This window comes from Comamonas sp. Z1, assembly GCF_008121555.1.
Taxonomy (GTDB): Bacteria; Pseudomonadota; Gammaproteobacteria; order Burkholderiales; family Burkholderiaceae_C; genus Comamonas; species Comamonas thiooxydans.
In genome coordinates this window covers 53990-110891 of sequence record NZ_VOQT01000016.1, presented here as the reverse complement: position 1 = coordinate 110891, position 56902 = coordinate 53990, and the positions used below count along the sequence as shown (strand labels likewise).

At 60.6% G+C, this 56902-nt stretch carries 51 protein-coding genes (2 of these 51 cut by a window edge); 36 read left to right on the top strand and 15 right to left on the bottom strand.

The genetic code is table 11. The features are described from left to right. Together FSY45_RS22145 and FSY45_RS22140 are read left to right on the top strand one after the other, a co-directional pair. A protein-coding gene (locus tag FSY45_RS22145; RefSeq protein WP_255443399.1) for a zinc-binding dehydrogenase crosses the window boundary here: on the top strand, window positions 1–51 show its end. It extends 411 nt beyond the left edge of the window; only the last 51 of its 462 coding nucleotides appear in the window; the start codon falls outside the window, past its left edge; the stop codon is at window positions 49–51. A gap of 19 nt (window positions 52–70) precedes the next feature. Beyond that, window positions 71–625 (top strand): VOC family protein, encoded by a 555-nt coding sequence (locus tag FSY45_RS22140; RefSeq protein WP_046461525.1) that lies wholly within the window; start codon window positions 71–73, stop codon window positions 623–625. A 186-nt stretch (window positions 626–811) separates the two neighbouring features. Here the strand turns inward: FSY45_RS22140 and FSY45_RS22135 are convergent, their stop codons facing one another. The 4 genes from FSY45_RS22135 to FSY45_RS22120 all read right to left on the bottom strand — a co-directional run bounded on the left by FSY45_RS22135 (window position 812) and on the right by FSY45_RS22120 (window position 5617). Beyond that, window positions 812–1789: a zinc-binding dehydrogenase gene (locus FSY45_RS22135; protein WP_039049044.1), complete on the bottom strand. Its 978-nt coding sequence runs from the start codon at window positions 1787–1789 to the stop codon at window positions 812–814. 3 nt (window positions 1790–1792) lie between these two features. Beyond that, entirely contained in the window at window positions 1793–2482 is a 690-nt protein-coding gene (locus FSY45_RS22130; RefSeq protein ID WP_039049045.1) for a type 1 glutamine amidotransferase domain-containing protein, read from the bottom strand. A gap of 49 nt (window positions 2483–2531) precedes the next feature. Further along, on the bottom strand, window positions 2532–3140 hold the full coding sequence (locus FSY45_RS22125) for a TetR/AcrR family transcriptional regulator (RefSeq protein ID WP_039049046.1): 609 nt from the start codon (window positions 3138–3140) through the stop codon (window positions 2532–2534). Window positions 3141–4819: 1679 nt separating this feature from the next. Next, the gene (locus FSY45_RS22120; RefSeq protein ID WP_034362435.1) at window positions 4820–5617 is read right to left on the bottom strand and encodes a helix-turn-helix domain-containing protein; all 798 of its coding nucleotides are present in this window, start codon (window positions 5615–5617) and stop codon (window positions 4820–4822) included. Here FSY45_RS22120 and FSY45_RS22115 point away from each other — a divergent pair. Beyond that, entirely contained in the window at window positions 5616–6383 is a 768-nt protein-coding gene (locus FSY45_RS22115) for an MSMEG_1061 family FMN-dependent PPOX-type flavoprotein (RefSeq protein ID WP_003067131.1), read from the top strand. The two genes, FSY45_RS22120 and FSY45_RS22115, sit on opposite strands and share 2 nt — an antisense overlap. A gap of 67 nt (window positions 6384–6450) precedes the next feature. Here the strand turns inward: FSY45_RS22115 and FSY45_RS22110 are convergent, their stop codons facing one another. Then, window positions 6451–7092: a TetR/AcrR family transcriptional regulator gene (locus tag FSY45_RS22110; protein ID WP_046461526.1), complete on the bottom strand. Its 642-nt coding sequence runs from the start codon at window positions 7090–7092 to the stop codon at window positions 6451–6453. A 243-nt stretch (window positions 7093–7335) separates the two neighbouring features. On the opposite strand from FSY45_RS22110, the gene FSY45_RS22105 reads away from it, so the two are divergent. The 20 genes from FSY45_RS22105 (at window position 7336) to FSY45_RS22010 (ending at window position 34194) form a co-directional block, all read left to right on the top strand. Continuing rightward, on the top strand, window positions 7336–9030 hold the full coding sequence (locus tag FSY45_RS22105; RefSeq protein WP_370512847.1) for an ABC transporter ATP-binding protein: 1695 nt from the start codon (window positions 7336–7338) through the stop codon (window positions 9028–9030). Continuing rightward, complete coding sequence (locus FSY45_RS22100) at window positions 9024–10793, top strand: ABC transporter ATP-binding protein (RefSeq protein WP_046461528.1); 1770 nt, start codon at window positions 9024–9026, stop codon at window positions 10791–10793. Before FSY45_RS22105 ends, FSY45_RS22100 begins: the two co-directional genes overlap by 7 nt. Then, complete coding sequence (locus tag FSY45_RS22095; RefSeq protein ID WP_046461529.1) at window positions 10793–11734, top strand: ABC transporter permease; 942 nt, start codon at window positions 10793–10795, stop codon at window positions 11732–11734. The genes FSY45_RS22100 and FSY45_RS22095 overlap by 1 nt, the downstream gene beginning before the upstream one ends. Next, entirely contained in the window at window positions 11734–12690 is a 957-nt protein-coding gene (locus FSY45_RS22090) for an iron chelate uptake ABC transporter family permease subunit (RefSeq protein ID WP_046461530.1), read from the top strand. Before FSY45_RS22095 ends, FSY45_RS22090 begins: the two co-directional genes overlap by 1 nt. Continuing rightward, entirely contained in the window at window positions 12687–13463 is a 777-nt protein-coding gene (locus FSY45_RS22085) for an ABC transporter ATP-binding protein (RefSeq protein WP_046461531.1), read from the top strand. The genes FSY45_RS22090 and FSY45_RS22085 overlap by 4 nt, the downstream gene beginning before the upstream one ends. Then, window positions 13460–14401 carry a siderophore ABC transporter substrate-binding protein gene (locus FSY45_RS22080; RefSeq protein WP_046461532.1) on the top strand — a complete coding sequence of 314 codons (942 nt, stop codon included), beginning with the start codon at window positions 13460–13462 and terminating at the stop codon, window positions 14399–14401. Before FSY45_RS22085 ends, FSY45_RS22080 begins: the two co-directional genes overlap by 4 nt. Window positions 14402–14499: 98 nt before the next feature. Beyond that, the gene (locus FSY45_RS22075; protein ID WP_046461533.1) at window positions 14500–16704 is read left to right on the top strand and encodes a TonB-dependent siderophore receptor; all 2205 of its coding nucleotides are present in this window, start codon (window positions 14500–14502) and stop codon (window positions 16702–16704) included. Window positions 16705–17059: 355 nt separating this feature from the next. Further along, entirely contained in the window at window positions 17060–17539 is a 480-nt protein-coding gene (locus FSY45_RS22070; protein ID WP_034353742.1) for a sigma-70 family RNA polymerase sigma factor, read from the top strand. Beyond that, on the top strand, window positions 17532–18494 hold the full coding sequence (locus tag FSY45_RS22065; protein ID WP_223305675.1) for a FecR domain-containing protein: 963 nt from the start codon (window positions 17532–17534) through the stop codon (window positions 18492–18494). Before FSY45_RS22070 ends, FSY45_RS22065 begins: the two co-directional genes overlap by 8 nt. Before the next feature lie 266 nt (window positions 18495–18760). Then, the gene (locus tag FSY45_RS22060; protein ID WP_370512846.1) at window positions 18761–21178 is read left to right on the top strand and encodes a TonB-dependent siderophore receptor; all 2418 of its coding nucleotides are present in this window, start codon (window positions 18761–18763) and stop codon (window positions 21176–21178) included. 400 nt (window positions 21179–21578) lie between these two features. Next, window positions 21579–22217, top strand: a complete 639-nt coding sequence (locus FSY45_RS22055) for a Crp/Fnr family transcriptional regulator (RefSeq protein ID WP_039049055.1) — start codon at window positions 21579–21581, stop codon at window positions 22215–22217. Window positions 22218–22465: 248 nt separating this feature from the next. After that, on the top strand, window positions 22466–24541 hold the full coding sequence (locus tag FSY45_RS22050) for a diguanylate cyclase domain-containing protein (protein ID WP_046461535.1): 2076 nt from the start codon (window positions 22466–22468) through the stop codon (window positions 24539–24541). A 155-nt stretch (window positions 24542–24696) separates the two neighbouring features. After that, window positions 24697–25629 (top strand): LysR family transcriptional regulator, encoded by a 933-nt coding sequence (locus FSY45_RS22045; protein ID WP_003067150.1) that lies wholly within the window; start codon window positions 24697–24699, stop codon window positions 25627–25629. Between the two features lie 76 nt (window positions 25630–25705). Further along, window positions 25706–27265, top strand: a complete 1560-nt coding sequence (locus FSY45_RS22040) for an ABC transporter ATP-binding protein (protein ID WP_046461536.1) — start codon at window positions 25706–25708, stop codon at window positions 27263–27265. Beyond that, window positions 27258–28352, top strand: coding sequence for an ABC transporter permease (locus tag FSY45_RS22035; RefSeq protein WP_148748379.1), 1095 nt, complete (start codon window positions 27258–27260; stop codon window positions 28350–28352). The genes FSY45_RS22040 and FSY45_RS22035 overlap by 8 nt, the downstream gene beginning before the upstream one ends. Before the next feature lie 3 nt (window positions 28353–28355). Next, complete coding sequence (locus FSY45_RS22030) at window positions 28356–29276, top strand: ABC transporter permease (protein ID WP_003052482.1); 921 nt, start codon at window positions 28356–28358, stop codon at window positions 29274–29276. Window positions 29277–29328: 52 nt separating this feature from the next. Next, on the top strand, window positions 29329–30474 hold the full coding sequence (locus tag FSY45_RS22025; protein WP_046461537.1) for a BMP family ABC transporter substrate-binding protein: 1146 nt from the start codon (window positions 29329–29331) through the stop codon (window positions 30472–30474). A 195-nt stretch (window positions 30475–30669) separates the two neighbouring features. Beyond that, complete coding sequence (locus FSY45_RS22020; protein WP_003067156.1) at window positions 30670–31827, top strand: BMP family ABC transporter substrate-binding protein; 1158 nt, start codon at window positions 30670–30672, stop codon at window positions 31825–31827. Window positions 31828–32007: 180 nt separating this feature from the next. Further along, window positions 32008–32982, top strand: a complete 975-nt coding sequence (locus tag FSY45_RS22015) for an aromatic ring-hydroxylating dioxygenase subunit alpha (protein WP_003067157.1) — start codon at window positions 32008–32010, stop codon at window positions 32980–32982. 168 nt (window positions 32983–33150) lie between these two features. Beyond that, window positions 33151–34194 (top strand): adenosine deaminase, encoded by a 1044-nt coding sequence (locus FSY45_RS22010; RefSeq protein ID WP_003067158.1) that lies wholly within the window; start codon window positions 33151–33153, stop codon window positions 34192–34194. A 104-nt stretch (window positions 34195–34298) separates the two neighbouring features. Here the strand turns inward: FSY45_RS22010 and FSY45_RS22005 are convergent, their stop codons facing one another. The 3 genes from FSY45_RS22005 to glaH form a co-directional block, all read right to left on the bottom strand. Then, window positions 34299–34739, bottom strand: a complete 441-nt coding sequence (locus FSY45_RS22005) for an HIT family protein (RefSeq protein ID WP_046461538.1) — start codon at window positions 34737–34739, stop codon at window positions 34299–34301. Window positions 34740–34791: 52 nt separating this feature from the next. Further along, window positions 34792–36033 carry an alpha-hydroxy acid oxidase gene (locus FSY45_RS22000; RefSeq protein WP_003067160.1) on the bottom strand — a complete coding sequence of 414 codons (1242 nt, stop codon included), beginning with the start codon at window positions 36031–36033 and terminating at the stop codon, window positions 34792–34794. Window positions 36034–36133: 100 nt separating this feature from the next. Further along, window positions 36134–37057, bottom strand: a complete 924-nt coding sequence (glaH, locus tag FSY45_RS21995) for a glutarate dioxygenase GlaH (protein WP_003067161.1) — start codon at window positions 37055–37057, stop codon at window positions 36134–36136. Between the two features lie 104 nt (window positions 37058–37161). Here glaH and FSY45_RS21990 point away from each other — a divergent pair, with 104 nt between their 5' ends. The 3 genes from FSY45_RS21990 to dcd all read left to right on the top strand — a co-directional run bounded on the left by FSY45_RS21990 (window position 37162) and on the right by dcd (window position 40223). Continuing rightward, entirely contained in the window at window positions 37162–38058 is an 897-nt protein-coding gene (locus FSY45_RS21990) for a LysR family transcriptional regulator (protein ID WP_003067163.1), read from the top strand. Between the two features lie 242 nt (window positions 38059–38300). Next, window positions 38301–39593, top strand: a complete 1293-nt coding sequence (gene guaD / locus FSY45_RS21985; protein WP_046461539.1) for a guanine deaminase — start codon at window positions 38301–38303, stop codon at window positions 39591–39593. 63 nt (window positions 39594–39656) lie between these two features. Next, entirely contained in the window at window positions 39657–40223 is a 567-nt protein-coding gene (gene dcd / locus FSY45_RS21980; protein ID WP_003052512.1) for a dCTP deaminase, read from the top strand. A 72-nt stretch (window positions 40224–40295) separates the two neighbouring features. Here the strand turns inward: dcd and nadB are convergent, their stop codons facing one another. From nadB to FSY45_RS21965, 3 genes are all read right to left on the bottom strand, one after another. Continuing rightward, window positions 40296–41822, bottom strand: a complete 1527-nt coding sequence (nadB, locus tag FSY45_RS21975) for an L-aspartate oxidase (protein ID WP_046461540.1) — start codon at window positions 41820–41822, stop codon at window positions 40296–40298. A 15-nt stretch (window positions 41823–41837) separates the two neighbouring features. Beyond that, entirely contained in the window at window positions 41838–42971 is a 1134-nt protein-coding gene (gene nadA, locus FSY45_RS21970) for a quinolinate synthase NadA (RefSeq protein WP_046461568.1), read from the bottom strand. A 213-nt stretch (window positions 42972–43184) separates the two neighbouring features. Continuing rightward, complete coding sequence (locus FSY45_RS21965) at window positions 43185–44144, bottom strand: delta(1)-pyrroline-2-carboxylate reductase family protein (protein ID WP_046461541.1); 960 nt, start codon at window positions 44142–44144, stop codon at window positions 43185–43187. Window positions 44145–44301: 157 nt separating this feature from the next. On the opposite strand from FSY45_RS21965, the gene FSY45_RS21960 reads away from it, so the two are divergent. From FSY45_RS21960 to FSY45_RS21950, 3 genes are all read left to right on the top strand, one after another. After that, window positions 44302–44631: a hypothetical protein gene (locus tag FSY45_RS21960; RefSeq protein ID WP_012839478.1), complete on the top strand. Its 330-nt coding sequence runs from the start codon at window positions 44302–44304 to the stop codon at window positions 44629–44631. A 143-nt stretch (window positions 44632–44774) separates the two neighbouring features. Beyond that, window positions 44775–45644 carry a neutral zinc metallopeptidase gene (locus tag FSY45_RS21955; RefSeq protein ID WP_003067170.1) on the top strand — a complete coding sequence of 290 codons (870 nt, stop codon included), beginning with the start codon at window positions 44775–44777 and terminating at the stop codon, window positions 45642–45644. A 211-nt stretch (window positions 45645–45855) separates the two neighbouring features. Continuing rightward, complete coding sequence (locus FSY45_RS21950) at window positions 45856–47277, top strand: DEAD/DEAH box helicase (RefSeq protein WP_046461542.1); 1422 nt, start codon at window positions 45856–45858, stop codon at window positions 47275–47277. Window positions 47278–47337: 60 nt separating this feature from the next. Here FSY45_RS21950 and FSY45_RS21945 read toward each other — a convergent pair whose 3' ends face one another. Next, entirely contained in the window at window positions 47338–48192 is an 855-nt protein-coding gene (locus FSY45_RS21945) for a symmetrical bis(5'-nucleosyl)-tetraphosphatase (protein WP_057093132.1), read from the bottom strand. Window positions 48193–48465: 273 nt separating this feature from the next. On the opposite strand from FSY45_RS21945, the gene FSY45_RS28345 reads away from it, so the two are divergent. The 4 genes from FSY45_RS28345 to FSY45_RS21925 all read left to right on the top strand — a co-directional run bounded on the left by FSY45_RS28345 (window position 48466) and on the right by FSY45_RS21925 (window position 51243). Then, complete coding sequence (locus tag FSY45_RS28345) at window positions 48466–48816, top strand: hypothetical protein (RefSeq protein ID WP_223305676.1); 351 nt, start codon at window positions 48466–48468, stop codon at window positions 48814–48816. Further along, window positions 48797–49210 (top strand): TlyC, encoded by a 414-nt coding sequence (locus FSY45_RS21935; RefSeq protein ID WP_223305677.1) that lies wholly within the window; start codon window positions 48797–48799, stop codon window positions 49208–49210. Before FSY45_RS28345 ends, FSY45_RS21935 begins: the two co-directional genes overlap by 20 nt. A gap of 429 nt (window positions 49211–49639) precedes the next feature. Next, window positions 49640–49930: an H-NS family nucleoid-associated regulatory protein gene (locus FSY45_RS21930; RefSeq protein WP_046461545.1), complete on the top strand. Its 291-nt coding sequence runs from the start codon at window positions 49640–49642 to the stop codon at window positions 49928–49930. Window positions 49931–50052: 122 nt separating this feature from the next. Further along, window positions 50053–51243: an FAD-dependent monooxygenase gene (locus FSY45_RS21925; protein ID WP_046461546.1), complete on the top strand. Its 1191-nt coding sequence runs from the start codon at window positions 50053–50055 to the stop codon at window positions 51241–51243. Between the two features lie 61 nt (window positions 51244–51304). Here the strand turns inward: FSY45_RS21925 and FSY45_RS21920 are convergent, their stop codons facing one another. Together FSY45_RS21920 and kynA are read right to left on the bottom strand one after the other, a co-directional pair. Next, window positions 51305–52570: an MFS transporter gene (locus FSY45_RS21920; RefSeq protein WP_003067177.1), complete on the bottom strand. Its 1266-nt coding sequence runs from the start codon at window positions 52568–52570 to the stop codon at window positions 51305–51307. A 115-nt stretch (window positions 52571–52685) separates the two neighbouring features. Continuing rightward, complete coding sequence (gene kynA / locus FSY45_RS21915) at window positions 52686–53561, bottom strand: tryptophan 2,3-dioxygenase (protein ID WP_003067178.1); 876 nt, start codon at window positions 53559–53561, stop codon at window positions 52686–52688. A 155-nt stretch (window positions 53562–53716) separates the two neighbouring features. Here kynA and ada point away from each other — a divergent pair, with 155 nt between their 5' ends. Then, window positions 53717–54595: a bifunctional DNA-binding transcriptional regulator/O6-methylguanine-DNA methyltransferase Ada gene (gene ada, locus FSY45_RS21910; protein ID WP_052951080.1), complete on the top strand. Its 879-nt coding sequence runs from the start codon at window positions 53717–53719 to the stop codon at window positions 54593–54595. A gap of 141 nt (window positions 54596–54736) precedes the next feature. Next, window positions 54737–55678 (top strand): DNA-3-methyladenine glycosylase, encoded by a 942-nt coding sequence (locus tag FSY45_RS21905; RefSeq protein ID WP_046461570.1) that lies wholly within the window; start codon window positions 54737–54739, stop codon window positions 55676–55678. A 21-nt stretch (window positions 55679–55699) separates the two neighbouring features. Here FSY45_RS21905 and FSY45_RS21900 read toward each other — a convergent pair whose 3' ends face one another. Then, complete coding sequence (locus tag FSY45_RS21900) at window positions 55700–56272, bottom strand: XRE family transcriptional regulator (protein ID WP_046461547.1); 573 nt, start codon at window positions 56270–56272, stop codon at window positions 55700–55702. 97 nt (window positions 56273–56369) lie between these two features. On the opposite strand from FSY45_RS21900, the gene FSY45_RS21895 reads away from it, so the two are divergent. Beyond that, window positions 56370–56902 carry the 5' end (the start) of an SLC13 family permease gene (locus FSY45_RS21895; RefSeq protein ID WP_046461548.1) on the top strand. It continues 877 nt past the right edge of the window, so only the first 533 of its 1410 coding nucleotides appear in the window; its start codon is at window positions 56370–56372; the stop codon falls past the right edge of the window.

Here is a 56902-nt window from a genome sequence, read left to right as displayed (position 1 = left end):
GAGCTGCTCGATAGCGGTGGCACTCTGGGCAAGCTCGTCCTCATTCCCTGATTCCGTGGAGCTCGCTAGCATGAACCAACCCTATACCGCCAACCTGTCCCACTTCGGTATCTTTTGCCGCGATCTGGAAGTGATGAAGTCCTTCTACACGGGCGTATTCGATATGCAAGAAACCGACCGTGGTGTGGGCGTGACCTTTCGCTTCGAGATCGTGTTTCTGAGCGGGCGAAATGATCAACACCATCAATTGGTGTTGGCCGGAGGACGCGGTGCCGATTCGCCGAGCACCGTGATGCAACTGTCGTTCAAGGTCCAATCCATTGACCAGTTGCGCGAAGCGCGGCGTCGGGCACTGGCTTTGGGGGCAACGAAGATGCGCGGTCTGAACCATGGCAATGCGCTTTCGATCTACTGCATGGACCCTGAGGACAACACCGTGGAGGTTTACCTGGACACGCCTTGGTATGTGAGTCAGCCCCATGGAGATCCGTTAGATCTAGAGCAGAGTGATGAAGCCATTTGGGCGCAGACTGAACAGGTCGTGCGCACAGACCCGAGCTTTATGCCTGTGGCCGAGTGGGCAGCCCAGTTTGAGCAGCGTCGTCAGGCTACCAGGAACGCATAGTAGGCAGGGCTTCACCACGAGAGGTGGACCAGCACTTGGAAAAGCGGCAGGCCATCGGCATTGAGCAATGTCCTCAATGCTGTATTGGCTTGTCCCTTCCCATGGCAGAAAGTTGTGCCGCTGCAATCGATAAGCAGTTGTATATTTTGCTTGCTCCTTAGCGTCAGGAGCCAGCATCACAATCACTTAGGCTCTTAGCAAGACCTTCCCTTTGCGGCCCGGCTGCAAGCTTGCGGCTGCTGCTTGAGCAGCATCATTGAGATCGAAAATGGCTTCTGCCGGGAGTTTGAGCTCACCCGACAATACCCGCTGCAGCAGTTCGCCAATCAAGCGCCGTTTGTTGTCAGGTGTCATGGCTTGACTGACCTTGCTACCCCAGAAGCCCTTCACCGTTGCTTGCTTGAAGATCAGAGATCCGGAGTCGATCTGCATGGGCTCACCGGCCATGGTGCCAAAGGAAACCAGGGTTCCTCCCTCACCCAATAGAGCGAGCAGGGATGCACTGGCGAAGCCTCCAATGGAGTCCACGGCCGCACTAGCCAGCGAGCCGCCAAGAATGGAGCGAGCGCGTTCCTGCCAGTCTGGTTGTGCAGTGGACAAGGCATTGCCGATGCCCAGGGCGGCAAGCTCCTGTACACCAGCATCGCGCCGAACCAGGTTCAAGACGTGCACACCGCGTGCTTTCGCCAGCATTGCCAAAGTCTTTCCGACCGCGCCATTCGCCGTGTTTTGCACGATCCATTGTCCCGACTCGACATTGAGAAACTCCAGCAGCATTAATGCGCTCAGTGGCATCGCAATAATTTGCGCTGCAGCTTCATCGGGAATAGCTGGCGGCATAGGCACCAGTACATTGGCAGGCGCAAGAAAGTATTCCGCCCAGGTGTTGTGGACTCCCGCGACGGCGACCCGCTGTCCCACTGTCGCGCCTGAGGCGCCTTCACCCAGTGCATCGACGATGCCCACGGCCTCGCTGCCGCCAATAGCGGGAAGTTCAGGCTTGTACCCATAGCTGCCGCGGATCGTCCAGAGGTCATGATTGTGGATTGGCGCCAGCAAGGTCTTGATGCGCACTTCACCGGGACCCGGTTGTGGGATGGGACGATCTATGAGCTCGAGAACCTCGGAAGGTTCGCCAAAAGTGGTATGGATAGCACTGCGCATGACTTATTTCTCCTGATGAGCGAGCATGGACAACAAGGCATGGGCCACGCCCTCGGAGCTGGCCGGATTCTGTCCCGTGATCAGGCGTCCATCCGTGACGACATGCACCTGCCAATCCGGCGCTTTCTCATAGCGAGCGCCCAAGCGCATGAACACGTCTTCGATAAGAAAGGGTACGACGGTGGTCAGGCCGACCGCCGCTTCTTCGCTGTTTGTAAAGCCTGTGACATGACGACCGGCGACCAATGGTTGTCCATCAGCAGCCCGGACATTGATCAGAGCACCTGGCGCATGGCAGACGAGGGCGAGTGGCTTGCCGGCACGCGCGAAGGCCTCCAGCAGGGCAATGGAGTTGGGATCGTTGGCCAGGTCCCACAGGGGCCCATGGCCGCCAGGGTAGAACACGGCATCGAAATCGGTGGCGCTGACCTGATTTAAAGGTACTGTCGAAGCTAGAGCGGCCTGCGCTTCGGTGTCCTGGCGAAACCGCTCGGTGGCAGAAGTTTGGGCTGCAGGCTCATTACTTTTGGGGTCCAGTGGCGGTTGACCTCCAGCAGGCGAGGCCAGCGTAATCATGGCTCCTGCATCTTTCAATGCGTAGTAGGGGGCCGCGAATTCCTCCAACCAGAACCCCGTCTTGTGACCGGTGCTGCCCAGCTTGTCGTGGGACGTGAGTACAAACAGAACTTTCATCAATGACTCCTTAGGTGTCGGAAATACAGTGGCTCTTTGCTTCCATGATTCAGTATGCAGAGGTGCAAGTGAGCAAGCGCTCGGTGGTGTCGCGTGCCTCCAGCAACGGCAATTTGTCTTGACTCAACTTGGCTAGAAGCGCTGCCCCCAACCACATTTGATACAGCGCGCGGGCAAGCGCAGGTGACGGCTTGCCGGCGGGCAGGGACCCATCTTCACGGGCTTCGTCGATCAGCGAGGCGATTCTCGCCAGCAGACGCTGCACGCCGGCGTCGAGCACCAAGCGCATGTCTTCGGAGAGGTCGGCCACTTCGGCAGCGAGCTTCACCACAAGACATTCCTCGGCCCATCCAAGCGTGGGATTGCCGGGTGCTGAAATCCAGGCATCCCAGTACCGCATCAGACGCTCACGGCCATTGCCGGCTTCTCCGAGCAAGTCATTGAGCTTTTGTCCGTAGCCTTCCACATACTGCTGTAGCAGCGCGCAGCCAAAGGCTTCCTTTGACGAGAAGTAGTGGTAGAACGAACCCTTGGGCACGTTGCAGGCTTTGAGAATTTCGAGCAGGCCCAGACCTGCAAAGCCCTTGTGCAGCACCAATCGATACCCGGTATCGAGAATGTGCTGACGTGTCACTTCGGCCTTTTTGCTGAGGATCATGTACGTGATTATAAAAATAGACCGGTCGTCTCTAATTTGTTAGAGCATGACCCATGCTGGCTACATGGCTTTGTCGGAAGCCCGTTCAAGGCCACCCGTATCAATTTTTGATTGCTGACCTCGGGTACTCAACTGGAGCGTAAACGCCGACCAATGTCGGCTGCCTACCTGAAACCTACCGTTTGAAAGCGGCCAGCATTTGTGCGCGAATGACCACAATGGATCGGGAATCGATAAGGTCACGATGCATCCATGAGCAGAAGCAATCGCTGCGCAGTAGACATTGGCTGCTGATGCACGAACGACAGCAATGGGGCGTTGCGGTCGCGCAAACACCGGACCATGTATGACTAAGATCAGCCTGAAACTGCCAGCTAAGAAAACTTGGCGGTCGGCATGCTAGGAGCAGCACCGAGGCTCCTTTCAAAGGCCAAGATTGACCAATAACTACGAGTGAAACCTAAACTTGCAAGATTGATCTTTTGGCCCGAGCTCTCGGTACGCGTAACCCATCTTTTCTTGTGATTTGTGCCCGCTGGTACAGAAAGGTAGTCGGAACTAAGCAGTCGACAGGAATTCACTGAGAGGTAACAGTCGATTTGCATTGCCATGGACATGAATTCCTGAGGACAACGTAACCTCCCAGGGCTAGGTCATCATTGACAAAAGATGTTGTAAAGCGGTCGGTATGCTTTAGGCTATTTTGGGGTAAGTTTCTGCTGCTTCATGGAGGCCACCATGCTGATTTACGTTAGCAACTGCCGTCAAGCACCGAGCGTTGAGTCGCAGGCCGAGGTTGACCTGTACCACTGGCGCATCCTGCAACTCAGCTCTGGATTGCTGCGCATTGCGGCACAACTGGACTCCGGGTCATTTCGAGTGACAACCGCACTTAGTGCAATCGATCTTCCTCGGAGGGTTGTCAGGACCGACTCCGGTCGAAGATATCGCTTGTGTGCACCTCCAGAAGATGACCCATGCTTGGCGATGTTGATGATTTCCAATGTTGCACGTGGCTCCAGTGCGATCACGCACGATGTGAGTGAAGTTGTATGGCGTGCGGTGGAAGCAGGTGCGTGGCTAAGCGAAGAGGGAGTCTTAATTCCTGCGCTGCAATAAGGTTGGCTGCTTTGATCGAAGTCAGACGGACAATTCACGATTAATCAACCCGTGCCAAGCATGCGGAGGAAATGTCCAGGGTTAGCTCAAATTACGAGCGATAGCGAGCAAAGACATGGAAATGCTTCTGACGGGACTTCCTCGGCATGGACGCACTAGAAGTTAAAAATCGAGTCGATTTAGACCGCGCAGCAACAAGAAAAAGTGAGCTAGTCTCTGTGGTCGGGAGGTGTTTACGACATTAAGTACGCAGCTTGTACAAAGAGGCAGCTTGGAAGCCGCATGTATCCTAGCCCTGTGTTTACGACATTAATTGGTTGGAATAGCTATTCGGGGCAATTGAAGTCGTAGGCAGCGATCTGGTATCCATGCGGCTTTCTGTGGAGCTAGGTTGCGTCAGCAAAGCCTAGACTCCTTCTCCTCGTAAAAAAGCGCTCCTTGTGAGCGCTTTTTTTATTGAGATTCAACACTCAAGCTTCGGCGATGCGGTGTTGAACAAGACGACTGCAGCAAATGAAAGTGTGAAGTCTGCCTTGGCCTGAGGACTCAACTGATCCCTGCTAAACGGCTTTCAAGCGTGATCGATAACATGCCGGCGTTTCACCGAAGGTCCGGCGAAACAGGCTGATGTAAGCGCTGATACTGGCATAGCCGAGATCCAGTGCAATGGCTGTAATGCTTATGCCTTCGGCAAGCATCTCAAGTGATCGCAATAGGCGTACGCGCTGGCGCCAGGCAGTGAAGTTAAAGCCTGTCTCGCTGACAAACCTGCGACTGAGAGTGCGCGAGCTGATGGCTCCGAAACTTGCCCAGTCATCGATGTTGCGCTCGTCGGCTGGATTGGCTATCAAAGCTTTGGCGATACGCTGCAGACGCGCATCTGCTGGTATGGGCAGGCCAAACTCCTCAACCGGCAGGCTTCTGATCTCGTCCAGAACCACAGCGCATATATGTGACTGTGCTTGACTCGATTGATCGGAGGCTTGCGACATGGAGCTGGCAATACGCAGCACCGCTTCGCGCAGCAGGCCCGATACCCGGATGATGCAGGGCTGTGCCGGCAAATTGGCGCATGCGGCTTCTGCCACATAGGCGCTCCAGCCATGGTAGGGGCCGAAGGAGCGCCCCGCGTGAGCATGATGGGGAGGAAGCCAAACGGCATGTATGGCCGGCACCACCCAGAGACCGCCATCGACCTGCACCGAGATCAAGCCTTTGATTGAACCAAACAATTGACCGCGTGCATGCTGATGCATCTCGGAAGAGAGTTCACTCTCCAGCATCCGAGTGGCCGCTACAACACTGGGCCCGTCAGGGGAGTCCATATAGGAGCCCAACAGATGCATGAGATCAGGCATGGCGGATTTGAGTTATCTAATGGCCGATAAATTCTACAGCCGCCATATCACCTGGGCCTACGCTTGCAACTTTCCTCAAACACAGGAGTTTCACGTGCCTTCATCAAAAGACTCGGCAGATCAAGGATTGCACAAGAGCAGTCGGTCAGATGCGGTTGATCTGAATCGGCTGTACGCGCGCCCAACGGAGCGAATTCAAAAAGCGGTTCTCGATCATTTGATGGATTTCCACAAGGCGTATTTGGCAAAAGCGACGTTTTTCTGTCTTGCCACGGGAGATGGGAATGGCTTGGATGCATCGCCACGCGGAGGTCCTCCCGGTTTCGTACGGGTACTGGATGCACGCACCTTGGTTTTTGCGGACTGGCCCGGCAACAATCGCATTGCCTCCTTGCGCAATCTTCAGGATGACGACCGGTTGGCGATGCTGTTTCTCTTCCCTGGTCTGGAAACCTTTTTGCGAATCAATGGACGCGGTCGAGTTTCATCCGATGGTGACTTGATGCAAGAGTTGCGAGAAGGGGTCAAGCTGCCAAAAACTGCAATAGTGATTCGGATCGATGAAGTGCTGTTCCACTGTGGACGAGCCATCAATCGCGCCCGGTTGTGGCGCGACGAGAGTCATCTGGACCCCAATCATCTGCCTACAGTCGGAGACGTGATGGCTGGCCTGGCCCAATTGCAGGGTGACGCTCAATTCACATCAGAGCAGATCGTTCACGCAAATGAGCGCTACTCAAGTGCCGTAAGAACCGAGCTTTACTGAGCGCTCACAGCTTCGCTCTATTTCTGCCCATCTCTGCCGCATGCCCTGCGGTTTCGCAGGACTCGAATTACTTGTTGATGCGAGCGCCGATCTTGGGGTCTGGCCTGCTTTCGAGTAGCCTCAGGGCTCCTGCTATCAAGGCTTGAGTTCCCTCAATCAGTTCTGCCTCCATTTCTGCCTCTTGCAGTTGCCAGTCCGCTTCCTCAATCGGCTCCAGACGGGCTGCGGAATACACCGTGTCGGCCGCAGAGATGCAAAAGAAGGTCACGGTGGAGAGCAGCCAGCGTGATTGTTCCTTGGTGATGCCGTAGGCCTGTGCAATATGGGCCTGATGGGCGCTGATCTTCTCCAGCATGGCCGGTGTGGCCGCCAGGCGGCGAATCACGAAGGGCGTGACGCCGGGGTGCGCTTTTACGAACTGTCGTGTGGACGCAGTGAACCCCATAAGGTATTCCTCCAGCCCAATCTGCTGAGGGCTTGTTGCCTGCGGCAACTCCCAGCGCTTGAAGATTTCCTCTGCAATCAGGTGTTTGAGTGCTTCCAGGCTTGGCACATGCTTGTAGAGCGCCATGTGGCTGACGCCCAGTGCAGCGGCAACGCCGACGAACGTAATGCCAGGAAGGCCGATGGAAATTCCGGCGTCTGCAATTTTCTCTTTGGTGATGGAGCGTGGTCTCCCACGAGTCGAGGGCTTGGGTGTGTGGGGCATACGCTGGTTCTCAGTCTCTGGGCGAGATTGTCGGTGATTCACATCACTTGTCGTAGACCTATTGCTTGAATCGTTTTGAATTAGTTTATCATCATGCAACTAATTCTCGTAAAGCTTCTCGTTCGCATCCTTGTGAGAGATAGCCTTCTTCCATATCGAATGTCTACCTCTGAATCGCTTGCAGTTGCTGCCAGACCCGCGCAGCCGATCGCCCGGATATTCGCGCCTGTTCGCGGGCGCTTGATGCTTGCTGGTCTGAGCGCTGCGGTTGGCACCATGTTCACGCTGGTGCCACTGGCGGTCATCGCGCATATCGTCAAGCAAGCCTTGCTCGATGACTTGGGGGGCATATGGGGCAGCATCGCTGTCGGAGTGCTGTGCATGTTCGTGGGCATGGGTTTGGTGATCGTCGCCGAGCTGATCGCGCACCTGGCAGACAACCGCCTCACTTACGATCTGCGCATTGCTGTAATCAAGCGGCTGTCGCAAGTGCCTTTGGGCTGGTTTACTGCCCGCGCCTCAGGGGAGGTCAAGCAGGCACTGCAGGACGATATCGCGACGCTGCACAGTCTGACTGCGCATTTCTATACCGCCGTGGGGCGTGCGGCCGGGGCGATCGTGATTGCAGTGATTTATCTGTTTGTGCTGGATTGGCGCATGGCGATCTTTGCGCTACTGCCATTTCCCGGATTCTTCGTTTTTCTCAAACGCGCAATGAAAGCCAGCAATGCTCACATGCAGGAGTTCGTTGCGCGACTGGGGCGGATCAACAGCGCTACGGTGGAGTTTGCGGGAGGGATTCCGGTCATCAAGGCCTTTGGTGGAGCGAGCCCGGTCCACGCAGGTTACAGAGATGCCGTGGATGGATTTGCCAGTGCCTTTACGGATTTCACTCGCCCGCTGGTGATCTCCATGGCTCGTGCGCATGCATTGATTGCGCCTGTGACCGTCCTCGGTGTGGTGCTGGCTTCTGGCGCTGCGTTTGTTGCCATGGGCTGGATGCAGCCTCTTGATGTATTGCCGTTCGCACTCGTCGCGCCCGGTATTTGTGCGCCGCTTTTGCTTTTGCATACCTTGCTGCATGACCTGCAGGGTGCAACCGGTGCGGCCCAGCGCGTGCTGGCATTGCTGGACACTCCGGTGCTGCCGCAACCGACGCCGGGGCAGCCATCGCATCCTGAAGGCAATGCCGTGCGTTTCGAGCAGGTGGGTTATGCGTATGCGGCAGAGCATCAGGTGCTGTCCGGCATCAGCTTTGACATGCAGCCCGGCACCGTCACGGCCGTGGTCGGCCCTTCGGGTTCTGGAAAATCCACGCTGGCACGTTTGCTGTTGCGGTTTTTCGATCCCGCACAAGGGCGCATCACTCTGGGTGGAGTCGATTTGCGGCAGATCACCAGCACAACCCTGTATCAACGCATTGGCTTTGTGCTGCAGGAAGTGCAGCTGATTCACGCCAGTGTGCGCGAGAACATTGCGCTGGCCCGTCCATCGGCCACTATTGAGGAAATCGAGGCCGCAGCCCGCGCAGCCCACATCCACGATCGCATTCTGGCGTTGCCGCGTGGCTACGACTCCGTGGTGGGCGAGGATGCGCAGCTCTCCGGTGGGGAACGCCAGCGCCTGAGCATTGCCCGGGCAGTGCTGCTGAATCCGCCCATTCTCGTGCTGGATGAAGCTACCGCATCTGCAGATGTGGAAAGCGAAGCCTTCATTCAGGACGCACTTTCTCGCTTTGCACGCGGGCGCACCTTGCTGGTGATTGCACACCGGCTCGACACCATCGTGCATGCGGATCACATTCTGGTGCTGCGCGATGGAGAGATTGCCGAGCAAGGCAGACATGCGCAACTGCTGGCTGAAGACGGTCTCTATGCGCGGCTGTGGCAGCTGGGTGCTTATGCCAGCCCGATGCCAAAGAGTGAACTGCCATGCTGAAGACCTTTTTGAAGTTGCTGGGTGATGATGCACGCCTGCTGCACCGCTACACATGGATGGCTGTTGCCTACGGTGTGCTGTGCGGTCTGACGATGGCGGCGCTGCAACCGTTGCTGACGCATTGGTTGCAAGGTGACTGGCGTGCAGCCATGGGCTGGCTATGCGTGCTGCTGCTGGGTGTGCTGCTGTCATGGATTGCCAGACGTGTCGTGGAGCAGGCGGGCATCCGTGTCGGCGTGGCGGTTCTGCAAAGCGGACGCCATCGCCTGGGCCTTCATATGGCGAGCCTGCCCATCGGCTGGTATACGCCGAAAAATACCGCGCGCATCGGCCATGTGGTGACGCAGGGGATGATGGGCATTGCGCAATTGCCAGCGCATGTTTTCACTCCACTCATCAGTGGTGCGGCCACGGCCGTGATCGTGTTGGTGGCACTTCTGGTTGTGAGTCCGGTCCTGGGGCTCACTGCGCTGATTGCGCTGCCATTGCTTGCAGGGTCGTTCGCATTGACTTCGTCGATGTCGGCGCGCGCCAATGCCGCTTTCCAGCGCGACTTTGCCCAAGCCAGTCAGCGTGTGGTGGAGTTCGCGCAGGCCCAATCCGTGCTGCGTGCGTTCAGCGGCGATGGCCGCAGTACACGCTTTCTGGAGCAGGCCATCACCGAACAACGTCAATCCGGACTGCGGCTGGTGGTGTTGTCATCGCTGTCCTCCGTATTCTGTGTATGGACCGTGCAGCTGATCTTTGCCGTGCTGTTGGTGGTCGCGATATCCGGTTTGAACGCAGCATCCGGTGGCTCCTTGTCCACAGCGCAAATCATTGCCTTGACGGTTGCGTTATTGCTTGTGGTGCGTTTTATCGAGCCCTTGCAGGAAATCGCCGGCTACGCAGAAGTGCTTAGGAGTGCAGGCTCGCAGCTGCAAGCAGTACAGGAGCTATTTGCCGTGCAGCCGCTGCCGCAACCGAAGCAGGCAACACTTGTTGGCGATTCTTCCGTGGAGTTGCGTGATGTGCGGTTTCAATATCCAGGGTCTGCAGATGAAGTGCTGCACGGTGTGAGCTTGCATGTGCTGCCGCGCAGCATGACGGCGCTGATAGGTGCATCTGGTTCCGGCAAGTCCACGGTGATGCGACTGATCGCCCGTTTCTTCGATGCCACGCAGGGCGAGGTCTTGATCGCAGGCGTGGATGTCCGTGACATTGGCGATGCGCAACTGGCCGGGCAAATCAGCCAGATCTTTCAGGATAGCTATCTGCTTTGCGGCAGCATTGCCGACAACATCCGCATTGGCAAATCGGACGCCAGCGATGCGCAAGTTCTGCAAGCTGCGCATCAGGCCGGGCTTGATGAAGTCATTGCGCGACTGCCAGACGGGGTGCTGACGATGGTGGGCGAAAACGGCGCACGTCTTTCCGGAGGCGAACGCCAGCGCATAGCGATTGCCCGGGCCTTGATCAAGGAGTCCCCCATCCTGCTGGTGGATGAAGCCACTGCTGCGCTGGACGCAGAGAACCAGTCCATCATCGCTCAAACACTTGCACGGCTGAAGGGGCAGCGCACGCTCATCGTGATCGCACACCAGCTCTCCACCATTGCCATGGCCGATCAGATTGTGGTGCTGGAAGGCGGCGGCGTGGTAGAGAGCGGATCACCTGCGCAGTTAAAGGCAAGTCAGGGTCGCTATTCCCAATTGCTTGCGCAGAGCCGCGCTGCCAAAGGCTGGCGGATGGACGCCGTGCAAATGTCCGGGGATGCCGTGTGATGCGCAAGCGTTGGTTGCTGGTGTTTGCTGTGCTGTGCGTGGTGTCCGTGCTGCTGGGGGCGCGGCAGATGGTGTGGTCGGATCTGCTTTCATTCTCCGGCGATGCCTGGCTCACCCTGACTGCAAGCCGTTTGCCGCGTTTGGCGGCGCTGGTGCTTACGGGGGCGGGTCTGTCGGTGTGCGGCGTGATCCTGCAGCACATCGTGCGCAACAAGTTTGTGGAGCCGGGCACCACAGGGGGGCTGGATGCGGCCAAGCTCGGTATCTTGGTGGCGCTTACCGTGATGCCTGCTGCGGGAACCCTGAGCCGGATGCTGTTTGCGCTGGTGTTCTGCCTGATGGCAAGTCTGCTGTTCATTGCCGTGATCCGACGCATACAGTTTCGCAATCTGGTTCTGGTGCCCGTTGTCGGTCTGATGTACGGCAGCGTGCTCACCTCGATTGCCGAGTTCTATGCATACAGCCACAACATCCTGCAAAGCATGCAGGGCTGGTTGCTGGGCGACTTTTCCCGCGTGGTGCAAGGCCATTACGAGATTCTCTACATCATTTTGCCGGTGGTCATGCTGGCCTATCTGTATGCACACCGCATCACTGTGCTGGGCATGGGCGAAGACATGGCCACGAGTCTGGGCCTGGGTTATGCAGCCACGGCCATCGTCGGTTTGGTGCTGGTGGCATTCACGGTTTCTGCCACGGTGATTGCCGTGGGGGCGATTCCGTTTGTGGGCCTTGTCGTGCCCCAGCTGATTGCCATGCGCTGTGGTGAGAACTTGCGACGTACATTGCCACTGGTGGCTTTGGGAGGTGCATCCCTGCTGCTGGCCTGCGACATTGCAGGTCGCCTGGTGATGTATCCGTTCGAGGTGCCTATCGGCCTTACTGCCGGTGCGGTGGGCGGTGTGATGTTCCTGGCGCTGATTGTGCGGGGGCTTCGCTGATGCGCATGTCGTTGACCAGGACCTGCTGGTTCGCAGCGCTGTCGATTGCACTCCTGGCGCTTGCTTTTGTGCTGCTGGGCTCCGGACTGGATACGGATTATGTGATCCCCAAGCGCCTTGTACGCCTTGCGTCGATTGTCATTGGCGGGATCTGCGTGGCTGTGTCGGCCATAGTGTTTCAGGCACTGGTGAACAACCGCATTCTGACGCCCTCCATCATGGGTTACGAGGCCGTGTATCTGCTGTGGCAAGCCATGCTGCTGTTGCTGCTGGGTACACATGGCTTGAGCATGCTTGGCGTACACGGGAATTTCCTCGTCTCCGTGCTGCTGATGCTGACCTATTCATGGGCACTGCAATGGTGGCTGTTGCGCCGCGGCCGCAATGATGTCTATGTGCTGCTGCTGCTCGGTCTGGTGCTGACCATGGTGATCGGCACGTTCACCCAGTTTGTGCAGCTGCGCATCAGCCCCGGCGAGTTTGCAGTGTTTCAGGGCGTGAGCTACACATCCTTCAATCGTGCCAAGCCGCAGACTTTGCTCTATGCCGCCATTGCGGTAGCGCTCGCCTGTGCCGTGGTCCGCAAGACGTTGGCGGTGCTGGATGTGCTGGCTCTGGGGCGTGAGCAGGCCATTTCCCTGGGCGTGCCGCATGGCCGGTATTTGCAGCTCTACCTGGCGCTGATCGCCATTTTGGTGGCGCTGTCCACCAGCCTTGTGGGACCCACGGCCTTCATGGGCATCTTTGTGGCCAACATCGTCTACGCCCTGGTGCCGTATGCACGCCACCGCGTCACGCTGCCGCTGGGGTGTGCGGTTGCCATTGCCATTTTTCTTGCCGCTCAACTGCTGGTTGAGCATGTTTTCAACTACAAGACCACCGTCAGCATTCTGGTGAATCTGGTGTGCGGTGTGTATTTCCTGGCACTGATTGTGCGCAAGCGGGGTGCAGCATGATGGGGGTCCACCATCTTTCCAAGCAATATGGCGGCAGGACGGTGTTGTCAGACGTGAGCGTGGAGTTTCCTGCCCAGCGCGTCACATCGCTGATCGGACCCAATGGTGCGGGAAAGTCCACGCTGCTCATGCTGATGGCGCGCTTGCTGGAGCCCAGCAGCGGTGCGATTCAGTGGCAGGCACGTGACGTCAGCCGAATTCCCGTTGCCGAATACGCACGGCATGTTGCCACGCTGCGTCAGGCCCCCGGCTTCAATATGCGCCTGACGGTGGAAGAGCTGGTCGCTTTTGGACGTTTCCCGCATAGCCGTGGCGCGCTGACGGTTCACGACCGCCGAGCCATGGATGAGGCAATCGCCTTTCTGTCTTTGGAGCCGCTGCGTCACGCTTTCATCGATGAGATCAGTGGCGGTCAGCGGCAGATGGCATTTCTCGCAATGACGATTGCGCAGCAGACAGATGTGCTGCTGCTTGACGAGCCACTCAACAACCTCGACATGAGGCATGCCGTACAGATCATGCGCGCACTGCGTCGCCTCTGCGACGAGCAGGGCCGCACCGTGATTCTGGTGATTCACGACATCAACTTTGCGGTCAATTACTCGGACCACATAGTCGCGCTCAAGAACGGAGCACTGCGCTTTCACGGCCCGGCTCAGGACGTGGTGACCGAGACGCGCATGGCCGATCTGTACGAGCTGGATTTCGAGATCACGCGCAACCAGCGTGGCTGTTTCTGCAATTACTTCACATCCAGGGAAGATCACTCATGAATTCGTTGCGCAGGCAACTCCTGCTCTCTGTTGGCGGCGTGGCGGCTTTGTCCTTCGCGCCCGGCATGGCTCACGCCTATGAGCCTGTTTCCATCCGTCACAAAATGGGCACCACGCTCATCAAGCGTCTGCCGCAGCGTGTGGCGGCGCTGGAGATGAACGAGGTGGACTTCCTCGATCAGCTTGGCGTGCCCGTTGCGGGAATGGTGAAGGACTACGTTCCCCATTTCCTCGCCAAGTACAAGGGCGACGCCAAGGTGCAGGATCTCGGCGCCATCGTACAGCCCAATCTGGAGCGTGTGCACGCGCTGAGGCCGGATCTCATCCTGATGACATCGCTGCAGGCCGGCAAATACGAGGAGCTGGCTGAAATTGCCCCCGCCTTGTACTACGAGGTGGACTTCAAGAACAGCGAGAAGGGACATATCGAAGTCGTCAAGAACCATCTGCTGACCCTGGGCCGCATATTCAACAGGGAAGGGCTTGCCAGCGCCAAGGCTGCAGAGCTGGATGCACAGGTTCAACAGGTGCGGCGCATCACGCAAGGTCGGCCGGAGCGGGCCATGATCGTGTTGCACAACAACGGAGCTTTCAGCTCCTTCGGTCTGCAATCGCGTTACGGCTTCGTATTCAGCGCGCTGGGCGTGAAGCCTGCAAGCTCTGCGCTGGAAACCAGTCTGCATGGGCAACCCATCTCCAGCGAATTCATCCAGCAGGCGGATCCGGAGATCCTTTATGTGGTGGATCGCACTGCGGTGATGGAGCGCCGCCCCGTCATCAATGCCGATGGCATTGCCAATCCCTTGCTGCGCCAGACCAAGGCCTGGAAGAACGGGCGCGTGGTGTTTGTCGATGCAGATGCCTGGTACACCACGGGTGCCAGCCCAAGCTCACTGAAGCTGTTGTTTAGCGATGTGCTCAAGGGCTATTCGCGCTGATTGCTTCTTTATTTGTCGTAGCCAGGTCCATACCCAGCCAGCAGTTCTATTAAGCATGCGGTGCAAAAACGTCATGCATGTATCGACAGGAATCGGGTATGCCCAAGAACCCAGGTCTCATTTCACTCAACTCTCTGACGACTCCTCCATTTGCGCGCCGGCGTAGCGTGATGTGCCCCTATATGCTGCTGGGACTGGCCATGGGCAGTCAGCTGGCGGGAGCGGCGCACGCCCAAGTGCAGACCAGCGAGGCCGAGGCCACTCTGCCACAGGTCACCGTGCAAGAAAAAGTCGCTCCCGTCACCGCTCCCTATGCGGGGGGGCAGGTCAATTCCGGCGGTCGTGTCGGCTTGTTGGGAGACAAGGACTTCATGGAGACGCCCTTCAACACCATCAGCTATACCGAAAAGTTCACGCAGGATCGTCAGGCACAGACCATTACCGATGTGATCTCTGCCACCGATCCCACGGTGTTCAGCAATGGGGTTGCAGCGTCATGGAGCGAAAACTACTCGATTCGCGGTTTCTCTTCGAGCAGCTCCGACATGACGCTGGGCGGTCTCTATGGCATGGCTCCTTACTACCGCACCACGCCGGAGATGTTCGAGCGCATCGAAGTCCTCAAAGGACCGTCCGCATTGCTCAATGGCATGCCCCCTGGAGGATCAGTGGGGGGCTCCGTCAACCTGGTTCCCAAACGCGCTGCCAGCGATCCCATCACGCGACTGACCACCACCTATATGTCGGATTCGCAGTTTGGCGGCCATATTGATCTGGGGCGCAGGTTTGGCGCAGACAATCAGTTCGGCATCCGCTTCAATGGTGTTTACCGTGGAGGTGAAGGGGCGGTAAACCAGCAGGACAAGAAATCCAGGCTTGCATCATTGGGCCTTGACTGGCGTGGCGATCGAGCCCGGATCTCCGCCGACTTCTACACCAGCGATGACCGCGTGAACGGCGTGACACGAGGCATCAGTCTGGCCCCGGGTGTGGCCATTCCCAGGCCGCCCAAGCCTGAGACCCTGCTGAACCCCAACTGGTCGCATGTGCACAATCACGACAAGGCCGCGATGGTGCGCGGTGAATTCGATGTGAACGACCAGGTGATGGCCTACGCGGCCTTCGGCGTCAGCAAAACCGACTATGAATACAACGGCGCGATGTCGGCTCAGGTGCTCAACGCTGCGGGCGATTTCAAGACCGCCATGGGACAACTGGCCTTCGAGCAGAAAAAGCGTTCGGCTGAAATGGGTCTCAAGGGAAGGCTCCAAATCGGAGCCATCAAGCATCAATGGGCGCTCAATGCAACGCACTATGCTCACAAGCAGGACGACTATGGGCGCCGTAGCGTGCCGGGCGCAGACTGGACTACCAACCTCTACAACCCGGTCTGGGGACCGGAAGCGCCCTTTGTTGCGCCGCACATCTCGCACACCGAAGTGCGCCTGACCAGCTATGGCCTGGCGGACACCATGTCATTTGCCGAAGATCGTGTGCAACTCACCCTGGGCGTGCGCCGCCAGCAAGTGGTCAGCGACGCCTTCAGCATCACCACGGGGGCGCGCACTTCGCGATATGACCAGAGCGCCACATCACCTGCCGCAGCCTTGCTGTTCAAGGCCACAGAACATGTGTCGGCTTACGCCAACTACATTGAAGGCCTGAGCCAGGGCGCAACCGCACCAATGACCGCTGCAAACGCGGGTGAAGTGTTTGCGCCTTACAAGACCAAGCAGAAAGAAGTGGGTGTCAAACTTGATCTTGGGGAATTCGCGCACACGTTCAGTCTGTTCGAGATCACACGCCCCAGCAGCTATACGGACCCGGTCACCAATATCTTCTCGTTCGGCGGAGAGCAGCGCAATCGCGGCATCGAATGGGGCTTCTGGGGATCGCCGCTGCGTGGCGTACGCATGATGGGCGGGATTGCCTACACCGCGCCCAAGCTGACGCAGACCGCTGGCGGCGTCAATCAGGGCAAAGTCGCCACGGGGGTGCCCAAGCTGCAAGGGAAATTGGGTGCTGAATGGGATGTTCCTGCCATTCCCGGGCTGACTGTTACGGGTAATGCAACGGCGGTGTCCAAGCAATATATCAGTGCGGACAACAGCCTTTGGGCGGCAGGTCGTGTGACCTACGACCTCGGTGCACGCTATGCAACCAAGGTCGCCGGCAACCCAGTCACGTTTCGCGCGACGCTGCTGAACGTTTCCAACAAGGCTTATTGGGGCATGCCACTGCTGTCCAGCTTGGCACTGGGGGCACCGCGCACGCTGGCGCTGTCGGCAACGGTTGACTTCTGACGCGGGTGTGCTGAAGTTTGCAGTCCGGTCTCTGGTCTCCAGGTGGACGATGCTCTTGCTAATTCCGAGCAGATATGGATCCGAGATCCTTTGACGGCGGCTGCGCAGTTGATGCATCTGCGCGGCTGCTTTTCATGGCTGCGCAGTTGATGCATCTGCGCGGCTGCTTTTCATGGCTGCGATGACGCTCGGATGGACCAGGTCTGGCCTGGCAGAGGGCTGTGCCCACTGGGCGGTGGGGCTTCTCAATAAGTGAGAATGGGTATCATTTATGTAGAATCGTTGCATTTCCAATGCACGAGAGACTTCGGTGCCTACCCACGCCAACAGCATCGCCAGTGAAGCACTTGGCAGCATGTACACACTGCACAACCGCTGGCTGATCTCCTGGCTGCAGCGCAAGCTTGGCAACCGTTGTGATGCGGCAGACATTGCGCAGGACACATTCACGCGCATTTGGACAACTGCCAGAACGCAAGCAATCGAAGACATCAGAGAGCCCAGGGCTTATCTGACAATCGTCGCCAGGCGATTGATGATCAATCACCTGGAACGGCGCTCGCTCGAACAGGCATATCTTGCCTCCTTGCAGCTATTGCCTGAAGCCACCGCGCTCTCGGCGGAGGCCCGAGCCATCTTGCTGGAGACCCTGGAGGAGCTGGATGCATTGCTGGGAGAGCTTCCAACGAAAGTTCGCACCGCATTCCTGCTTTCACAGCTCGAAGGGCTTGCTTATGAGGAGATCGCCACGCAGATGCAAGTAAGCGTGCGTACGGTCACCCGCTATATGGCGCAAGGCTTCCGGCAATGCCTGCGTGTGATGCTGGATGCCTGAAATGAGTGCAGTCGATGCAAGCATTCTCGATGAGGCCGCTCAATGGCTGGCTCGCCGGCATGCATCGGACTTCAGCGAAGCAGAGCAGGCCGAGCTTGCCCGGTGGCGCAGCCTCAGTGCAACCCACGAGGAAATCTGGCAACGCATAGAGCAACTGAAATTCCGAATGGAGAGTGTTCCCTCGGCAGTCGGCATGGCCGTTCTGGATCGTCCACGTGCGACGGGAAATCGCCGGCAGATTCTGCGTGCATCGGCACTCGCTCTGGCAACTCCAATGCTTGGCTGGTTCTCCTACCGCTATCTGCCATGGCACATCTGGAATGCGGACTTCAGAACAGCAACAGGCGAAAGACGCGAACTGACATTGGCTGACAACAGTCAGGTGCTGTTGAATACGGCTTCCGCAATAAGCGTTCAGTTCGATGGCAAGGAACGTCTGATCCAGCATCTTGCAGGTGAGATTCTGGTGGAAACCGCACACCTGAGCGAATACAAGACCTTGCCCTTTGTTGTCCAGACTGCCGATGGGCGGCTGCAGGCACTGGGCACCAAATTCATCGTTCGAAAGCATGCGCGAAGCACGACGCTGTCGGTGCTGCAAGGCGCGGTGCAGGTAGTGCCTGCGCATTCCAGGCAATCCCTTGTCGTGCAGGCTGGCGAGCAAGTGAACTTCGATGCTCACAAGGCGGGCGCCTTCACCTCCCTGCCATCCCACGCCGATGCCTGGACTCGGGGTGTGTTGTATGCCGAGAACATGCGCTTGGCTGACTTCCTGGAGGAGTTGCAGCGCTATCGCGAAGGAATCCTGCGCTGCGATCCAAGTGCTGCTGAGCTGCTCGTGTCCGGCACATTCCATTTGCGCGATACAGATCGTATTCTCGAGTTGCTGGCTCGGACCCTGCCAATCCGTAGGCAGCAACGCACCCGTTACTGGATCACCGTCACGCGTTCCTGAAGTTTCCCGGGATCAGGTTTTCGCATGCTGCCCTCGGAAATTCAGGCCGCAGCGATGACTCTTTTAAATCGCTGTCCTGTTTTTCAATCTCGCCTGTCAAGTGCATCAAGACCCGTTTATTGACAGCCAAGAGGATTGAGCAGATGCCCGAAAAGTACGTCCGGAAACCCAACAGGAACGCCAATGCGATGCGACTGCGCCCGGTCGCAACGGCAGTCAGAGGAATTTTTGTTGCCATCGTCGGCACAGCCGCTATCGGTTTGCACATGCCGGAGGCTTACGCTGCAGATCCGGTTACCAGTCCCGCGCAGAAGTCCTATCAGGTATCCGCTGGCCCGCTCGGTCCTGCACTGATGGACTTTGCCGGTCAGGCGGGCATCAATCTCAGCATGGATCTGAGCAAGCTCAAGGACAAGCGTACTCCTGGCCTGTCTGGTTTCCACACCGTCGATAGCGGTTTTGCACATTTGCTGGAAAGCTCGGGACTGAGTGCACGTCGTCTAGGTGAAGGCAACTATGCACTGGAAGTCCCGGGGAGCACCAAGGCATCCATCGAACAAAAGAGCAGTGCTTCCGTGCCCGTCAGCGGGCAAGGCTCTCCGGAGCTTGCAGCCGTGACGGTGACGGCTCGTACCCAGAATAATCTCGTTGCGCCGTCTCGGCAGGTCAGTATTCTCGAAGCTGAAGAAGTTCAGCAACTTCGGCAAGGCTCCGACAGTCTGGCAACCATGCTCAGCAAAGTCGTCCCGGGGATGGCAGATTCCAGCCACACAATCACCGACTATGGGCAGACTCTGCGCGGCCGGAACATGCTTGTCCTCGTGGACGGGGTTCCACTGAACACCAATCGCGACTCATCCAGAAACCTCGCCAACATCAACCCTGCGGACATCGAACAGATTGAGGTGCTTCGCGGCAGCAGCGCCATCTACGGCAGCGGCGCAGCAGGCGGCATCATCTCTGTGCGTACCAAACGCCCCTCGGGCGAGACCAAAGCAGAGACCATAGTGACAGGGTCTGCACCGCTGTCCAAACTCAGAGGCGCCGGGCTTGGAGCCGAAGTCCAGCACTATCTTTCTGGCGGCGGCGATGTGGTCGACTATTCCGTCAGCCTGGGCGCCAAGCATGTCGGAGGCTCATTCGACGCCAAGGGCGCACGCATTGCACCCGAGCCCAGCCAGGGAGACTTGTTCGACTCCGATATCTACAACGCGTCCGCCAAGATCGGCTTCAAGCTGGACGCAAATCAACGGCTTCAATTCTCCGCGAGCCACTACAACGCCAGCCAGGACACCGACTATGCATCCGATCCGTCAGTGGCCCGCTTGCCCGCAGGTACGGCAGCCGCCAGGCCTATCAAGGGCTTGGTACTTGCAGATCAAAACCAGATCAAGAACACCATGCTGGGTCTTGACTATGAGAACCGCGATCTCGCAGGCAGCGCCGTGGCGGCTCAACTCTATTACCGGGATTTTTATACGCGCTTTGCGCCCTTCGATGCACGAGCCGTTCCTGTGCGAGGCGCCAACGTCGATCAGTCCATGCAGAACTCCGATGTGTTCGGTGGTCGCCTGACCATCAAAACACCTCTCGGACAAGAGAAGAACACCTTGCTGATCTGGGGGGCCGACTTCAATCACGAGCGCACCGACATGCCGATCGATATCTTTGATCCCAAGGCCTATGACGCCAGTGGAGGTCTGGTGTTCAACAAGATTGGCCGCCTGATCTATATGCCCCAGGTCACGACCCGAAGCATTGGCGCCTTTGCCCAGCTGCAACACAAATTCAACGATCAGTGGTCCGTGGAAGGCGGAGCGCGCTACGACCGAGCTCAGGCCAGCTTCAACGACTTCACTCCTTTGTCGCAATCGAAATTGCCCAGCCCCCAGTCCGTCTCTGGCGGTACCGTTAAATACGGCTCATGGACTTACAACCTGGGCACGGTCTTTGCGCCGACCAAGGGACACGAGTTCTATGCGTCCTACAGCCAGGGCTTTGAGCTGCCGGATATTGGGGTCGTGGTGCGCAATGCCACAGCGGGCTTCAACATCGGCAATTCCAACCTGCAGGCCGTCAAAACAGATACCGTGGAAGTCGGTTGGCGCGGCAAGTTTTCCAATGTCATTGCCAACCTGGGAGCCTTTCAATCGCGCTCCGATCTCGGCGCCGTGCAGAGTTTCAATAACGGGCTCACGCTGTTGCGAACCAAAGAAAAAATCAAGGGGATCGAAGGCGGCCTCGATTACTTCAGCGACGATGACCGCTGGAGCAGCGGTGGGAGCTTTACCTGGATGAAAGGGCGTGAACTTCCGCAGGGATCAAGCCTTTATCAGGACATGACGGGCTATCGTATTCCGCCCCTCAAACTGACTGCCTATGTGGAATACCGTCCCAATGCCAGCTGGAGCCACCGCATCCAGGCAAGCGCATATGCCTCCAAGGATTACCGCCTGGATGGCAAGACCAGCTTTGGGCGCCACGACACCAGGGGCTACACCACGGTGGACTTGATCAGCCAATGGAAAATCGACTCCAAGAACCGCGTATCGCTCGGTGTGGAAAACCTGCTTAACCGCAACTACTTCCCGCTATACAGCCAGCTGCTTCGCAATAACAACAACACCAGCCGCCTCCCTGCAGCGGGCACTGTGTTGCGAGTCAGCTATGCACACACTTGGTAGGTGCGCGTCATACAGGCCGATCGACGAATGGCAGCGCTTTACGACAGCAGCGCCTGATCTGATGGAGCTGTTTTGACGCCGAGGCACTGCGGCTGCCGCTTGCCGTATTTCTGACAGCGTTCCCTGAGAGTCTGCTGCCTTAGCTGGCTTCCTGTGTCCGGTAAGGAATGACAGCCATCGGCAATCCATGGTCGACTGGAAAAAAGATGCAGCGATATGAGCCGCCTGGACGTATCTGTTTCCGGGGGCTGAGTTGTGTTTACGACGTTGTCGATCTGAAATATCGACCTGTCAGCTCCAAAGGGCCGCAGCTTCGGCAGCGGCCCTTTTGGCTGCTCGGCCTGGCTTGTTGACTTGGCTCAATATGAGCCGGGGCAAAGCCCGGCACAGTGTGGCGCATATGTTCACCATGCCCTCCATGTCGCAAATCGCTTCCACGTTTGGGCAGCCTGAGAGCTTTGCTCCAGGCTCTTGGCTCAGGCAACGTCGCCAACCCCTTGATTCGGTGCTGTATCTGGAAAGCGGCAGCGTGATGCTCGGGGTCGGGCAGGATTCGGCCATGCGCCATCAACTGGGGCAGGTGGAAGGGCCGACCTGGCTGGATGCCGCTTTTGCGCTGCAGGAGCGTCCTTCCTGCCTAGATATGCAGGCGCAGACGGCTGGGCGCATCTACATCATTCCTCTGGCGCGCTTTCTAAGTTCTGTGGCGGAGCTTGCACCCGCCGTACAGCACTTGCTCAAAGATCTGGCCAGGGCCTATTGCTCGCAGACCGAGCTGGCGGTCAGTCGTCTGGCTCAGGACGCCGAAGCTCGCTGCGCCCAGTGGCTGCTGAACCATGCGAGCCCGGGAGGAAATGGCAATGCCCTGCATGTCACCCTCAAGGCACGCAAACGCCTGATTGCAGCGCAACTGGGTATTGCGCCGGAAACATTCTCGCGCGTGCTCAGGCAGTTGCGAGAGCATGGGCTGATTGCCGGGCGAGGCAATGTCATTGAATTACCCAAGCCTGGCGCACTGGAGGTGCTGGCGCTGGGGTAAATACCGGGCCGGGTTGCAGGCCATGCAGCGCCTGGCTTCTGCTCTGAGCAGGAGCCAGCGGCGTAGCATTTGTCGACAATCTCCGGGGTTTCCTCTCGTTGGGTTGCAGACATCGGCTCTCTATATTGAGGCCCATGTCAGATGCTGTCTTCTCCCTGCAAGCAGAGCCGCCATGGGTTGCGCCGTCGCAGCCAGAGGAGGTTGCTGCCGCGCCACAGTCTGGGCGATTACGCAGAGGCCCAGGCCCCATGCTGCGCAGCATGGTGCTTGTTGCCATGATTGCAGTGCTGCTGGCTGGAGCTGGCGCTGCGGGCTGGGTGGCTTATTCCCTGCGCCGGGCGGTCATGGACGGAGCGTTGCCGGCGCAGACCAAGGCGTTGGAATACGCGGCTCGTTCGCTGGCCTTCAGAGTCGAGCAGCAGCAAAAGCCCCTGCATAGTCTGTCCTCTGTGCTGGCGGGCCATATGCATGATTCTCCGGAGTCACTGCAGGCCATGCTCAAGCAGCCCACATCCATGGCACAGCAGTATGAGCAACTTCAACTGGCTGATGGAAAAGGGCAGTTGCTGGTCAATCTGCATCAGGAGCAGGCGCTGGCCGCAGAACAGCTTGAAGAGCCGCTGCGTGAAGTGCTCAAGCGCTCGTTGGCTGAGGGCAAGCCGATCACCCAAGCCTGGGTGCGTGCCGGTGATGCGGGCCTGCAGCTGGAGTTTCAGAATGTCGTGCCTGTGCGTGATCTGCAAGGCAAGTTGCAGGGCGTTCTTGGCGGCAGCTACCGGACGCCTTTGTCGGTGTTGTTTTCGCTGGAGGTTGCCTCTGCCGAAGCGGGTAGCCAGCTGCTGCTGATCGACCGTGACCTTCGTCCGCTGGCTCTCAGCAGCAAAGGGCAGTGGCAATTGCCCCCTGCCCTGGGCGATGCTGCGCTACCTCGCGGGCTGGATCAAGCTTGGCTCAAGACGGCACAGACGGGTGCAGTCAGTGAACAGAGAAATAGCCAACTCTGGAGCGCCATGCCGCTGCCTTGGGCGCAATGGACTCTGCTGAAGGTCAGCAACGTTCAGGAATGGGTGCCGGGAGTCTCGGCCAGGATGATGGGCTGGCTGGCCACGGCCCTGCTGGTACTGGCTGGACTGCTTGGAGCGGTGCTTTGCCTGATCGCCTATCCGCTGACGGCCTTGTTCCGCTCGGCAGAGCAGGCTTCTCGACGCGGGCTGATGCTGGAGGTGGACTTGGGCAGCCGGGGGGGCAACTGGTGGCATGGCCTGTCCGATCACGACTGGGGAGAGGCTCAGACCCTGCGCACTGCATTGCAAGCCCTGGGCGGTGGTTATGAGGCGCATGGCGAGCTGGAGCGTGATTTGCAGATGCAGTTGCAGACCTTGATGGACTATGCCCCCGTAGGTTTGATCGTGACGCATGGCTCAAAGGTGCAGCGTGTGGGCATGCAGGCAGCCAGAGTACTTGGCTATCAGCCTCAGGAAATGCAGGGCCTGGCTGTGCGTGATCTGTGTGCCAGCGATGCCGACTATGAGGATCTGATGGGGCGGGTTCGGCGGGCTCTTGATACTTACGGACAATTTGATAGCGAAGTTTGCTTGGTACGCAAGGATGCAAGGCCGATATGGGTGCGAATTCACGGTCAGAGCATGCAGCGCATGCACAGGGCCTGGGAGCAGTCGGGCAAGGCGCTGGATGGTCAATACCTGGTCTGGGAGTTGGAGGATGTGACCACGCAGCGGCAGTTGCGCGAGCAATCGAGCTGGAAAGCCATGCACGATCCCTTGACGCGCCTGCCCAACCGAACGGCGTTTGCTCTGCGGCTCAAGGAATGGCTGCGCGAATATACGACTCCCGACTATCTGGAGAGCATGGGAGGCGCGAATGTGATCGCGCGTTCGCAGAGCGAGCCCAAGGCGCATGGCATCGTGCTCTATGTTGACCTGGACCACTTCTCCCAGGTCAATCGCCAGGGCGGGCGTGAAGTGGGTGACGAGGTGCTGGGCCATATCGCGCGCCTGATCGAATCAACGGTGCGGCCTCATGGCTGGGTGGCCAGGGTTGGGGGCGATGAATTTGCCATTCTCATGGCCGGAATCAGCCGTGAGGAGGGAATGCGCCATGCGCAACTGCTGTGCATGGCCATACAGGACTGGGAGGGCTCCTATCAGGGGCAGCGCTATATGTTGAGTGCCAGCATCGGCATGCTGTTGCTGGACGCCAGCTACCACACGGCGGCCAGCGCCTTCAAGGGGGCCGATATGGCCTGCTACGCCGCCAAGCGCAAAGGGCGCAACCGTGTGGAAGTGATGACAGCGGCTGTTTGAGCCGGATTGCGCATGCTGAATTCAAGGCAGATATGACAGCCTAGAGGGCAATCCCTTGGCTGCTCAAAGGGGCTGACTGAGTTACGCTCTGCGACTGCTTTGTATACAAAATGGATGAGGCTGGCCGTGCCAAAGCGCCCGGATGGCCGTGACCTATGCGTGACCAGACCTTGTTCGACAAGATAGATTTGCACCTGATCAGGGTGCTGCACACGGTGCTGACGGAACGTAGCGTCTCCAGGGCAGCGCTGCGACTGGGCATGCACCAGCCGGCGGTGTCTGCAGCACTGCGGCGTCTGCGCGAGCTCGCTGGCGACCCTTTGCTGGTGCGCTCCGGGGCACAGATGCAGCCTACCGATGTGGGTCTGCGCATGGTGCAACCCTCGGCAGACATTCTGCGTGCGGCCGAGGGGCTGTTCAGCGATGCGCGGCAGTTTGACCCACGCACCTCGACTCGTACCTTCCGCATTGCGGCCAGCGACTATCTGGATCCCCAGTTCCTGCCGCGGCTGATGTCGGCCATGAAGGCGCAGGCCCCGCATTGCCCGGTCGACTTTCTGCCGCTGAGCGCCGAGGCGCATTACGAGGGGCAACTGGCCGATGGCGAGATTGATGTGGTCATCGGCAACTGGCCGCAGCCACCGGAAGGCCTGCACATGGCCAAGCTGTTCGAGGACGAGGTGGTCTGCCTGGTCAGTCCCAAGCATCCGGCAGTGCGCAGGGGCTGGGATGTACAGCAATGGCTGCAGGCCGAGCATATTGCGCCAACCCCGGCCTATCCCGGTGCCCTGGGCGTGATAGACGAACAGTTGGCGGGCATGGGTTTGAGCCGCCAGGTGGTGGCACGCTGCGCGCATTTCAGTCTGATTCCCGACATGGTGGCATCAAGCTTGCTTGTCATGACCTCGGGCAGATTGTTCTGTGAGCGTTTCAGCGAACGTCTGTCCCTGGCCATACTGCCTTGCCCCGTGGAATTCCCTCCGCTGGTCTATTACCAGCTCTGGCATGCGCGTTCGCATGCCGGAGCCGCCACACGCTGGCTGCGAGAGGTGGTTCGCAATGTTGCACTAACGCTGCGAAATCAATAGCTTGTATCGTATTCCTGTTCAGCGCATAGAGCCTGTTTGAGTCAATTTGTTATTTGAATTGAGAGACAATCCAGCGATGAATCCCCCCCCGACACATTCCCCATCTGCGAGTGCGCCTGCGCGCTTGCAGCTGGAGGGTATTACCAAGCGGTACCCGGCTGTGGTTGCAAACAGCAAGGTATCGCTGAAAGTTAAGCCCGGCGAGATCCACGCCATCCTGGGCGAAAACGGCGCTGGCAAGTCCACGCTGATGAAGATCATCTACGGTGCGGTCAAGCCTGACGAGGGTGCCATCCTGGTCGACGGCAAGCCGGTGCAGATCCGCAATCCGCAGGAAGCCCGGGCACTGGGCATTGCCATGGTGTTCCAGCATTTCAGCCTGTTCGACACGCTGACCGTGGCCGAGAACGTCTGGTTGGGCCTGGACAAGAGCATTGCACTGGCCGAGGTGATCGAGAACATTCAGGCCACGGCCCGCGATTACGGGCTGGAGGTGGACCCGCATCGTCCCGTACACACGCTTTCCGTCGGCGAAATGCAGCGCGTGGAAATCATCCGCGCCCTGCTGACCAATCCTCGCGTGCTGATTCTGGACGAGCCCACCTCGGTGCTCACGCCCCAGGCCGTGGAGATGCTGTTTGTGGTGCTGCGCCGCCTGGCCGCGGAAGGCTGCTCCATCCTCTATATCAGCCACAAGCTGCATGAAATCCGCTCGCTGTGCACGGCTTGCACGGTGTTGCGCGGCGGTGTGGTGACGGGGGAGTGCAACCCGGCCAACGAGACCAATGCTTCGTTGTCACGCATGATGATCGGCTCGGAGCCGCCGGAGCTGGAGCACCGCAGTGCGAATACCGGCGATACCGTGCTGCGTGTGCAGGGGCTGTCGCTCAGAAGCCAGGATCCTTTTGGTGTCGATCTGCAGAGCATTGCGCTGCAGGTGCGTGCGGGCGAAGTCGTCGGTATTGCCGGCGTCTCCGGCAACGGCCAGAAAGAGCTGATGTATGCGCTGTCCGGCGAGGACACACGCTCCGAGGCAGAGGCCGTGCAGTTGCTGGGCAAGGGCGTGGGACGCATGGGGCCTGGTCGGCGCCGTGGCATGGGCCTGCACTTCGTGCCCGAAGAGCGTCTGGGGCGCGGAGCCGTGCCCAGCATGGGCCTGGCCCACAACCTGTTGCTGACGCGCAAGACTGCGGTGGGCAAGGGCGGCTGGATTCGCATGGCGGCTCTGCAGGCGCAGGCGCGGGACATCATCGGTCGCTTCAACGTCAAGGCCGGCGGCCCGAATTCGGCCGCGCAGTCGCTGTCAGGCGGCAATCTGCAGAAGTTCATCGTGGGTCGTGAAATTGATGCCAGGCCGCGTCTGCTCATCATCTCTCAACCCACCTGGGGGGTGGATGTGGGGGCTGCGGCGCAGATTCGGGGCGAGATTCTCAAGCTGCGCGACCAGGGTTGCGCCGTGCTGGTGGTCAGTGAGGAGTTGGACGAGTTGTTTGAGATTTGTGACCGCCTGCATGTGGTGGCCAAGGGCCGCCTGAGTCCTTCGGTGGATAGAGCGGCTGCCACGGTGCAGCAGATTGGTGAATGGATGAGCGGCCTGTGGGATGCGGCAGTCGTGCAGGGAGGTGCCCATGCTTAAGCTGGAACAACGTCCCCAGGCATCGAAGTTCTGGACCTATGGCTCGCCGATTCTGGCCTTGCTGATCACCGTGCTGGTAGGAGTCTGCCTGTTTGCCCTGCTGGGCAAGGATCCGGGCAAGGGTTTGCAGGCCTTTTTCTGGGAACCCATCAAGTCGGGCTATGCCCTGGGCGAGCTGGCTGTAAAGGCCACGCCTTTGCTGCTGATCGCGCTGGGGCTGGCCGTATGCTTTCGCTCCAATGTCTGGAATATCGGTGCCGACGGCCAGTTCGTCATCGGTGCGGTGGCTGCGGGCGGCATTGCCTTGCTGGCCGACAAGACCACAGGGCCCTGGATCGTGCCGGCCATCCTGATCGCCGGCATGCTGGGCGGCATGGTCTGGGCGGGCATTGTGGCCTTGCTGCGCGACCGCTTCAACGCCAACGAGATTCTGGTCAGCCTGATGCTGGTCTATGTGGCCACGCTGGTGCTGGGCTATCTGGTCTATGGTCCCTGGAAGGACCCCATGGGCTACAACTTCCCGCAGACCAAGAGCTTTGAGCGCATCACGCAGATTCCTCGGCTGGTGCAGGGCATGCGCATGAATATCGGCGTCATCATCTCGCTGGTGGGGGCCGGTCTGCTGTGGGCATTTCTGTTTCGCACGCGTGCAGGTTTTGCCCTGCAGGTCGGCGGCCTGGCGCCGTCGGCGGCACGCTATGCCGGTTTTTCCTCGCGCAAGGCGCTGTGGACGGCGCTGCTGATTTCCGGCGCCACCGCCGGTCTGGCGGGGGCGCTGGAAGTCGCTGGCCCCCTGGGTCAGCTGACGCCCTATGTGCCCGCTGGCTACGGCTTTGCGGCCATCATCGTGGCCTTTGTGGGGCGCCTGCATCCTGTGGGCATGATTTTCTCGGCCATTCTCATGAGCATGTTTTATATCGGTGGCGAGCTGGCGCAGTCGCGTCTGGGCCTGCCCAAGGCACTGACCGGCGTCTTCCAGGGACTGCTGCTGTTCGCGCTGCTGGCCTGCGACACGCTGGTGGCCTATCGCATCCGCTGGGTGGTAAAAAAAGCCGGCAGCGCCATTTCTGCAGTGAAGGGAGCCTGATCCATGGAATCCTATGCACTGCTGCTGGGCTCCACCCTCAGCGCCGGCACCGTTCTGGCGCTGGCGGCCCTGGGCCTGCTGATCAATGAAAAATCGGGCATCGTCAATCTCGGCGCCGAAGGCATGATGCTTTGCGCTGCCATTGCTGGTTTTGCCGCTACCGTGCACACCGGCAATACCTGGATGGGCTTTGGCGCGGGCATGCTGGCAGGGGCCTTGCTGGCCGCCATCTTCGGGGGACTGGTGATCTGGTTCAACACCAACCAGTACGCAACCGGTCTTGCGCTGTCACTGTTCGGCGCGGGCTTCTCGGCTTTCGTGGGCCTGGGCTATGTGCAGGCCAAGCTGCCCGAGCTGCCCAAGTACTCCATCCCGGGCCTGGCAGATCTGCCGGTCGTGGGCCCGGCCTTGTTCACGCTGCACCCGCTGGTCTACGGCGCCATCGTGCTGGCTGCCCTGATGGTCTGGTTTCTGTACCGCACGCGTGCGGGCCTGGTGTTGCGCTCGGTCGGCGAGTCGCCATCCTCGGCCCATGCCCTGGGCTACCCCGTGCGTCGCATCCGTCTGATGGCCGTGATGTTTGGCGGTGCCATGTGCGGTCTGGCGGGGGCCTTCATCTCCGTGGTCTACACGCCGCTGTGGGTGGAGAACATGGTGTCGGGTCGAGGCTGGATCGCTCTGGCGCTGACGACTTTCGCGACCTGGCGACCGGCCCGTGTCCTGCTGGGCGCCTATCTGTTTGGCGGCGTGACCATGTTGCAGTTCCATCTGCAGGCCACGGGGGTCCAGGTGCCCAGCCAGATTCTGTCCATGCTGCCGTATCTGGCCACCATTGTGGTACTGGTGCTGATCTCGCGCAATCCGACCTGGATTCGAGCCAATATGCCGGCCTCCCTGGGAAAGCCCTTCTACCCTGGAGCGTGATGCCCAAATGTGGTGCAATCCGCTTTTCAAAAATAACGAGAGGACAACTTCGATGACAACTCTGGGCAAACGCGCTCTGATCAAGATGATCGGCCTGACGGCTGTTTCCATGGCTGTGCTGACCGCTTGCGGCAAGAAGGAAGAGGCTCCTGCAGCGCCTGCCGCCGCACCTGCGGCTGCTCCTGCTGCCGACAAGCTCAAGATCGGCTTCATGTATGTGAGCCCCATCGGCGACGGCGGCTGGACCTACCAGCACGAGCTGGGCCGCAAGGCCATCCAGGAGAAGTTCGGCGACAAGATCGAGACCTCCATGGTCGAGAGCGTGCCAGAGTCTGCCGATGCCGAGCGCGTGATGCGCGACATGATCGGTCAGGGCAACAAGCTGGTCTTCGCCACCAGCTTCGGCTATCAGGACTTTGTGCAGAAAGTCGCCGCCGACGTCAAGGATGTGAAGTTCGAGCACGCCACCGGCTACAAGACGGCCGACAACGCAGCCGTGTACGACACCAAGACCTTTGAAGGTGCTTATCTGGCCGGTATCGTGGCGGGTGCCATGACCAAGACCAAGACTGTGGGCGTGGTGGCTTCGGTGCCAATCCCCGAAGTGGTGCGCAACATCAACAGCTTTGTGCTGGGCGCCCAGAGCATCGACCCATCCATCAAGGCCAAGGTGGTCTGGGTGAACGAGTGGTTCGCTCCTCCCAAGGAATCCGAAGCCGCCAACAGCCTGATCAACGGCGGCGTGGATGTGATGTACCAGAACACCAATTCTCCAGCCGTGCTGAAGACGGCCGAGGAGCGCGGTGCCCGTGCCTTCGGCAAGGACGGCGACATGAGCGGCTTCGCGCCCAAGGCTCATCTGGGCTCGGCCGTGATCGACTGGACTCCTTACTACAGCAAGGTGGTGGAAGACACGCTGGCCGGTAAGTGGCAGACCGGCAACTTCTGGTGGGGTGTGAAGGAGGGCGCCATCGACCTGAAGAAGATCGCTGACGACGTGCCCCAGGAAATCAAGGACAAGGTTGAGAAGGCTCGCGCCGGCCTGAAGGACGGCACCTTCGCCGTCTGGACCGGTCCCATCAAGGACAACACAGGCAAGGAACTGCTGGAAGCCGGCAAGGTTGCCGATGACGCCTGGCTGCGCAGCATCAACTTCTATGTGAACGGTATCGAGGGCAAGGTGCCCGGTGCCAAATAAGCACTGTTTGCGGGGCGCCTGAGCAGCGTCCGATCAAAGGCCCCTAGGGGGCCTTTCTTTTTGCGCTGTCGTTTTCAGGATACCTATCTGCAATTTGGCGCAGTTTATGCATATATTGCCCAAGGTGTAACCGGTATCCATGGGCTTGCGCTCCTATCGGTTTCAAACCTCACTCTTTGTTCCAAGGAAACTTTAATGACTGATTTGCACAAGCGTTCATTGATCAAGGTCGCCGCACTGACGGCTATTGCCTCGGCCGCTCTCGTGGGCTGCGGCAAGAAGGAGGAAGCAGCTGCGCCGGCCGCAGCCCCCGCTGCCGCTCCTGCGGCCGCTGCTCCCGAACCTCTGAAGATTGCTTTTGCTTATGTCGGCCCGGTGGGCGACGGTGGTTGGTCCTTTGCCCATGACCAGGCCCGCAAAGCCCTGGAAAAAGAGTTCGGTGACAAGATCAAGACCAGCTATGTGGAGAGCGTGCCCGAAGGTGCCGATGCCGAGCGCGTGCTGCGCGACATGGCCTCGCAGGGCAACAAGCTGGTGTTCGGTACCACCTTCGGCTATATGGACGTGATCCAGAAGCTGGCCCCCGAATTCGCCGATGTGAAGTGGGAACACGCCACCGGCTACAAGACCGCCGCCAATGTCAGCACCTATGACAGCCGCACTTACGAAGGTGCCTATCTGGCCGGCATCATTGCCGGTGGCATGACCAAGTCCAACACCCTGGGCGTGGTGGGCTCGGTGCCTATTCCCGAAGTGATCCGCAATATCAACAGCTTCACCCTGGGTGCCCAGTCCGTGAATCCCAAGATCAAGACCAAGGTGGTCTGGGTCAACGAATGGTTCAGCCCTCCCAAGGAGACCGAAGCTGCGACCAGCCTGATCAACGGCGGCGCCGACATCCTGTTCCAGAACACCGATTCGCCGGCGGTGCTGAAGACGGCCGAGGAAAAGGGCAAGCGTGCCTTCGGCTGGGATTCGGACATGACGGCCTACGGCCCCAAGGCTCACCTGGGCTCGTCCATCATCAACTGGGCGCCTTACTACATCGACTCCACCCGCAGCGCGCTGGAAGGAAAGTGGAGCAGCCGCCAGACCTGGTGGGGCGTCAAGGAGGGCGTGATCGACATCGTTTCACTGGCCGACGACATTCCTGCCGACCTCAAGGCAAAGGTTGAGGACGTGAAAAAGGGACTGAAGGAAGGTACATTCACCATCTGGAAGGGCCCTATCACTGGCCAGGACGGCAAGGAACTGATCGCTGCCGACAAGGTTGCCGATGACGGTTTCCTCAAAGGCATCAATTTCTACGTCAAGGGCGTGGAAGGCAAAGTGCCCGGCGGCGACGCCAAGTAAGCACTGCTGATCAGGCATCGCGCCGCCTCGTCGCACCGATTGCGGCCTGTGGCGCATGTCTTCAAGGCAGACCCCGGGTTTGCCGGGTAGTGTTGGCTGTTAACAGTCGTCCAGACACGACTGCAGCGACAGGGCCGCCGCAGAGCGGCCCTTTGTATTTCGATAATGACGAGTATCCCCATGACTGAACGTACCCTCTGGCATCCTGTTGCCCAATCCTCCGAGGTGGTGAGCGCGCCGTTTTCCGTGCTGCTGCTGGAACAGCCGCTGGTGCTGTGGCGCAATGCCGAGGGACTGGTGCAGTCCTTCGTGGATCGCTGCCCGCATCGCGGTGCACGCCTGTCCATGGGGCGCGTGGAGAACGGACATCTGGAGTGCCCCTATCACGGCTGGCAATTCTCCTCCGGTGGCCAATGCGTGAAAGTGCCCGCCGTGCCCGATTTCACTCCCCCCGCATCGCAGCGCGTACGGGCCTTCGAGGTGCAGGAAGCCTACGGACTGATCTGGGTGCGCCTGGAGCCTTCCGACAGCCAGCTGCCCGTGTTCGCTGCCGAGACGGATGAACATCTGCGCAAGGTGAACTGCGGGCCTTACGATGTGGCGGCCAGTGCACCGCGCATCATCGAGAACTTCCTCGACATGTCCCACTTCGGCTTTGTGCACGAAGGCTGGCTGGGCAGCCGCGACGCCACGGCCATTGCCACTTACAAGGTGGAGAGCACCTCCACCGGCGTGCTGGCGACAGGCTGCAAGGCTGTACAGCCCCAGTCCAATCTGCACTCCACCCAGGCGGCCGAGGTGGAGTACACCTACGAGGTGACCGCCGCCTACACGGCCGTGCTGACCAAGATTCCCGAAGAGGGCACTTCCAAACAGGGCTGGCGTGAGCAGATCGGCCTGTTCATCTGCCCTGTCACTCCCGAAACCAGCCGCGTCTGGTTCCGTCTGGCGGTCGCGGACTTCGAATCGACCGACGAGCAGTTGCAGACCTTCCAGCACACCATCTTTGTGCAGGACCAGCCGGTGCTGGAGTCGCAACTGCCCAAGGCCCTGCCGCTGGATCCGCGCGCAGAAATGCACTCGGCGGCCGACCGCATGTCGTCGGCTTATCGCCGTTTCCTGAAGGCCCAGGAGATCGCCTTCGGAACCTGCTGAGACAGGCCTGCCCGGCCTGGCGTCCATGCGGCTCGCCGGGAGGCCGCGCCACTGGCTTGTGGCCGCCAGGCCGAAGTCACAGACTCGTCGGGGCTGGCCATATGGCTTGAGCTGCGCCGGTTTGATAGGCTAGACATTGAATGGCGCGTAGCGCCAAGGAGAATAAAGATGAACACCGTGCCTGCCGTAGATGTTTCCCGTCTGCCGGAGCTGCTGCGAGCCATGCCCAAGGCCGAGCTGCATATGCATATCGAGGGTTCGCTGGAGCCCGAACTGATTTTTGCGCTGGCGCAGCGCAACAAGGTGGCTCTGGCCTATGACAGCGTGGAAGCTCTGCGCGCAGCCTATGCCTTCACCGATCTGCAGAGCTTTCTGGACATCTATTACGCGGGTGCCAGCGTGCTGCTGCACGAGCAGGACTTCTACGACATGGCGCGCGCCTATCTGGACCGCGCCGTGGCCGACAATGTGGTGCACACGGAAATCTTCTTTGACCCGCAGACCCACACCGAGCGCGGCGTAGCCATGGAGACCGTCATCAACGGTCTTTACCGTGCCTGCCGCGATGCGCAGATCGAGCAGGGCATTTCCTCCTCGCTGATCCTGAGCTTTCTGCGCCATCTGAGCGAAGAAAGCGCCCTGCAGACGCTGGAGGCCGCGCTGCCGCTGCGTGACCGCTTCATCGGCGTGGGGCTGGACAGCAGCGAGCTGGGCAATCCGCCCGAGAAGTTCGAGCGCGTGTTTGCGCGCTGCAAGCAACTGGGCCTGCATCTGGTGGCCCATGCCGGGGAGGAGGGGCCGCCCGCCTATATCTGGGGTGCTCTGGATGTGCTGAATGTGGAGCGCATCGACCATGGCGTGCAGTCAGAGCAGGATGCGCTGCTGATGCAGAGGCTGGTCAAGGAGCAGATTCCGCTGACGGTCTGCCCTTTGTCCAATCTCAAGCTCTGCGTGATCAAGGACCTGGCCGATCACAATTTGCCGCGCCTTCTGGCGGCCGGGCTCAAGGTCATGATCAACTCGGACGACCCGGCCTATTTCGGCGGCTATGTCAACGAGAACTACACCCAACTCTTTGCCGCTACGGGCATGGGTGCGCCCGAGGCCTACCAGCTGGCGCGCAACAGTCTGGAAGCGAGCTTTGCCAGCGAGGCGCAGAAGGCCGAATGGATTGCAAAGCTGGATGCAATCTTTGCGCAATTTGCGGCGTGAAAATAGGAGCTTCCAGCGCTTGCTAAATACGGTTTTCAGATGGTTTTCTATCTGAAATCGATGAATATCAAGTGCTGGTTGCTCTTTTTTATCAGTGGCTTGCTTCAGGAAAACTGGGCCTTGATGCGCTCAGCCAACTCTCCCAGCGCTGCAAAGCCCGGCTCCTCGCGCTTCCAGACCACGGACAGGCCATCGCCCTCGAAGCGCGGCAGCACATGCAGGTGAAAGTGAAACACCGTCTGCCCCGCAGGCGCGCCATTGGCCTGGAAGATATTGATGCCGTCGGGATCGAAAGCCTTGTTCACCGCAGCCGCCACGCGCTGGGCCGTCTGCATCACGGCGCCGGCCTCCTCGGGCGTCAGCTCCAGCAGATTGACGGCATGGCGCTTGCTGGCTACCAGCACATGGCCTCGTGTGGCCTGGCCGATGTCCATGAAGGCGATGGTCAGATCGTCCTCATAGACCTTGGCCGATGGAATCTCCCCTTTGACGAGCTTGCAGAAAATGCACTCGCCAGGGGGCGAGTGGTCTACAAACATGGGCATGACGCTCTCCTTTTTTATGGTTCAAGCGTTCTATCTTAGAGGCTGAGCGGTTTCAGGCCCGCGTCGCGCGCAGGCAGCTTGGGGTGATCTCGGCCATGGATGTCGCGCCCAGCATGGCCATATTGCGGTCCACCTCGTCACGCAGCAAGGTGATGGCGTGATGAACGCCCTGTGCACCGCCGACTGCGGCGGCGTACATGAAGGGGCGGCCCAGAAACACCATGCGCGCGCCCAGGGCCACGGCCTTGAGCACATCGCTGCCGCGGCGAATGCCGCTGTCCATCATCACGGCCGTGCGGTGGCCCACGCGGTCCACCACATAGGGCAGCATCTGCAGCGGCGCGACCACGCCGTCGAGCTGACGGCCGCCGTGGTTGGAGACCACGATGCCTTGCGCGCCGATATCGGTGGCCATCACGGCATCGTCTTCGTTGAGGATGCCCTTGATGATGAGGTTGCCTTTCCAGCGCTGGCGAATGCGTTCGATGTTCTTCCAGTTCAGGTGGTCACGGCCCGAGGTGTCGCGGATGGCGGTGCCCGACAGCAAAGGCGCGCCGCGCGTGGCAAACGAATTCTCGAAGTGCGGCATGCCGTGGTTGATCAGCGTGCGCAGCATGGTGCCCACCATCCAGCGCGGGCGGGTGATGCCGTCATAGGCCAGGCGCAGCGAGGGGCGCAGCGGCATCGAGAAACCGGTGCGCACATTGTTTTCGCGATTGGCCCAGACCGGGATGTCCACGGTGATGACCAGGGTGCCGAAGCCGGCAGCCTCGATGCGCTCGATCAGGCCGTCGATGCGCGTGGTGTCGCCGGGCAGATAGGCCTGGAACCAGGTCGACGGTGCGGCCTTGGCTACATCTTCCATGGGGATCAGGGAAGTGCCGCTCATGATGGCGGGAATGCGATTCGCTGCAGCGGTCTGAGCCAGCACCAGATCGCCACGGTAGGCGTTGATGGCGCTGATACCCACGGGGGCCACGCCGAATGGCGAGTCCCAGGTCTGGCCGAACAGCTCGACCTTCTGGTTGCGCTGCGACACATCCACCATGACCCTGGAGCTGAAGCCGTATTGCAGGAAGCTGTCACGGTTGGCCTGCAGCGAGACGCAGTCTTCAGCCGCGCCGGAGACATAGCCAAACAGAGGGCGGGGCAGGTGCTTGCGTGCGGCGGCCTCGAAGTCATGCAGCGACAGAATGTTCTGCAGACGACGGGGAAGCCCTGCGCGTTGGCCGTAGGCGGCTTGCGCTTTGGGGGCGGAGGCTGCGTTTGCAGCAGGGGCTTGTGACGATGCCATGGTAGGGCGCCTCGGGAGCGAAATTCAGGGGTTTAACTGGCTGCGCCCCCGCACACTTGCGGTGCACGGGGGCGTGACAGAAACATCAGGTGTTCAAGGTTTACTGAGCGAATGTACCGCGCTGACGCATCAGCTCGCGGTGCAGTTGCTCGTTACGCTCGAACGGTGCGCGGCCATGCACATAGAAGTAGTTGTTCAGAACCACCAGGTCGCCAGCGGGCAGGCTGACGGTGCGGGTGCCGGGCGAATTTTCCATCGATTCGGACAGGTTCTGCAGATATTCGGCTTCGGCGTCGTTGGCGGGCTGCACGAACTGGTCGATGAAGGAGATCGACAGGCCGAACTCGCCGTGGAAGAACACGGGGCGTTCCACGCGCTCGTTCACATTCTTGGAGCCGGGGGCCTTGTACAGCAGGGGCTTGGCGCCCAGCGGGTCTTGCACAAAGCAGTCCAGCTCGCTCCAGTCGTCCAGATGCAGAAAGCGCGACTCGCCGCCCACGGCGTTCTGCTCGTCGAACTTCATCATCAGCAGCCAGTCGGTGGCTTCGGTCACGAAGGTGCCGTCGGTGTGCATGGTGAACAGACGATAGGCCTGGCGCAGATAGGAGTCGCTGGCGTCGGTGTGCTTGACCAGGAAACGTGCGTAGTACTTGTTGGACATGGAGTCGTGGTTGGCCGGGCCCAGGATATGGCCGATGGCGGTGCCGAACTTCACGTAGTCGTCGCTATCCTGGCTCACGCCTTCCAGACCCAGCACAAAGCCGCCATGCTTGCGGTCCTTGATGATGTTCACCAGGGTCTCGCCAAAGTCGGCACCCATGTGGGCCTTCAGGCGGCGCGCCAGATGAAAGCGCATGAAAGGCACGTACTCGAGGTTCTGCACGTCGATATCGCGCACATCGGCCAGGAAGGCGTTGAGGGCTTCGGCGTTCAGGGTCAGCTTCAGCAGGCGGGGATGCTCGGGGTGAGCGGCGATCTCGTAAGCGGCAGGCTGGATCAGTTGCTGGGGAGTAGTAGCGTTCATGGTGGGCGGGTACTTCAATCAGGAATGGTGTGATTGAACACTTCTTGTTTGATACGATCTACGGGGTTAAATGCATTTTTTAATAAGAATTTCAGATTAAATACATGCTCAGCTACCGCCAACTCGAGCACTTCGTCACCGTCGCCCAGGAACTGCATTTCTCTCGCGCCGCCGACAAGCTGGGCGTGGCCCAGTCCGCCGTCAGCGTGCAGGTGCAGCAACTGGAACAGCAACTGGGCGTGCGCCTGCTGCAGCGCAACAAGCGCAAGCCCATCACGCTGACCGATGCGGGTGAGCTGCTTTATGACGAAGCAGTGGCCGTGCTGCGCCATATGGAGCGGGCCCAGCAGATCGGGCAGCTGGCGGCCCAGGGCATGAGCGGCCATGTCAAGCTGGGCTATATCTCCTCGTCCGTGACTTCCGGTGTGCTGGCGCGCATGCTCACGCAGTTCCGCCCCGGCCATGAGCAGGTGCACATGCAGGTGCTGGCCATGGAGACGCCGCGCCAGTTGCAGGCGCTGCAGCAGGGCGAGATCGATGCCGGTCTGCTGCGGCCGCGCCGTCGCTACCCCGAGGGGGTCAAGGCGGTCATCGTGCATAGCGAGCCCTTCATGGTGGCGCTGGCCGAGAACCACCCGCTGGCACGCCATGAGTCCATCAGCGTGGCCGATCTGCGCGGCCAGACCTTTATTGCGCCGCAGTTCATCAACGAAAGCGAAGGCTTCGCCGAGGTGCTGGCGCGGCTGGCCGAGACGGCCGGGTTTTCGGCACGCGAGGCCTATCGCGTCAACGACTTCGTCACGGCAACCAGCCTGGCGGCCGCGGGCTATGGCATTGTGGTGCTGCCCGAGTCGAACCGCCTGCTCAATCAGCCGGGCGTGGCCTTCAGGGCGCTGCGCGACTTCAAGGAAAACGTGCACATGGCGCTGGCCTACCGCGAGCGCGAGAACTCACCCGCAGTGCGCGCCTTTCTGGCCGTGGCCAGAAGCTGCGCTGCCTAGTTACGCGGCTGCGGGCAGGGCGGTGTTGCAGCGCAGGGTTTCGGGTGTTGAACTAGCTAAAATGCTAGCTGCTATCGCTTGCTGATATTAGTTTCTGGATATGAATTGCATTGAATTCAATGCATGAAAAGCGAAGTATGCTCTGTTATTAATAGCGAAAGTCCTGGCCTGCGCGCAGCCGTATAGCCTCTATAAGCGCTGCCGTGTTCCGCAGGCAAGATCGGGCGCGTAAGCTCTGGTCCATGAAAATCTATCGTAGTGCCCTGCTGCGCTTCGCCGATGACGGCCAAGCGGTTTATGACTCCGACGCCTTGCTGGCGGTTGCTCCCGATGCCGCGGGCGTGCAGCGTGTGGTGGCTGCGGGCAGCTGGCAGGCGCTGGCCGACCAGTATCTTGAGCGCGAAGGCGTGCAAGTCATTCACCTGCCCGGCAAGCTGCTGGCACCGGGCTTTGTCGACCTGCATATCCACTATCCGCAGACCGATGTGATCGGCGCGCCTGCCCCGGGCCTGCTGCCCTGGCTGGAGAACTACACCTTCCCGCATGAGTCGCGTTTCCACGATCGCGAATATGCCGATGGCGTGGCCGATTTCTTCATGAACGAGCTGCTGCGCAACGGCGTGACCACGGCGCTGGCCTTTGCGACCTCGCATCCGACATCGGTGGATGCCATCATGACGGCTGCGCAAAAGCGCAGCATGCGCATGATTGCCGGCAAGGTGCTGCAGGACCGCAACAGCCCCGATGGCGTGCGCGACGACACCGAGCAAAGCCTGATCGACACCGAAACCCTGATCCAGCGCTGGCATGGCGTGGATCGCCTGGGCTATGCGATCACGCCGCGCTTTGCGCCCACCAGCACGCCCGAGCAGCTGCGCGGTGCGGGCGAGCTGGCAGCCAAATATGGCGATGTCTGGATTCAGTCCCATGTGGCCGAGAACCTGGACGAAGTCGCCTGGGTCAAGCAGCTGTTTCCCGAGTCACGCAGCTATCTGGCCGTCTACGACGACTTCGGCCTGATGCGCGAGCGCGCTGTTTACGCCCACAGCATCTGGCTCGATGAAACCGACCGCAAGCTCATGCACGACACGCGCTCGGCGGCGGCCATCAGCCCGACCAGCAACCAGTTCCTGGCCAGCGGCTACTTCGACTACATCAAGGCTGACGAGGCGGACATGCTTTACGGCCTGGCCAGCGATGTGGGCGGCGGCATGAGCTTCTCGCCATTTCGCACCATGCAGGCCGCCTATGTGATCGGGCGCGAGAGCCATGCCAAGCAGGGCCTGAGCCTGTCGCCCCAACGACTGTGGTGGCAGCACACGGCGGGCGCTGCGCGGGCCCTGGGTCTGCAGGGCGTGGTCGGCAATCTGCAGCCTGGCTGCGAGGCCGACTTGGTCGTCATCAACCCTGGCTGCACGCCGCTTCTGGAGCGCAAGACCAGCCAGGCGCGCAATCTGGATGAGCTGCTGTTTGCCATGATCATCCTCGGAGATGACCGCCTGATTGAGCAAACCATTGTTTCTCAAGCAAAATAGCGGTCTTGCGCTTGATTTGTGAGCGCACAACGCTATGAAAAATCAAGCGATACAGGACTTCTAATGAGCATCAAGAGCGACAAATGGATCCGTCAGATGGCGGAGCAGCACGGCATGATCGAGCCTTTCGAGCCTGGCCAGGTGCGCCAGGTCGACGGCAAGAAGATCATCAGCTACGGCACCTCGAGCTATGGCTACGACATCCGCTGCGCCCGCGAATTCAAGGTCTTCACGAATATCCACAGCACGGTGGTGGATCCCAAGAATTTTGACGAGAAGAGCTTTGTCGACTTTGAGGGTGACTACTGCATCATCCCGCCCAACAGCTTTGCACTGGCCCGCACGGTCGAGTACTTCCGCATTCCCCGCGACGTGCTGACCGTCTGCCTGGGCAAGAGCACTTATGCGCGCTGCGGCATCATCGTCAACGTGACGCCCTTCGAGCCTGAGTGGGAAGGCTATGTGACGCTGGAGTTCTCCAACACCACGCCGTTGCCGGCCAAGATCTATGCGGGCGAAGGCTGTGCCCAGGTGCTGTTCTTCCAGGGCGACGAGCAATGCGAAGTCAGCTACAAGGACCGCAACGGCAAGTACCAGGGCCAGCATGGCGTGACCCTGCCCAAGGCCTGAAGCCTGTTGCTGCGCCAAAAAGCCCGCTGCGGATACAGCGGGCTTTTTGCTTTCCTGGGCTGCTGGACCAGATCAGGCGGCTGCCGCTTCGAGCGCCGGCCAGTCCAGGTTGCAGTGCGCGCCCACGCTGGCATGGCGCTGCAGCGCCGCGTCCACCATCAGGCTGCACAGGGCCAGCTGGTTGCGCAGTGCAGGGTCGGCACCGCGCCATTGAGCGCGCCACAGCACCAGTTGCTTGGCCGCTGCAATCAGGCTGTGGTTGCTGCGCACGATGCCGACGTTGTGCAGCATGAGCTGCTGCAGCGACTGGCGCATCTCCTGCTGGCTTTCAGTGCTCAGGCTCTTGCCGGGCTTGCGCTGCCTGCCAGGAATGGCAGCAGGTTTGTGCAAAGGCTGCTCGGCCATGCGCAGCGCGGCAGACCTGCCCATGACCACGCACTCCAGCAGCGAGTTGCTGGCCAGACGGTTGGCGCCATGCAGGCCGGTGCGGGCCACCTCGCCAATTGCCCATAGCCCGGCCACGGCAGTGCGGCCGTCCACATGGGCCTGTACACCGCCGCAGGCATAGTGGGCACAGGGCGCAACAGGGATGGGCTGGGTGGCAATGTCTATGCCGTACGCAGCGCACAGTGCCATGACGCCGGGGAAATGCCGGGCCAGCCAGTCGCGGCTGCGGTGTGTGATGTCCAGCAGCACATGGGGCAACTGGTGGGCACGCATTTCGCCATCGATGGCACGGGCCACGATATCGCGCGGCGCCAGCTCGGCACGCGGGTCGTGGCGCAGCATGAAGCGCTCGCCGGGCTGGCCGTGCCGGTCCGGCAGGCAAAGCAGGGCTCCTTCGCCGCGCAGCGCTTCCGAGACCAGGCCCACGGACCGGCCGCCCACCTGCAAGGCCGTGGGGTGGAACTGCATGAACTCCAGGTCGCGCACCACACAGCCCGCACGCCAGGCCATGGCAATGCCGTCGCCGGTTGCCGTGGCCGGGTTGGTGGTGCTGGGGTAGATCTGGCCCATGCCGCCCGTGGCCAGCACGGTATGGCTGGCCAGCATATTCTGCTGCTGGCCATCGGCATTGCGCACGCTGGCGCCCACGCAGCGCTGCTGCAGGTCCTGCAGCAGTTCCATGGCAGTGCAATGCTGGAGCAAGCTAATGTGCTTCAGACGCTGGCAGGCCTGCAGCAAGGTCTGGTGCACGGCCTGTCCGGTGCGGTCGGCCGCATGCACAATGCGCCGCGCGCTGTGGCCGCCTTCGCGCGTCAGGTGCAGGCGCCCTTCGGCATCGGTGCTGAAGGGCACGCCCAGGGCTTGCAGCCAGGCGATCGCCTGGGGGCCTTGCTCCAGGATGCGGCGCACGGCGCCTTCGTCGCAGAGGCCGGCGCCGGCGATCAGCGTGTCCCGAACATGGGCTTGCAGGCTGTCGGCGGGATCCAGCACGGCGGCAATGCCGCCTTGGGCCCAGGCGCTGGCGCATTCATCGGCACTGCTTTTGCTGAGCACGGTGATGCGCAGTGTGCTGGGCAGGCTGAGCGCCAGCGTCAGGCCGGCCAGTCCAGAGCCGATGATGAGCACATCGCTGCAAGTCTGAGATTGGGGCATGGTGCTTGTCCTTTCTCAGGCCGGACCGAAGTTCTGAAACAGGGCCGCGTCGCGTTCCAGCTCGCCGCTGGCGCGTACCGGCTGGCGCTGGGCAGCGGCAAAATCCAGCATGCGCTGTATGGGCCTGCGGGCGGCCAGACCCAGCATCGCGTCAAGCTCGATGGCACCGCTGCCTTGCAGCAGGGTTCGCTCCACGCCCGGCAGGCTGTTCATGGCCATCCAGGGGCAGAAGGCGCAGCTTTTGCAGCTGCCACCCGTGCCAGCCGTCGGGGCAGCCAGAAAGTGCTTGCCCGGATAGCGCTGGCGCATGTCGTGAAGAATGCCTTGATCGGTGGCCACGATGAAGGTGTCGGTGGGCAGCTTGCCCACGGCGGCAATCAGCTGAGTGGTGGAGCCCACTACATCGGCCAGCGCCGTGACGGCGGCCGGCGATTCGGGGTGAACCAGAATCGCGGCCTCGGGGTGGGCATTGGCCAGGGCCTGCAGCTCGTCGGCCTTGAATTCGTCATGGACCACGCAACTGCCCTGCCACAGCAGCATATCGGCACCGGTTTGTTGCTGGATGTGGCTGCCCAGATGGCGGTCGGGTGCCCAGAGGATCTTCTCGCCGCGCGCGTGCAGGGCGGCCACGATGTCCTGCCCAACCGAAGAGGTGACTACCCAGTCGGCCCGGGCTTTCACGGCAGCGCTGGTGTTGGCATAGACGACCACGGTGCGGTCGGGGTGGGCGTCGCAGAAGCGGCTGAACTCGTCGGCCGGGCAGCCCAGGTCCAGCGAGCAGGTGGCATCGCCGTCGGGCATGAGCACGGTCTTCTCGGGGCTGAGGATTTTTGCGGTCTCGCCCATGAAGCGCACGCCGGCCACGATCAAGGTCTTGGCGGGATGGTTGGCACCAAAGCGCGCCATCTCCAGCGAGTCGCCCACGCAGCCGCCGGTATCGCGTGCCAGATCCTGCAGCGCACCGTCGACATAGTAGTGGGCAACCATGACGGCATTGCGTTCCTTGAGAAGAGCCTTGATGCGCTGCGCCGTCTCGCGCTGCTGCTGGCGGTCCTGCTGCGGCAGCACCCTGGCCCAGGCCTGGCCTGTGCTGCACTGGCTGCTGCTGGCCGGTGCGGGCTGGTCGAATTCCACGGTTCTGATCGTCATCGTCTCCATCCTGAGTTGTGCTGTTAAATATTTATACTCAATCTGAGTATTATTAAAACCGCTTTTTTTGAATTTGTCACCATGGAGACAAATTAGCTTGAATGGCGTCGCTTTTCAGTGCCGTCAGTGCTCGGGAAGGTAATCCAGAGAACGGATGGATCGCTTATGCATCAATGACTTGATGCTTCTGAAAAATGAGCAAATGGAGGATGTTCAGGCGGGCTGCCTGAGCAGGTGCTGGCGCAGGGCCAGGCGAGTGGCGGCCAGATCCCAGCCGCCCCAGCCGCAGGATTTGAAGAGTACAGGCTTCGTGGAGCGCGACCAGTCCTGATGCACCACGGCGGCCAGCGTGGGCAGGGGGTCGACCTCGATGCCGGCCTGCAGCAGGTCGCCGGCCTCGTGCGCAGCATCGGCGGTGTCAACGACGATCTGGCCCTGGTGCAGAAAGCGCCGGCACAACTCGGGATCCAGCTCCACCATTTGCGGCGTGAAGGCGCCGACAGCGCAGACAAAGGCATCGGGTCTTGCCGCCTCATGCAGCACCACGGCCTGCGCGGGCGTGCAGGTCACGATCAGCGGGCAGTGCCGGGCGGCTTCCTCCAGGTCGTCGGTGATGCGCGCATGCAGACCCAGGTCGCGGGCCTCGTCTGCAAGCCGCTGCGCGCTGCTGGTACTGCGCGAGTGAATCCAGACCTCCTGCGTGCCAAGGCCCTGAGCAAAAGCCTGCATATGGGCGCTGCCCTGCACGCCAGCTCCGACGATGAGCAGGGCGCCTTGAGGCCTGGGGGCCAGGCGGCGCGCTGCCAGCAGCGATACGGCTGCGGTGCGTCTGGCCGTGACGGTGGGGCCGTCCAGAATCAGTTGACGCACTCCGGTCGCTGCATCAAAAACCACGATATCGCCCTGAATGGTAGGCCTGCCCATCCGGGCATTGCCTGGCGTGAAACTGATGAGCTTGGTCATGACCACCTGGCCATCGGTGGCCGGCATGCAGAACAGGCAATTGCCCGCAGCCGTCGGCATGACGATGCGTGGCGGAACCGAGACACTGCAACTGTTTTGCAGCTGGCGCAAGAGTGCTTCGATCTCATCGGCCAGGGCGGACCATGGCAGCAGTGCGGCAGTGGCGCGGGCGTCCAGAGACGCTGTCGAGGGCTGGGTCTGGGCATTCATGGGCAGTCTTATGGGGGCAGCGGACAAGCCTCCGAGCTTACAGAATTGCAAGCCCGGCCCGGTGTTGACCGACAGAATGTCGCAGCACGGACGCTTCTGGCGAAGGCTGCCAGCGCGCACAATAGCCACTGTCTTATCCATCAATTTTGTCGTACACATGTTTGGCTTTTCTCCCCGCTCCGGGCAACGCAAGGACCCTACCTGGACACAAGCGCCTTCCAGCCGTGGTCATGTCGAGCCTGTCTGGCGGGATGGCGGCTCGGCTGCAAGCTATGAGCCGACCCAGCAGCAGGCGGCAGCACCGCGCAAATCCTCTTCGGCCAAGCTCTGGGCATCGGCCGTCCTGGCGGTGGTGGGCCTGCTGGCAGTGGCCTTTCTGTTTCTGAGCATGGTCGATGTGGTGGAGGAACAGGTAGCCCGCAACCAGCCTCAGTCCACGCCTGGCGCGCCGGGCGTGACCCTGATCCCCACGCCTGCCGGCCGCTGAACACCAGGCCAAACGTCAACAATGCTGCGCTGCAGCTTGACTGAGGTGGCAAAAGCACAGCTTGATACCTGCATTCGGAGCCACAGCCCTTAATATCGCCACCCGGCGCAGGCCGCGTGCAACACAGCTAAGGAGTAAGCACCATGAGATGGGAAGGTAACCGCGAGTCGGACAACGTCGAGGATCGCCGCGGAGACGGTGGTGGTGGTGGTTTTCCCATTGGTGGTCGCAGCATCGGCATCGGCACCGTGGTGCTGGCGCTGATTGGCTGGGGCGTGTTCGGCATCAACCCACTGACCACGATTGGCGTTCTCTCCGGTGGTGGCTCGCCCCAGGTGCAGCAGGCTCCAGCGCATCGCCCGGCTGGCGATGACCAGGGGGCCAAGTTTGTCTCCACGGTGCTGGCTTCAACCGAGGATGTCTGGACCCAGATCTTCCGTGAAGGCGGTGCTCAGTATCAGAACCCCAAGCTGGTGCTGTTCACCGGCGTGACGCGCACGGCCTGCGGCACGGGGCAGTCGGCCATGGGGCCGTTTTACTGCCCGGGTGACTACAAGGTCTATCTGGACATGGACTTCTTCAACACCATGAGCCGTCAGCTTGGTGCTCCCGGTGAGTTCGCGCGCGCTTATGTGGTTGCCCATGAAGTGGGTCATCATGTGCAGAACCTGCTCGGCATCTCGGGCAAGGTGGACAGCATGCGTGGCCGTGTCAGCGAACGCGAGCAAAATGCCATGTCCGTGCGCCTGGAGCTGCAGGCCGACTGCCTGGCCGGCATCTGGGCCAACAAGTCGCAGCAGGCCAAGAGCTGGCTGGAGCAGGGCGATATCGAGTCGGCGATGAATGCCGCACAGCAGATCGGCGACGACAAGCTGCAGCGCGAAGCCACGGGCACGGTGCGTCCCGACAGCTTTACCCATGGCTCCAGCGCCCAGCGTGTGCGCTGGTTCACCCAGGGCTACAAGACCGGCAGCGTCAAGGCCTGCGATACCTTCGCAGCTCAGTCGCTTTGAGCCACAAGCTGGTCTGAACCAGGCGTGTGCACTGTCACACGCCTTTGTTTTTGGGGTGGCAGAATGTGAAAATCCGGGTTATCCCGATAGATTGCACGGGATATTGGCAAGGCTTTTTACGCGTGAAAACAGAGGGGGCGAAGGCTTTTCATCTGCAGAAAATCACAAAGCCAACGCGAAAAACCCACTCGGTGCGACAATAACGCCCTCAATGACAAGCTCTTTCTCCAATCTTTACTTGGCTGAGCCCCTGGCACGCGCAGTGGCCGACATGGGCTATGAGTCCATGACTCCGATTCAGGCGCAGGCCATTCCGGTGGTATTGACCGGCAAGGACGTCATGGGCGCAGCCCAGACCGGCACAGGCAAGACGGCGGCTTTCTCCCTGCCCCTGCTGCAGCGCCTGATGCGCCATGAAAACGCTTCGGCATCACCTGCCCGCCATCCGGTGCGTGCCCTGGTGCTGCTGCCCACGCGTGAACTGGCCGACCAGGTGGCACAACAGATTGCCCTGTACGCCAAGCACACCAAGCTGCGCAGCACCGTGGTGTTTGGTGGCATGGATATGAAGCCCCAGACCATCGAGCTGAAAAAAGGCGTCGAGGTGCTGGTGGCCACGCCCGGTCGTCTGCTGGACCACATCGAGGCCAAGAATGTGGTGCTCAATCAGGTGGAGTATGTGGTGCTGGACGAGGCCGACCGCATGCTGGATATCGGCTTTCTGCCCGATTTGCAGCGTATCCTCTCCTATCTGCCCAAGAGCCGCACCACGCTGCTGTTCTCGGCCACGTTCTCGCCCGAGATCAAGCGTCTGGCCGGCAGTTATCTGCAGGATCCGGTGACCATCGAGGTGGCTCGTCCCAACGAGACTGCGTCCACCGTGGAGCAGCGCTTCTACAAGGTCACGGATGACGACAAGCGTTACGCGATTCGTTCCGTGCTCAAGGAGCGCGACATTCGCCAGGCCTTCATCTTCTCCAACAGCAAGCTGGGTTGTGCGCGTCTGACGCGTGCCCTGGAGCGTGACGGTCTGCGTGCCGCCGCACTGCATGGAGACAAGAGCCAGGACGAGCGCCTGAAGGCGCTGGAAGCCTTCAAAGCCGGCGAGGTGGATCTGCTGGTCTGTACCGATGTGGCCGCGCGAGGTCTGGACATCAAGGATGTGCCCGCAGTCTTCAACTACGACGTGCCTTTCAATGCGGAAGACTATGTGCACCGCATCGGTCGTACCGGCCGAGCCGGCGCATCGGGCCTGGCCGTGACTCTGGTGACCGATCATGACAGCCGCAATGTGGCCGACATCGAAAAGCTCACCAAGAAGAAGATCGAAGTCGAACCTGCGCCCATGCTGGATTTCCGTCCGGCACGCCGCAGCCGCAGCGATGAGGAATATCGTCCACGTCGCGAGCGTGAATTCGATGCAGCATCGCGTGGCGGTCATGCGCATCGTCCATCGCGCATGGCCCAGCGTCCTGTCAATCTGGATCCGTTCTTTGACAAGCCTTATGAGGCCAGCAGCGCCAGCGAGACCGCATCCTGGGACAGCAAGCATGCAGCCCCGGTCAAGAGCGCAAGCATCAAGCCCAAGCGCAAGATTGCCGCTTTGTTCAAGGCTCCCGTCGTGGCTTCTTGAACACCGGGTTATCGCGCCAAAAGAAACGCCTGCGGATGCAGGCGTTTCTTTTTTGAAGCTTCAGCCTTTGCTGCCAGGCACCTGAGCCTGCGGACACTGCAGCTGTATCAGCTCTCGTTCGTCCATGCGCTCCCCGATTCTCATCATGCTGAGGCAGCCGCCCCAGACGCAACCGGTGTCCATGGCCATCAGATCGGGCCGGTTGACATGGCCCAGCGTGGACCAGTGCCCAACAGCCATGGGTGTATCGGCAGTGAGCCGGCCCGGCACATCGAACCAGGGCATCAGTCCTTCGGGTGCGTGATCGGCGGATTCCGCGCTCTCAAAATCCATGACGCCGTCGGCACTGCAAAAACGCAGACGGGTAAAGGCGTTGACGATGCAGCGCAGTCTGTCATCGCCTTGCAGGTCGGCGGACCAGCGATCGGGCTGGTTGCCGTACATATTCTGCAAAAAATGCGCATGGTCGGCATGCTGAAGCACGGCCTGAACTTCGGTGCTCAAGGTCACGGCATCCTGCACACTCCATTGAGGAAGCACGCCGGCATGCACCATGAGAAGGTTCTCACCCAGCGCATTGGTGTGCAGGCGAGCCAGAGGCTGCTGGCGCAGCCAGTGCAGCAGGTCATCGCAATCGGGTGCGCTCAGAACCTGGGCCAGAGTGTCGCGCTTGCTTTGACGGCGAAGGCCCCGGGCTGCGGCCAGCAGGTGCAGGTCGTGATTGCCGAGCAGAGGGCGAATGGCATCGCCGCCCTGCATGCAGCGGCGCAATACCTCGGCGGATTTGGGGCCGCGATTGACAAGGTCGCCGAGCACGTAAAGTGTGTCCCGACTTGCGGAAAAATCCACGGTTTGCAATAAGCGCTCGAAAGCGTCATCGCAGCCCTGGATGTCTCCGATACAGTAAAGTGCCATGGTCTTCTTTCTGATGGACGAGTCAGGGATTTTCTGCTGTTTGCATTGCTGACACTGCTTAACGGGGTGTTTGTAATGTCGAAACTGGCATTGGCCTTCCGGTTGCAGGGCAGGATTGCCGGCTTTGGCAAAGCTCGTGAGCAAGGACGCTCAAGCTGAGCTGGAGTTGCTTGAGAGTCCACGCAGTTTCTGTCTTTCGTGCAGCTTGGAATTACCTCTATCGGACGCTCAGCGGTATTTGGGTGGGGCTGCGATCAGCGATGGATTGGCCGTTTGGCTGATATCTCCGGGAATATTGGAAAAGACAGCAACCATTTCGGCAACGACTATCACCGTAACTGCTATTACATTTATAACGATTATCTTTGGAGAGCTGGCTCAAAAGCGTATCGGGCAGCCCTATTCAGCGCTGGCTTCGGCATGGCAAGGCGCACCATGGCCTGGGTTGCATCTATCTCAAAGTCCTTTGTTCGTTTGTTGTCATTTTCAATGCATGTCATATTGACTTTGCTGCGGATTAGTGAGTTCACCTGTACAGCAATGGCTGAGGAAGAAATCGCAGCTGGTTTGGAGCAGGGGCGTCAGCCAGGTTTGATGGAGGTGCATGAACACCAGACGGCGTAAGCGTATTTCATTTAGACGATATTTATCTGACGTATTCAATGTTATTTGCGCCGATATGTATTGTGTGGATGGCGAAATGGCGATGCATCAGGTTCTGCAGGCCTGTGCCTGGCTGTTGCCCGGATGGAGAGCTGGGAAGACATTCCTGGTTACTGCATGCCACAGCTCGCTGGACGAGATGCAAGGCATCATCGGCGTGCCCAATGGGCTGGCGCTCGCTGAGAAATCACAAGACCTGCAGGGAGAGCAGGCGCTGGCTTTGAAATTATTGCCTGAGACTTGGTGCGAGCCGAGGCGGCTGGATCAGTTGCGTGCCAATGCAGGGAGCGGGGTGTTTGTCGTCGAGAAATATGGGGCGGAGCAGGGCATCACGACACCGCATGATTGGCTCTAAGTCAGTGCCAGAGAGCTTTGCTTCTTGGAGGAGGCTGAGGCCTGGGCAACTCGCAGAGAAGACGGATTCTGACTGCTCAAGGGCCTGATGCCTATTCAGAATTGAAGGCCAGGCTGACTATTTGAGTATTGCCAGGCGAAGGCCGGGGGCACCATAACACGCCGGCCGGTTTATTCCTTGCCAAAGCAGCCATTTGCCCGTTCCGGACGTGAAGGTCTTGTGTGGTGGCTGGATATTTGAGCTGATCGATTTGGACGAAAGCGTATCGACGGGATATTGGCAGCTCCTGAGGCTGAATAGCTATTTATTAACACGTGGTTGCATTTTATAGATATTCTGAATTGTGGTTTTTGCTTACTAGGAAAATCATGAATTTGAAATTCCGGCATTTATAATGAGTTCACTTTAATCAACCAAGAAGCGCAAATCATGAGCACTTACAAGGAACTCCTGAAGCAGAGAGAAGAGCTGGAACAGCAAATCAACGAAGCCCGTTCGCGTGAACTGGCTGAAGCTGTGAGCAAGGTTCGCAGCCTGATTGCCGAGTACGGCTTGACTGCTGAAGATGTTTTCCCTCCCGCTCGCGCGCGCTCTTCCGCCAATGCGGGCGCCAAGGTGGCCCCCAAGTATCGTGATCCTGCTACGGGTCAGACTTGGACCGGTCGTGGCAAGCCGCCAAAGTGGATTGCAGACCAGGATCGCGAAAAGTTCGCTATTTGATCTGCTTTTGCGCACGTTGAAAGAGCCCGCCTTGGCGGGCTTTTTTCATGGCTGCAAGGTTTGCGGCAGCGCAAACAAGAGTTCTCTTCGATGCTGGCGACTACGCGGCACAATAAGAGTCCATGAACAAGCAGGTGTTGATTGCGGGTGGCGGTATTGGCGGTCTGGCAGCTGCCATTGCGGCGGTGCGGGCTGACTGGGATGTGCGCCTGTTCGAGCGTGCAGCGCAGTTTTCCGAAGTCGGAGCCGGTATTCAGCTGGGGCCCAATGTGGTGCGCTGTCTTCAGGCATGGGGGCTGCAGCGATCGTTGCAGCAGGTCGTGGCCTGCCCTTTGTCCTTGCGAGCCTGCAGTGCCGTGACGGGGCAAGAGCTGGGGCGATTGCCCCTGGGCGCAGATATGGTGCAGCGCTATGGAGCCAACTACCTGACCATTCATCGCGCCGACCTGCACCAGATCCTGCTGGAGGCCTTGCAGGCTCTGCCAGAGGCTCACCTCAACCTCGACCAGTTCGTCAGCAGCTATAGCCAGCAGGACGGCGTGGTCACCATTCGCACCAGTACCGGCAAGCTCATCGAGGGCGATGCCCTGATCGGCGCTGATGGCGTGCGCAGTGCCGTGCGCGCACAGATGCTGGGTGATGGCCCGCCGCGTGTGACCGGGCACCTGGCCTACCGTGCCCTGGTGCATCAGGCCAATCTGCCCAAGCGCTTGCGCACCAGCGAGGTCACGGCCTGGCTGGGTCCGCAGCTGCACGCCATTCAGTACCCCGTGCGCCGCGGCGAGCTGCAGAATCTGGTGGTCATTGTGCAGGGGCCTGCGCCAGAGGATCTGGACCACTGGGACCATTCTGCCAATCTGCCCGATCTGCTGCAGCATCTTCAGGGCGCATGCGCTTACCTGCAGGATCTGGTTCAACATGTTCCCGATGTGGGTGGTGAATGGCGTTTGTGGCCGGTGGCCGACCGGCAGCCGGTGTCGTCAGAGGCCCAGATGGCGCAGGGCCTTGTAGCCCTGCTGGGCGATGCAGCCCATCCCATGCGTCCCTATCTGGCACAGGGTGCGGGCATGGCCATCGAGGATGCAGCCGAGTTGCAAAGTGCTTTGTCCATGCATGATCTGGATGTCAGTCTGCGGCTGCGCCGCTATGCGCTGAATCGCTGGCAGCGCAATGCCAGGGTGCAGGAACGCTCGCTGCGCAATGGCCGGATCTTCCACGCGACGGGGCCTGTTCGCTGGGGGCGCGATCTGTCGCTGCGCGCCCTGGGCGGGCGCATCATGGATGTGCCCTGGCTCTATGAGGGCGCGCTCTAGCAACCGGTTGCCATAGCCGGAATGGTTTTCGCGCCGGTGCCTGCCTGGCAGATAGACTGCCTCAGTTGCTGGCCTTGTGCAGCAATGGCGAAGGCTTGATGAGCTGGTAAGCCAGCACGCCGCTGCCCAGCATGGCGGCAATCATCAGCATCACGGCCTGATAGATGTCGGCATTCTGGCGTTCCGCAACGCCTGCGACCAGGCCCGACAGCCACTGCATGAGTGCTGCTCCTAGGAACATGGCCATGGTGAAGATGGACAGTGCGCGTCCCGTCGTGGCCGGTGGGTAGGAGGAACGCACATCGGCATAGATCAGCGTGCCGTAGCCCGAAAGCACACTCATGACCAGCAGCAGCAGCACGCTGCCTACGGATTGGTGGAGCAGGGCCAGCGCTACAAAAACGGTTGCCATGAGCAGCGCAAAGCGTGCAATGCGCTGGCGACGCCTGGCCGGACCGGGGTCCAGCCGGCCGAACATGGAAGGCACAAACAGCGAAATGACGGAGCAGGCCAGGGCCACATTGCCGGTCGTGACCAATGAAAACTGGTAGCGATCCATCAGCATGGGACTGAGCCAGAGGCCGCGCACGGTGAGAAACGAGGCGTAGCTGACCATGCCCAGCAGCACAATGCCCCAGGTATGGGGCAGCAGCAGCAGGCTGCCAAAACCTTGCAGTGCCTGCATGAAGCCGGGCTTGGGCTGGGCATCGCCGGGAAGCTCGGGCTCGTGCACCTTGAAGAAAATCAGCAGCCAGGACAGCGCACTCAGCACCGCCAGCAGCGCAAAGCCGGCACGCCAGCCCATGTGCTGCACCAGCCAGGCCATGGGTGTGCCGGTAAACAGCAGGCCCAGCCCGCCCAGGCCAAGGCCTATGCCCGAGAGGTAGGCAAATTTATCGGCCGGAAAGTGGCGCGCGATAAACATGGTGCTGGCCAGAAAGGCGGGCGAGCAGCCCACGCCGATCAGCAGCTGACCCAGCATCAGCCAGGAATAGCTGGGTGCGAGTGCAGACAGCGCGGCGCCCGCAATCGACAGCGGAAAGGCCAGCAGCACGGTGCGGCGCAGGCCGTAGATATCCATGCCTATGCCCATGAGTAGCTGGGCCACGCCGAAGGACAGTGCAAACAGCCCGGCAAACGAGCCCAGCGACTGCGCGGACAGGCCGAAGTCCGTGCGCAGACCGTCGGCGATGATGGAGGTGACGGTTCTGAAGGCCTGGCTCAATGCAAAGCCTGTGAGCAGGCAGACCAGCATGGCCCAGGCGGAAGAGTCGGGTTTGGGGCTGGCGCTCGGCGCAGCCTCGGCGGCGCTGTGATCGGAAGACATGGGCAGTTTTGTTGCGATGTTAGGTTTTGCACGGAGCCTAAAGAATTCAGGCTGCCCGCGCTGTCACGAAAGAGCAGCAGGGGCAGCCTGAATGGCGATGGCCTTGATGACCGGCCTATAGCTCGGTGCGCAGGCTCCAGATCTCGGGGAACAGCACCACGTCCAGCATCTTCTTGAGATAGCTCACGCCGCCGGTGCCGCCCGTGCCGCGCTTGAAGCCGATGACGCGCTCCACCGTGGTCAGGTGGCGGAAGCGCCAGAGACGGAAGGCATCTTCGATATCGGCCAGCTTTTCTCCCAGCTGGTACAGATCCCAATACTTGTGCGGATCGCGGTAGACGGTGATCCAGGCCTGTTTCACGCCCTCGCTGGCCTCATAGGGCTGGGTCCAGTCGCGCTGCAGGCGGTCGGCAGGCACGGCGATGCCTTCGCGGGCCAGCAACTGCAGGGCCACGTCGTACAGCGATGGCGATTCGTAGGCGGCCTGCACCTGGGCCAGCAGATCGCTGCGGTGGGCGTGGGGCTGGAGCATGGCCGCGTTCTTGTTGCCCAGCGCAAACTCGATGCAGCGGTACTGGTAGCTCTGAAAGCCGCTGGAGTTGGCCAGATAGGGGCGCATGGCCGAGTATTCGGGCGGCGTCATGGTGGACAGCACGGTCCAGGCACTGACCAGCTGCTCCATGATGCGCGAGACGCGCGCCAGCATCTTGAAGGCATCGGGCTTGGTCTCGCCCGATGCATTGGCAATGGCTGCCGTAGCCGCGCGCACCTCGTGCAGCATCAGCTTCATCCACAGCTCGCTGGTCTGGTGCTGCACGATGAACAGCATCTCGTCATGGGCGGGCGACAGCGGATGCTGGGCCGTGAGAATCTGGTCCAGATGCAGATAGTCGCCATAGCTCATGTCACGGCTGAAGTCGAGCTGGGCTTTCTCGTCGCGGACGATGGCTGCGCCGCCATGCAGGGGGCAACCGGAGGATTCATTCGTCATGGTCAAATCATCTTTGATAGGTCAGTGCGCGCAGCGTAACCGAATCCGGGCACACAAAGCCTGCAAGAACGTGGATGCAAGCTGCCATAGCTTTGCGTAAAGTCGGGCCAGTCATAGACCGATGACAGAAAACGCACTCAGCCGAGATTCACGCCATGCCCAGTCCTCTGCCTTCCACCGCCGCTGCAAATTCGCAAACAGATGAGCGCATGATCCAGTGCTGCCGCTGGCTGGAGAGCGAGGAGCCCATGCCCGCTCTGGAGGAGCTGGCTCAGCGCCTCGGGCTCAGTCCCTGGCAGTTGCACCGCAACTTCAAGCGCGCCACGGGGCTTACGCCCAAGGCCTATGCCAAGGCCTATCGCGGCAGGCATGTGCGTGCCGCGCTGGCGCAGGAGGCCAGCGAGTCGGTCACCGATGCGGCCTATCTGAGCGGCTATGAAGCCAGCAGCAGCTTCTACAAGGATGCACCGGCCATGCTGGGCATGGCGCCGCAGTCCTATCGCAGGCGCGGCCAGGACCAGCGTATCCGCTTTGCCCTGGCCGAATGCTCGCTGGGCAGCCTGCTGGTGGCCAGCACCGACAAGGGCGTGTGCTGCGTGCTGCTGGGCGATGATCCCCATGCGCTGGTGGACGATCTGCAGCAGCGTTTTGCGGCGGCGCAACTGATCGGGGCCGACGCCCAGTATGAGCAGACCGTGGCCCAGGTGGTGGCCCTGATGGAGCAGCCCAGGCTGGGGCTGGCCCTGCCGCTGGATATTCAGGGCACGGCATTTCAGCAGCGCGTGTGGCAGGCGCTGCAGAGCATTCCGGCCGGGCAGACCGTCAGCTACAGCGAACTGGCCCGGCAACTGGGCCAGCCCAGCGCCACGCGGGCCGTGGCCAGCGCGGTGGCGGCCAACCCGATTGCAGTGGCCGTGCCCTGTCATCGTGTGCTGCGCAACGACGGCAGCATCTCGGGCTATCGCTGGGGTGTGGAGCGCAAGCGTGCGCTGCTGCTGCGCGAGGCCCAGCAGGCCCGACTCAAGCTCTCTTAAAGAGAGCTGCTATCGCATGATCCTCAATGACTTTGAATTGATTTCTATCCGAAATCATTGGTTAATGAGCGATAGCAGCTATGAATTTAATGAATAAAGCACAGGTACGCTACGGCGCAGCCCCCTGTGATAGAAAACCGCATGCTGCTTGAAGTCTTCATTGCCCTGCCCGCGCGTTACCGCTTTGACGAATTCGTGCATTTCCATGATCGCGACGAGCAGCAACTGGCCGAGCGGGTCGATGCCGCTGCGCGCAGCCTGCACAAGGCCATCATGTGGAAGCGCAGCCCCGCCTTGCTGCAGCTGCAATGGCAGACCGGACAGGTACAGGCCAGCTTGCATGCAGCGCACACAGAGCCGGCAGAGGCAGACCGGGCTGCGCTGCAGGCCATGGTGAAACGCATGCTGGGGCTGATCTACGCGCCCGGCCAGCTGGAGCTGGCGCATGGCGGCCACCGCGAGCTGGGCGCGCTGCTGTCGCGCCAGGCCGGCCTGCATGTACCCGGCTCGCCCACGCCCTTCGAGGCGCTGACCTGGGCCATCACCGGCCAGCAGATCACGGTGGCCGTGGCCGTTTCGCTGCGGCGCAAGCTGATCGCGCTGGCGGGCGAGCCGCTGGCGCAAGACGGGGACATGCCGGCCCTGCACGCCTATCCCGATGCACAGCGTGTGGCAGCCTTGGGGCTGGATGCGCTGCGCGGCGCGGGCTTTTCCCAGGCCAAGGCCCAGACCCTGCTGGCCGTGGCCCAGGCCGTTGCCGAGGGGCAACTGCCGCTGGACGACTGGGCCGCCCGCAGCGCCGCCGGGCGCTGGGCCGAGGAGGATGTGGCCGCTGCCTCGGCGCAATTGCTGGCGGTCAAGGGCATAGGGCCGTGGACGGTGAATTACACCTTGCTGCGCGGCTATGGCTGGCCCGACGGCAGCTTGCACGGTGATGTGGCGGTGCGCCGGGCCATCGGCCTGCTCACGGGTGGAGACAAACCCGATGCGCGTGCCGCCAGCGACTGGCTGGAACAGTTCAAGCCCTGGCGCGCGCTGGTGGCCGCGCACCTGTGGGCCTCGCTGGCCGACAGCGCCTATTGAGAGGCGACAGGCGGCAGCGCTTCAGAGCGGCGACAGCACCAGCAGCAGCAGGCGTGCGGGTTGGCCCGAGGCGTTGGCCAGCCGGTGCTCGCTGTCCACCACCAGCGTGGCAGTGTCGCCCGCATGCAGCAGCACCTGCTCCTGGGCGGTGAAGACTTCGATGCTGCCTTCGAGCACGTGAAAGACCTCGCGCGTGCCTGCGCGATGGGCCGCGAAATGGCTGGAGACCGCATGCGGCGGAAAGTGGTAATGCACGAGGTTCACACCCGCGCTGGGGCTGGCCAGGGCCAGGCGCTCCACGCCGCTGGCCTCGTCGACAAAGCGCAGGTTCTCGCCGGCGCGCGTGATCTGCGCGCTGGGGGCACTTTGCACCAGCTCGCCCAGCTCGCAGCCCAGACCTTGTGCAATCGCCATGGCATTGCGCAGGCTGGTGGCCAGCAGGCCGCGCTCCACGCGCGACAGCGCGCCCGGCGAAACACCGCTGGCCTGGGCCAGCTGATCCAGTGTGATGCCCAGCTGGGCGCGGCGCCCGCGGACGGCGGCGCCGAAAAGCGCATCCTGCTCCGATGCCTGCGATGCGGTGGTGGAGTTCAAGTCTGGCTCCTTGTCATGGCGTCTGTTCTTGTGTTGAAAATTTTCCTATGAGAAAATAATTTTGCGTATAGGAAATTATTTTTCGAGGATGAATGCAATGTACATGTTTATCAGTGCCTTGCCCGTGGCCACCGTCATCGCCGTCCTGCTGGCGGGCTGGCGCTCGCTGCATGCAGCAGCGCTGGGCGTGGCGGTGGCGCTGCTGGTGATTGCCACAGCCTTTGCGCAGCCCGCTTCAGCATGGCTGGCCGCGGGCATGCACTGGGCGCCGGTGCTGCTGGAAGTGCTGCTGATCGTGGCCGGCGGGCTGCTGCTGTCCGAGGTGCTGCGCGCGTCGGGAGCGCAGAAGGCCCTGGCCGACTGGCTGCTGGCCAGGGCCGGCAGCGGCACGGGCGCCGTGCTGCTGGTGGTGCATGGCATCACGCCGTTTGCCGAGTCGGTCACCGGCTTTGGCGTGGGCGTGACCATAGGCATACCGCTGCTCGCGCACTTCGGCTTGCCGCCGCGCAAGGTGGTGCTCATCGGCCTGCTGGGCCTTTGTGCCGTGCCCTGGGGCTCCATGGGGCCGGGGACGCTGGTGGCGGCCACCATGGCGGGTCTGCCGTTCAAGGAGCTGGGTCAGGCTTCGGC

What these genes read in the sequence shown, in the direction of transcription:
- FSY45_RS22140 (WP_046461525.1), top strand. Translation starts at nt 71, where the DNA reads ATGAACCAACCCTATACCGCCAACCTGTCCCACTTCGGTATCTTTTGC.
- FSY45_RS22135 (WP_039049044.1), bottom strand. Translation starts at nt 1,789, where the DNA reads ATGCGCAGTGCTATCCATACCACTTTTGGCGAACCTTCCGAGGTTCTC.
- FSY45_RS22130 (WP_039049045.1), bottom strand. Translation starts at nt 2,482, where the DNA reads ATGAAAGTTCTGTTTGTACTCACGTCCCACGACAAGCTGGGCAGCACC.
- FSY45_RS22125 (WP_039049046.1), bottom strand. Translation starts at nt 3,140, where the DNA reads ATGATCCTCAGCAAAAAGGCCGAAGTGACACGTCAGCACATTCTCGAT.
- FSY45_RS22115 (WP_003067131.1), top strand. Translation starts at nt 5,616, where the DNA reads ATGGCGGATTTGAGTTATCTAATGGCCGATAAATTCTACAGCCGCCAT.
- FSY45_RS22120 (WP_034362435.1), bottom strand. Translation starts at nt 5,617, where the DNA reads ATGCCTGATCTCATGCATCTGTTGGGCTCCTATATGGACTCCCCTGAC.
- FSY45_RS22110 (WP_046461526.1), bottom strand. Translation starts at nt 7,092, where the DNA reads ATGCCCCACACACCCAAGCCCTCGACTCGTGGGAGACCACGCTCCATC.
- FSY45_RS22105 (WP_370512847.1), top strand. Translation starts at nt 7,336, where the DNA reads ATGCTTGCTGGTCTGAGCGCTGCGGTTGGCACCATGTTCACGCTGGTG.
- FSY45_RS22100 (WP_046461528.1), top strand. Translation starts at nt 9,024, where the DNA reads ATGCTGAAGACCTTTTTGAAGTTGCTGGGTGATGATGCACGCCTGCTG.
- FSY45_RS22095 (WP_046461529.1), top strand. Translation starts at nt 10,793, where the DNA reads ATGCGCAAGCGTTGGTTGCTGGTGTTTGCTGTGCTGTGCGTGGTGTCC.
- FSY45_RS22090 (WP_046461530.1), top strand. Translation starts at nt 11,734, where the DNA reads ATGCGCATGTCGTTGACCAGGACCTGCTGGTTCGCAGCGCTGTCGATT.
- FSY45_RS22085 (WP_046461531.1), top strand. Translation starts at nt 12,687, where the DNA reads ATGATGGGGGTCCACCATCTTTCCAAGCAATATGGCGGCAGGACGGTG.
- FSY45_RS22080 (WP_046461532.1), top strand. Translation starts at nt 13,460, where the DNA reads ATGAATTCGTTGCGCAGGCAACTCCTGCTCTCTGTTGGCGGCGTGGCG.
- FSY45_RS22075 (WP_046461533.1), top strand. Translation starts at nt 14,500, where the DNA reads ATGCCCAAGAACCCAGGTCTCATTTCACTCAACTCTCTGACGACTCCT.
- FSY45_RS22070 (WP_034353742.1), top strand. Translation starts at nt 17,060, where the DNA reads ATGTACACACTGCACAACCGCTGGCTGATCTCCTGGCTGCAGCGCAAG.
- FSY45_RS22065 (WP_223305675.1), top strand. Translation starts at nt 17,532, where the DNA reads ATGCCTGAAATGAGTGCAGTCGATGCAAGCATTCTCGATGAGGCCGCT.
- FSY45_RS22060 (WP_370512846.1), top strand. Translation starts at nt 18,761, where the DNA reads ATGCCGGAGGCTTACGCTGCAGATCCGGTTACCAGTCCCGCGCAGAAG.
- FSY45_RS22055 (WP_039049055.1), top strand. Translation starts at nt 21,579, where the DNA reads ATGTTCACCATGCCCTCCATGTCGCAAATCGCTTCCACGTTTGGGCAG.
- FSY45_RS22050 (WP_046461535.1), top strand. Translation starts at nt 22,466, where the DNA reads ATGCTGCGCAGCATGGTGCTTGTTGCCATGATTGCAGTGCTGCTGGCT.
- FSY45_RS22045 (WP_003067150.1), top strand. Translation starts at nt 24,697, where the DNA reads ATGCGTGACCAGACCTTGTTCGACAAGATAGATTTGCACCTGATCAGG.
- FSY45_RS22040 (WP_046461536.1), top strand. Translation starts at nt 25,706, where the DNA reads ATGAATCCCCCCCCGACACATTCCCCATCTGCGAGTGCGCCTGCGCGC.
- FSY45_RS22035 (WP_148748379.1), top strand. Translation starts at nt 27,258, where the DNA reads ATGCTTAAGCTGGAACAACGTCCCCAGGCATCGAAGTTCTGGACCTAT.
- FSY45_RS22030 (WP_003052482.1), top strand. Translation starts at nt 28,356, where the DNA reads ATGGAATCCTATGCACTGCTGCTGGGCTCCACCCTCAGCGCCGGCACC.
- FSY45_RS22025 (WP_046461537.1), top strand. Translation starts at nt 29,329, where the DNA reads ATGACAACTCTGGGCAAACGCGCTCTGATCAAGATGATCGGCCTGACG.
- FSY45_RS22020 (WP_003067156.1), top strand. Translation starts at nt 30,670, where the DNA reads ATGACTGATTTGCACAAGCGTTCATTGATCAAGGTCGCCGCACTGACG.
- FSY45_RS22015 (WP_003067157.1), top strand. Translation starts at nt 32,008, where the DNA reads ATGACTGAACGTACCCTCTGGCATCCTGTTGCCCAATCCTCCGAGGTG.
- FSY45_RS22010 (WP_003067158.1), top strand. Translation starts at nt 33,151, where the DNA reads ATGAACACCGTGCCTGCCGTAGATGTTTCCCGTCTGCCGGAGCTGCTG.
- FSY45_RS22005 (WP_046461538.1), bottom strand. Translation starts at nt 34,739, where the DNA reads ATGCCCATGTTTGTAGACCACTCGCCCCCTGGCGAGTGCATTTTCTGC.
- FSY45_RS22000 (WP_003067160.1), bottom strand. Translation starts at nt 36,033, where the DNA reads ATGGCATCGTCACAAGCCCCTGCTGCAAACGCAGCCTCCGCCCCCAAA.
- glaH (WP_003067161.1), bottom strand. Translation starts at nt 37,057, where the DNA reads ATGAACGCTACTACTCCCCAGCAACTGATCCAGCCTGCCGCTTACGAG.
- FSY45_RS21990 (WP_003067163.1), top strand. Translation starts at nt 37,162, where the DNA reads ATGCTCAGCTACCGCCAACTCGAGCACTTCGTCACCGTCGCCCAGGAA.
- guaD (WP_046461539.1), top strand. Translation starts at nt 38,301, where the DNA reads ATGAAAATCTATCGTAGTGCCCTGCTGCGCTTCGCCGATGACGGCCAA.
- dcd (WP_003052512.1), top strand. Translation starts at nt 39,657, where the DNA reads ATGAGCATCAAGAGCGACAAATGGATCCGTCAGATGGCGGAGCAGCAC.
- nadB (WP_046461540.1), bottom strand. Translation starts at nt 41,822, where the DNA reads ATGCCCCAATCTCAGACTTGCAGCGATGTGCTCATCATCGGCTCTGGA.
- nadA (WP_046461568.1), bottom strand. Translation starts at nt 42,971, where the DNA reads ATGACGATCAGAACCGTGGAATTCGACCAGCCCGCACCGGCCAGCAGC.
- FSY45_RS21965 (WP_046461541.1), bottom strand. Translation starts at nt 44,144, where the DNA reads ATGAATGCCCAGACCCAGCCCTCGACAGCGTCTCTGGACGCCCGCGCC.
- FSY45_RS21960 (WP_012839478.1), top strand. Translation starts at nt 44,302, where the DNA reads ATGTTTGGCTTTTCTCCCCGCTCCGGGCAACGCAAGGACCCTACCTGG.
- FSY45_RS21955 (WP_003067170.1), top strand. Translation starts at nt 44,775, where the DNA reads ATGAGATGGGAAGGTAACCGCGAGTCGGACAACGTCGAGGATCGCCGC.
- FSY45_RS21950 (WP_046461542.1), top strand. Translation starts at nt 45,856, where the DNA reads ATGACAAGCTCTTTCTCCAATCTTTACTTGGCTGAGCCCCTGGCACGC.
- FSY45_RS21945 (WP_057093132.1), bottom strand. Translation starts at nt 48,192, where the DNA reads ATGGCACTTTACTGTATCGGAGACATCCAGGGCTGCGATGACGCTTTC.
- FSY45_RS21935 (WP_223305677.1), top strand. Translation starts at nt 48,797, where the DNA reads ATGAACACCAGACGGCGTAAGCGTATTTCATTTAGACGATATTTATCT.
- FSY45_RS21930 (WP_046461545.1), top strand. Translation starts at nt 49,640, where the DNA reads ATGAGCACTTACAAGGAACTCCTGAAGCAGAGAGAAGAGCTGGAACAG.
- FSY45_RS21925 (WP_046461546.1), top strand. Translation starts at nt 50,053, where the DNA reads ATGAACAAGCAGGTGTTGATTGCGGGTGGCGGTATTGGCGGTCTGGCA.
- FSY45_RS21920 (WP_003067177.1), bottom strand. Translation starts at nt 52,570, where the DNA reads ATGTCTTCCGATCACAGCGCCGCCGAGGCTGCGCCGAGCGCCAGCCCC.
- kynA (WP_003067178.1), bottom strand. Translation starts at nt 53,561, where the DNA reads ATGACGAATGAATCCTCCGGTTGCCCCCTGCATGGCGGCGCAGCCATC.
- ada (WP_052951080.1), top strand. Translation starts at nt 53,717, where the DNA reads ATGCCCAGTCCTCTGCCTTCCACCGCCGCTGCAAATTCGCAAACAGAT.
- FSY45_RS21905 (WP_046461570.1), top strand. Translation starts at nt 54,737, where the DNA reads ATGCTGCTTGAAGTCTTCATTGCCCTGCCCGCGCGTTACCGCTTTGAC.